The following is a 54,311-nucleotide window of genomic DNA, read 5'->3' as shown; positions in this document are numbered from 1 at the left end:
TGCTTCTGATGAAGCAGGGGCTGCGCGAGATCAAGCGGCTGATCCACCCGCATGCGCGGATCACCGTGAAGGTGAATGGCAAGGAGGCGCCGGATCGCGTGGTCCAGGCCGTGTGGGGCTTTCTCGCCGCCTACGTGATGGTGTTTGTCGTGATGATGCTGTTGTTGATGGTGACCGGGCTGGATCAGGTCACCTCGTTCTCGGCGGTCGCGGCGACGCTGAACAACCTCGGGCCGGGTCTGGGCGAGGTCGGGGCGAACTATGCCGGAATCAACGACTTCAGCAAGTGGGTGCTGGTGTTCGCCATGCTGATGGGGCGGCTGGAAATCTTTACCGTGCTGGTGCTTCTGTCGCCCGCCTTCTGGCGGCGTTAGCCTGAACGCATCGTTTGACCGGCGGCGCGGGAGGTGCCCCATGAGCGACATGATCGAACGTTTCCAGAACATGCTCGATGGCGGACAGGACTCTTCCATGCTGCGTTTTTCGCTGGGCAACGCCCTGGCGACCGACGGTCAGCTCGAGGCCGCCGTCCCGCATCTCGAACGGGCGCTGGAGCTGGACGGCGGCTATTCCGCGGCGTGGAAGCTGCTGGCGAAGACGCTGGTCCAGCTCGAGCGCCCCGAGGCGGCGCTGTCCACCTGCGAGCGCGGCATTCGCGTCGCCACCGAGAAGGGCGACCTGCAGGCGGTGAAGGAGATGGAGGTCTTCGCCAAGCGCGCGCGCAAGCAGCAGGCCGCCACGGACGGGTCGGGCGACGGCTCCGGGGGCGCATGAGCGCAGCCGACGACGATCGAAGCCGGAGCGAGGACGCCGGCGCCTACCAGGCCCCGCTGACCGCGGCCCACTTCGCCCCGCGCTACTGGGGCAGCTGGCTGCTGCTGGGCCTGGCCTGGGTGTTGCAGGAATTGCCGCGCCCGGCCGTGCGTGGCCTGGCCCGTGGCCTGGGCCGGCTGATCCGGCGCTTTGCCGGGCGCAGTCGCGCGGTGGCCGAACGCAACCTGGAGCTGTGCTTCCCGCAGCTGAGCCCCGCCGAACGCATGCAACGCCTGGAGGCCTATTACCGCTACCAGGCACAGACCGTGCTGGACTATGGCCTGCTGTGGTTCGGCAAGCCGGGGCAGCATGCCGCGCGTATCCGCATCGAGGGCCTGGAACATTACGAGCGCCTGCGCTCGGCCGGTACCCCGGTGATCATCCTCGCGCCGCATTCACTGGCGCTGGACTACGGTGGCGTGCGCATGAGCCAGATGTTCGATGGCGTGTCCTTCGCCAAGCCGATGAAGAACCCGGTGCTGGAATGGATCAACCACCGCAGCCGCACCCGCTACTCCGGCGACATCTTCGCCCGTGACCAGGGCCTGCGCCCGGCCATCCGCCAGCTCAAGCGCGGGCGCTTCTTCTACTACCTGCCGGACGAGGACCTGGGCGCCGAGGGCGCCGTATTCGTCGACTTCTTCGGTGTGAAGAAGGCCACGCTGACCGCGCTGGCGCGCCTGACGCGCATGTCGAAGGCCGCGGTGCTCCCCAGCTTCGCCTGGTACGACCCCGCGGCGGATCAGTACGTGATGCGCCTGTGGCCGCCGCTGGAGGACTATCCCGCCGGCGACGACGAGGCGGATGCCCGACATATGAACGCAGCCGTGGAACGCGGCATCGAACAGGCCCCGGCGCAGTATCTGTGGTCCATGCGCCTGTTCCGCACCCGCCCCGCCGGCGAGCCGCGCCGGTACCCCGACCGCAAGCGCTGATCAGCCACCGCCTTCATGCGCTATTGGGTGGTGTCAGGGAGTCGCAGGCGTCGGGCGCGGGCAAACACTTCTCAGACCGTCGATGTGTTCGTGCAGGTCCGGGCGGATGGTTGCCCACATGGGGTCGAGGATGAAATCGATCCCTTCCCGTCGTGCCAGTTTGGCGGCTGGAACGAAATCGGAGTCGCCCGAGACCAGGATGATCTGATTCACCTGTTGCTTGAACGACAATGCGGCGATATCAATGCCCAATCGCATATCCACGCCCTTTTGGCGCAGGTCGAGGTGGAAATCGGCGTCGGTGATGTCCGTCCAGTCGCGCGCTCCCTGGCAGAGTGCATGCAGCGCGTGTTGCTTCAGGCGCCAGTGGACATGGTTGGTCGGCAGCTCCCCGAGCCGCAAAGCGACCTTTCGCTGGCTGCGAAGTGCGTCATGGAATGCCCGCCGCCATACGGCGACCTCGCTTCTGCCGTAGTCGACAGGGCTCTTGCCTAGTGGGGTGTGTCCTTTCCAGTTCGACGGGTGGGCGTCGTAGACAAATATGCGATAGAGGCGGGAAACCCGCGGCCCATTGCGTGGGGCGTTGAGATGATCAAGGGCGAGACCGTGGAGGGTTTTCGCGGTTTCTTCCGGGCCTTGCTTGCCGAAAATGCGTCGGCTTCGAACCAGAAAGAAGCCGGCGTCGACCAGCACCGCAGTCACGGCAGGACTTGCGTGGCGCAGAAACAAAGAGCCCTCGGGGTCGGCCTTCCCTGAATCATTGAGAGAAGGCTTACTGCCGAGGGCGGATCTATCTTTCATTCTAGGTACCTCCCTGTACCTTGACAAGTTTTCCGAATTTGGCCCAAGAGTGCCAATCATTCAAGGGGGGCGGCCTCAGCGTTCCCGATTGCATTCGTTTGATCCGGATGCGGCTCAAGGAGATGGGGTGCCATGCCCGAGGGCGATACGATCCACAAGCTGGCGGCGGCGCTGCGGCCCGTGCTCGAGGGGGTGGCGCTGAGCCGGGTCGCCACCCGTGTGCGCCGCGGAGATCCGTTACTGGAACACGGCGCGATGACCGCGGAGGCCGTGCAGGCCCGGGGCAAGCACCTGCTGCTGGACCTGGAGGCGGCGGACGGGCGGCGCTGGCAGTTGCGCAGCCATCTTGGGATGTACGGGACCTGGCACCAGTATGCGCCGGGCGCGGCGTGGCACAAGCCGGCGGCCGGGGCGTGGGCGGTGCTGGGCCTGCCGGATCGCGTGCTGGTCTGTTTCCACCCGCGTGAGCTGCAGTGGCGTCCGCGCGCGGACGGCGCACGGGACGTTCCCCGGCTGGATGCGCGGGTGGGCCCCGACCTGCTGGACCCGGCGATTGACCTGGATGCGGTTGTTGCCCGGGTACGCGATCGTGCCGATTCAGCCCGCCCGATCGTGGATGTGCTGCTGGATCAGTCCCTGGCGGCGGGGATCGGCAACATCTACAAGTCCGAGGTGCTGTTCCTGCAGGGGTGCCATCCACTGCGCCCTCTGGCACAGGTGCCGGAGGCCATGCTGTGCGGGTTGTACCGCGATGCCGAGCGCCTGCTGCGGCGCAATGTGAAGCCGGGGCCGCGGATTACCCGCGAGCGTGCGGAGGCGGGGGCGTTCCTGAACGTCTACGGTCGTCGGGGTGAGCCCTGTCACCAGTGCGGGGCACCGGTCGAATATGCCCGACTGGGCGAGCACCTGCGTGGGACCTACTGGTGTCCGGTCTGTCAGCCGGGGAACCCGTAGGCCCCCGCGGCATCCCAAAGGGATATGAATGATGCACGGCTCCTGGCCGTGCCGCCCAAGTCTCCAGCGGTATCCCGCCCCGCAGGCATCGCATTTTCCAAGGAGGTGAACCATGCAGACGCGCACGATGAAGACGAGCCGCCTCACCCTGGCGCCCGTGCTGGCCGGTCTGGTGATGGCCTGTACCGGATCCTCCGGGGTCTCGGCCGAGGGGCTCGGTGCCGGGGAGCACGGCCTGCAAGCCAGTGTGCTGCATGAGGGACTTAATCACCCCTGGGCCATTGCGTTTTTGCCGGAGGGCGGGGCGCTGATCAGCGAGCGCCCGGGCACCCTGCGCTGGTTCGAGGACGCCGGGTCTTTCGACGGCCGGGGCGAGTTGGTGTCCGGTGTTCCGAGCGACCTGCAGGCGCGCAACCAGGGCGGCCTGCTGGACCTCGCGCTGCATCCCGACTTCGCCGAGAACCGCTGGCTGTACTTCACCTATTCCGCAGCCGTGGATGGCGGGCTCACCACACGCCTGGCGCGCGCACGTTTCCAGGACGGCGAACTCCAGGACGTGGAGACGCTGTTCACGGCCGAGCCGGGCGTGCGTGGGGGGCGCCACTTCGGCAGCCGCATCGTGTTCGATGACGCGGGCTACGTATATATCAGCGTGGGGGATCGTGGCCAGCGCGATCATGCCCAGGACACCTCGACCCATATCGGCAGCATCATCCGGCTGCATGATGACGGCCGCGTCCCGTACGACAATCCGCTGGTGGAAGATGCCGATGCCCGCCCCGAGATCTGGGCTTGGGGGGTGCGCAACCCGCAGGGCATGGTGATGGATCCCGAGACTGGCACCTTCTGGCAGAACGAGCACGGACCGCGCGGGGGCGACGAGGTGAACATCATCGAGCCCGGGCTGAACTACGGCTGGCCGGTCATTACCCACGGCCGGGAGTATGCCGGCGGGCAGGTCGGCGAAGGCCTGACCGAGAAGGAGGGGATGGAATCGCCCCTGCATCACTGGACGCCCTCCATCGCCCCTGCGGGTATGGCGATCCTCCGCGATCCCGCCTTTGCCGACTGGGACGGCGATCTGCTCGTGGGCGGCCTGGCACATCAGACCCTTCGCCGGCTGACCTTCGATGGGCGCGAGCTGGTCAACGAGAGCGAGGTGCTGCCGGATCTCGAACGCCGCGTGCGGGACGTGCGCGTCCATGACGGGGCCATCTATATCTTGACCGACCACAACCCGGGGGAGCTGATCCGGCTCGTCCCGGCCGACTGACGGAGCCGCCGATGTTCGCCTTTTCCGAGCCGCGCATGCCGACACCCGAACAGGCCCTGCCCGGGCGCGAGGAGCCAATGCCGGTCCCCGAGTGCCACATGGTCCTGGGGACGCCGCTGGCCCCGCCGAACCCCGAGGGCATGCAGGTGATCCATTTCGGCATGGGCTGTTTCTGGGGTGCCGAGCGGTTGTTCTGGCAGCAGGAGGGCGTGTACTCCACCAGCGTGGGCTACGGCGGCGGCTATACCCCGAACCCGACCTATCGCGAGGTCTGCAGCGGCCAGACCGGGCACACCGAACTGGTACGGGTGGTGTTCGACCCGCGGAAGGTTTCGCTGGACGCCCTGTTCCGTACCTTCTGGGAGGGGCACGACCCGACCCAGGGTATGCGCCAGGGCAACGATGTCGGCACCCAGTACCGCTCGGCAATCTACACCACCGACCCTGAGCAAACCGCGGCTGCCGAAGCCAGCCGCGAGCGTTTCCAGGCCGCGCTGGACGCCGCCGGGCGCGGGGCGATCACCACCGAGATCGCCGAGGGCCCGGCGCACTACTTCGCCGAGGACTACCACCAGCAGTACCTCGCCAAGGTCCCCAACGGCTACTGCGGCCTCGGCGGCCTGGCCGTGCCCTATCCCACCTGAGCCCACTTCGAAGGACGGGTTTCACCACGAAGCGCACGAAGGCACGAAGAAAGGCCAGGTCAAAAGCGATTCACAGGAAGGTTTTAAGACCGGAAGAAGGCTGATGCGACGGCCTCCAGCAGCACGTTGATATGGTGCCTTGAGCGACCGTCACGCACTCGACCCTTCACCTGCAAACCTTCTCTTCTTCCAGACTTCCTGTGAATCGGCTTTCTTCGTGCCTTCGTGGGCTTCGTGGTGAATCAGTCTTTTAGCCGTTTTGGGTGGCGGCTTGGACGAGGGCGCGGAACAGGCGCTGGTGGCGGCGTTTCTGTGGGAGGTATTCGGGGTGCCACTGCACGCCGATGCACCAGTCGTGTTCGGCCTCGATGGCCTGGACCACGCCGGTCGATTCGCGGCCGGCGATCTTGAGGTCCCACCCCAGGTCATTGACGGCGTGGTTGTGGAGCGCGTTCACGTGGAGCGTCGTGTCGCCCAGGATGTCGGCCAGAAGGCTGCGCGGGTCCAGCTCCACCGGCTTGACCGGCAGCAGGCTGCGGGCCTGCGGGGTTTCCACGTAGAACTCGGCCAGGTCGCGATGCAGGGTGCCGCCACGTACCACGTTGACCAGTTGCATCCCGCGGCAGATGCCGAGGATCGGGCGGTGCTCGTCCAGTGCGCGATGGATCAGGGCCTTCTCCAGCCGGTCGCGGTCGGTGTCCAGTACACCGCCATGGGACTGGAACAGCCGGCGCAGTAACCACAGGGCCGGGTAGAATAGATAGCCGATCAGGCGCTGCGACAGGCGTCGCTCCGCCTGCCGGATGGCAGCCGCATCCGGTCCCTCGGGGAGGGTCTCGCCGTAGAGCTCGGGATCCACATCCGCCCCGCCGCCCACCACCAGACCATCGAAGCGCCGGTGACCGCGCGGCTTGCCCGGGCGCAGCCGCAGCGGACGGCCGCCGGCGCGCCAGACCGCGAGCGCTGTAAACAGCCAGGCGGGCCCGCCGCCCTGGTCGGGTCCGGTAATGGCGATCACCGGGCGGCGTGGACGCGGCGGTGCGGTATCGGCCACGGTATCGGTGGTCGTGCGGTCGGGCTCAGAACCAGTCACGGAGGCGCTGGCTCCAGTCGTCGGCCCAGCGGCCCAGGGCCTGGCCGGGGCGTTCCAGATATTCCCGCGACAGGCGCTCCAGGCGTTCCGGGTCCGCCGCCAGGCGCTCGACCTCGACCCAGCCGTTGAACGGCCGCGCGAGGCTCCAGTCCGGGTCGTCGATCTCGCAGTTGGGCAGGCGGTAGTGGAAGGCCGGCCGCGGCTTGATCAGCTCGTGTTCCACCGGGGCCGCGTCGATCCTGCCGGGGTCCAGGTGGGCGAACAGCGGCAACAGGTCCAGCGGGCGGTTGCGGGTCGGGTTGTGCGCCAGGTAGGCGTCGATCAGGCCCTCCCGGTCGGGACGAAAGTCCGGGTCCAGCACGTAGCGTACAAACGGGCCGGGGAAAGACCGAATGTAGGGCGACAGGCGCCGCGCCAGGTCGATGGCGCCCGCCGCAGTGAGCACTTCCACCATCAGCAGGAAACTGCGCAGGATTGCCAGCAGCCACTCGGCATCGGTGCGGTGCACCTCGATATTGATCTGCAGCCCGAAGGCATAGAGAAACGAGCGTTCGGTACCCAGTGCGCCGGCCTGCTGCAGGGCGGCGCGCACCCGGTCCAGGCGGGGGAGGTCAGCCGCCGCGATCGGCGGCGCCACGATCTCGTGCGGTACCAGGCGGCCCGCGGCGTCCGCGAGCCAGCGCTCCAGCGCGGCCTCGTCCGAGTCGTCCAGCTCGATGCCCAGGCGCGCGAGGTGTTCGCGGTAGCCGCGGTCCTTCAGTACCCGGGCGTCCAGCTCCAGTTGGAAGTCGCCGACGTCCGTGTCGCGTACGTGGAAGACGAAGGCGCTGTCCGATTCGACGTGGCCCCCGAACTCGCCTTTCACGGTCTCGGCCATCGTCTCCAGCGACACCCCGGCCATCTCGATCTCCACGCCGATGCGTCGGGGCTCGCCATCCGGGTTGGCGGGCCAGGGGAGTTCGTGAAAGGGCTCGCTCATGCGCGTCTCGGAGTAATCGGGAGGCACCATGATAGCGGCTCGGTGTACCTCGTGCGGCCCGGGCAGTAGGATAGGCGCCGACTGACAGGAGCCCGCCGACCCCATGGATCGAATCTATCTGCGCGACCTCGAGATTGATGCCGTTGTTGGCGTCTATGACTGGGAACAGCGCATCCAGCGCCGCCTGCGATTCGATATCGAACTGGCGGCCGATACCCGCATCGCCGCCTACTCCGGCGAGATCGGCGACACCGTCGACTACGAGGCGGTAGCCAACGCCGTGCGTGCCATCGTCACGCGCGAACCGCATGCCTTGCTGGAATCCTTGGCCGAAGAGATCGCCGAGGCCCTGATGGCCCAGTTCGGCACGCCCTGGCTGCGCATCAAACTCGGCAAGCCCGGTGCCGTGCCCGGCGTGCGCGAGGTCGGCATCGAGATCGAACGCGGCAGCCTTACTTCGTAGACCCGTGCCGGCGACCAGGCGCTGCCCCGGGCGGTGCATCCCCACAGCCGTGCTGTGTAATCGCGGGTCGCGAGGCGACGTGGCGATCTGCAGGGCAAGGAGATGTTCATCGTACGTCCCGCATGGCCGCGTGTGCGTTGGTCGCGCCTGTCCCCGCCCCGATTTGCCTCTCCGACCCCGCCGCTTGCCGAAGGTCTGAACCTTCCGGAATCCCGGACATGGTTCACAGTCCTCGGTCTCCGCACGTTTTTGGTGCGTGTGCACTTTTAGTGCGCACCAAATAAAGGCAAAAGCCCGTGGTTGGGCCGCAACAGGTGTTGCGAAAAGCCGATTTTGCTCCCTTTTGGTACTTGGCACAGCCCGTGCAAGGACCGGGTGTCGACTACGCGACACTCGATTGACCAATCTGGGAGATGACCAACATGAAGAAGTTCACCCGTTCCGCGCTGGCCGCCGCTGTCCTCACCGTAGGCTCCACCGGTGGCGTCGCCTTTACCTCCACCGCCGCCGCGGAGCTGTCCGTGAACATCGGCGCGGTGTCCAATTACTACTTCCGTGGTTTTTCCGAAACCGACGACGGTGCTGCCATTCAGGGTGGTATCGATTTTGAGCACGACTCCGGCTTCTATGTCGGCACCTGGATGTCCAATGTCGATTTTGGTGATGACACCAGCTACGAGCTCGATCTTTACGCCGGCTTTGCCGATGAGTTCGCCAATGGGTTCGGCTACGACGTCGGTTACATCTATTACGCCTATCCGGATGCCCGAGACGATACCGGTTCCCTGAGTGCCGACTTCGGCGAGATCTATGGTGAGGTCAGCTTCGATACCGGCGTTGTGGGACTGTACGGCGGTATGGCCTACGTCGTTCACGACAGCGATGACTCGGCCCTGGAAGACGACGACATGTACTTCTACGCCGGCCTGGACGTCCCGTTCATGGACGTCTACAGCGCCGGCTTCTTGGTAGGTCGCACCCGCTTCGACGACTCCAGCCTGGACAACTACACCCACTACACCGCCAGCCTGACCCGTGATGCGGGCGACTGGGGCGAGTTCAGCTTCAATCTCGAGTATGTCGACGAGACCGACGAAGACCTGGGCGCCTGGGTGGGCTGGTCCAAGACCTTCTGATTCCGCATTACCGCCTAAAGCAACAGCGGGTCCGCCAGGTGGCGGGCCCGCCCACAGGAGTCTGACATGAAGATGATTACCGCCGTAATCAAGCCGTTCAAGCTTGATGATGTTCGCGAGGCGATCTCGGAGATCGGCGTACAAGGGATGACCATGACCGAAGTAAAGGGTTTTGGTCGCCAGCGCGGTCATACCGAGCTCTATCGCGGTGCCGAGTACGTGGTCGATTTTCTGCCCAAGGTGAAACTGGAAGTGGCTGTCGACGAGAACCTGGTCGATCAGGTGGTCGAGGCCATTTCCAAGTCTGCCAGCACGGGCAAGATCGGCGACGGCAAGATCTTTATCACACCGGTGGAGCAGGTCGTGCGTATTCGCACGGGCGAGACCGGCCCGGAAGCCCTTTAAGGCCTCCGTCTTCCATCGAATGAGGAATTTCAATCATGGAAATTGAACAGCAAGTTGTCGAACTCGCCTACGCAATGGACACCTTTTACTTCCTGGTGGCCGGCGCGCTGGTGATGTGGATGGCCGCGGGCTTTACCATGCTCGAGGCCGGGATGGTGCGCACCAAGAGTGTGGCCGAAATTGCAACCAAGAATATCGCCCTGTATTCGATCGCCAGCATCATGTACATGCTGATCGGCTATAACATCATGTACAGCGACGGCCTGAGCTCCATCATCCCGGGCCTGGGCTTCCTGATCTCGGGCGACAACGCGGTCGCGGACGTACTGGGTAGTGGTGGTGACATCTACTACTCCGATCGTGCCGACTTCTTCTTCCAGGTCGTGTTCGTGGCCACCGCGATGTCCATCGTCTCGGGGGCCGTGGCCGAGCGTATGAAGCTGTGGGCCTTCCTGGCCTTCGCGGTCGTCCTGACCGGCTTCATCTACCCGATCCAGGGCTTCTGGAGCTGGGGTGGCGGGATCCTCGACCAGATCGGCTATCTGGACTACGCCGGTTCCGGCATCGTCCACTTCACGGGTGCCGCTGCCGCGCTGGCCGGTGTGCTGCTCCTCGGGGCGCGCAAGGGCAAGTACGGCAAGGATGGCCAGATCAACGCGATCCCGGGTTCCAGCATGCCGCTGGCCACCCTGGGTGTGCTGATCCTGTGGCTGGGCTGGTTCGGCTTCAACGGTGGTTCCGAGCTGAAGGTCTCGGACATCGAGTCCGCCAATGCCGTGGCCGCCGTGTTCGCCAATACCAACCTGGCCGCGGCCGGGGGTGTGGTCGCCGCTCTGATCACCACCCGTCTGGTGTTCGGCAAGGCCGATCTGACCATGGCGCTGAACGGCGCGGTCGCGGGCCTGGTGTCCATCACCGCCGAGCCGCTGATGCCCAGCCCGTTCCTGGCGATGATCATCGGTGCCATCGGTGGCGTGATCGTGGTCTTCTCGATCGTCGCGCTGGACAAGCTGAAGATCGACGACCCGGTCGGCGCGATCTCCGCGCACGGTACCGCCGGTATCTGGGGTGTGATGGCGGTCCTGCTGTCCAACCCGGACGCGACCTTCTTCGGCCAGATCGTGGGCCTGCTTGCCATCTTCGCCTTCGTCTTCGTGGCCAGCCTGATCGTCTGGGCCATCCTCAAGGCGGTGATGGGTATCCGCCTGAGCGAAGAGGACGAGGATGTGGGCGCCGACATCGCCGAGTGCGGTCTCGAGGCCTACCCGGAGTTCACCGGGAAGCAATAAACCCTCGTTAACCTGAACCGGGGTCGGGCCACAGGCCCGGCCCCGACATCGTCTCCTCCGACGCCGACAAGACAGTCTCCCAGGACTTGGATGTTGGCCTTTGGGCGCCCCTCTCCGGGCGCCCTTTTTTTGTTTCCCGAGCTGTGGGAGCGGGCTCGCCCGCGAAGCCCCTGCCTGAGCCCGATAGTGCGATCGACATCCGCCGAGGCAACCCGTCACGGCGGAGCGTTCGTCTCGAAGCAAGCAGCGCCTGCCCGTCCGGCCATTCATCCCGCCGCCCCGGCTTCGGTTACGATCGCCATTTCGCCGGACCGGAACCCTGTCGCATGGATCGCCTGCTGGACGTTCGCCAACTGAAAACCGCCCACCTCGGCCCGCTGGATCTGGCGCTTCAGCCCGGGGAGCTGGTGCAGGTCACGGGCGCCTCCGGTTCCGGAAAATCCCTGCTGCTGCGGGCCCTGGCCGACCTTGACCCCAATACGGGGGAGGTGATGCTGAACGGGGAACCGCGGGACGCCATGGCGCCGGTCGGCTGGCGCCGGCGCGTGGCGTACGTACCGGCGGAGACCGCCTGGTGGGGCGAGCGCGTGGACGAGCACCTGCCAGTGGACTTCGCGCGCGCGGCGGCCCTGCACCTGCTGGAGCAGGTCGCGTTGCCGGAGGCCTCTCTAGGCTGGGAGGTTGAGCGCCTCTCCAGCGGCGAGAAGCAGCGCCTGGGGCTGGTGCGCGCGCTGCTGAACCAGCCGCGTGTTCTCTTGCTGGACGAGCCCACCGCCAATCTGGATCTGGAAAACACCAAGCGCATCGAACGCGCGGTACGGGGGTATCTCGCCGAGGAAGACGCGGCAGCGCTTTGGGTCAGTCACGACACCCTGCAGCGTCAGCGCCTGGGCGGCCGCATCCTGACCATCGCCAACGGCAAGCTGGAGGTGAACGCGTGGAACTGATCTCGCTTTCCGCGCTGGACCTGTCGCTGGCGGCCTTGCTGGTCGTCGCGCTGGCAGGGCTGACCGTCTGGGCACGTATGGGGCTGGGGCGCAGCCTGTTGATCGCCGGGGCGCGCACCGTGATCCAGCTGCTGCTGGTCGGGCTGATCCTGCAGACGCTGTTCGATCACGCCCAGCTCGGCTGGGTGGCGCTGATGGCCGTGGTTATGCTGGCGGTGGCCGGCTACGAGGTGATGGCGCGCCAGCAGCGCCGTTTCGCCGGGCTGTGGGGCTACGGCATTGGTGCCGTGACCATGTTCATCTCGGCGTTCGCGGTCACCGTGCTGGCGCTGACCACCATGGTCGGCCCGACCCCCTGGTGGGAGCCGCAGTACGCGATCCCGCTGCTGGGCATGCTGCTCGGCAACACCATGACCGGCATTGCGTTGGGGCTGGACCGCCTGACGCAGACCGTCTGGCGCGAGCGCCGCACCATCGAGGGCCGGCTGGCGATGGGGGCCTCCTGGAGCGAGGCGGTCACGACCATGCGCCGCGAGGCCGCGCGCTCCGGCCTGATGCCGACCATCAACGCCATGGCCGCCGCCGGCATCGTCAGCCTGCCGGGCATGATGACCGGCCAGATCCTGGCCGGCGCCCCGCCAGTGGAGGCCGTGAAGTACCAGATCCTGATCATGTTCCTGATCACCGCCGGTACCGGCTTCGGCACCCTGGGTGCGGTCTGGTTCGCCTCCCGCCGCCTGTTCGACACCCGCGAACGCCTGCGCCTCGACCGCCTCAAGGCCGGCCGCCACACCTAGTCACGAGCTCAATGCAGCCTACGGCGTGTGTGGCGCCCGTCATCGCGAGGCGCGCAGCGCCGTGGCGATCTCCGTGGGTGGCCCCGTCGCTGGCGCGCGATCAGGCGAACAGCTTGCGACGGAAGAACTCCGGGGTGGCACCAGCGGCGCGGTGGATCGCGGCGTTGTAGTAGTGCGTGATAAACGGCAGCTCTTCGGCGGCCTCTTCGCGCAGGAAGGACACCGGGCAGTCCTTCGCGGCGATGGTGCAGGTCCACCAGCCGGAGGGGTAGGTGGCCTGCGGGAAGTGCAGGGTCAGGGCGTCGATGAAGTTCGCCGCGCGCAGGCTGTCGTGCATCGGGCGGATGATGCTGTCGGTGTGCAGTAGCGGCGATTCGCTTTGCTGCACCAGCAGGCCATCCGCGCCCAGGGCCTTCACGCAGTCCTTGTAGAATGGGGTGGAGAACAGGCCTTCGGCCGGGCCGACCGGGTCGGTGGAGTCGACGATGATCACGTCGATGGAGCCGGGGGCGGCGTCCTTCAGGTACTGCACGCCGTCGTCGAACAGCAGTTCGGCGCGCGGGTCGTTGTTGGCGTCGCACAGCTCCGGGAAGTACTGCTCGGACAGGCGGGTGACGCGCTCGTCGATATCCACCTGCACGGCGCGCTCGACCTCGTCGTGCTTGAGGACCTCGCGCAGGGTGCCGCAGTCGCCGCCGCCGATGATCACCACGTTCTTCGGGGCGCTGTGCGAGTACAGCACCGGGTGCGACATCATCTCGTGGTAGATGAAGTTGTCGCGGCCGGTCAGCATCACGCAGTCGTCGATGACCATCAGGTTGCCGAAGGCCTCGGTCTCGTAGATCTCGATCTTCTGGTACGGGGTCTGTTCCTCGTGCAGCTTCTGCTTGATGCGCAGGGACAGCGCCATGTCTTCGTGCGGTTCGCTGAACCAGTTGTTGTCGAGTGCCATTAGGCGGCTCCCCTTGCCGGTGCGGTGGACGGTATGATGCGCCGCTATGATAGTGCCCTGTATCCTGCGGGCAACTCTGTTCTTCTCGTCATTGCGAGGAGCCGTAGGCGACGACGTAATCTCCTGAATGAGGGCAATGCGCCTGGTTGCCCTGATCGCCCCTGGTGTTCGGGGGGATGATGAAGGCGATTGCCACGTCGCTTCGCTCCTCGCAATGACGGGACTTTCCTAGCTTTTGAAATCCGGGAACACCATGACCGTCACGCCCTGGAATCTGGACGAGGCCCGCGCCACCTACGGGATCGATCACTGGAACGGTGGCTTCTTCGAGGTGAACGCCGCGGGCAATGTGGCGATGCGCCGCGCGGACTGGCCGGATCACCCCGGCGTGGACCTGTACGAGCTGGCGGGCCGCCTGCGCGAGGAGCATGTGGGCCCGCCGGTGCTGGTGCGGTTCCAGGACGTGCTGGACGGCCGGGTGCGCCGCCTGGCGCGGGCCTTCGACACCGCCGCGCGCGAGCTGGAGTACGAAGGCGCGTTCACCGCCATCTACCCGATCAAGGTCAACCAGCAGCGCAGCGTGGTGGACCAGATCCTGGCGGCCGGCGATCAGCCGGATGCCGAGGGGCTGACCCCGCGGGTGGGGCTGGAGGCCGGCTCCAAGCCCGAACTGATGGCCGTACTGGCGCAGTCGCGGCCGGGTGCGGCGATCATCTGCAATGGCTACAAGGACCGCGAATACGTGCGCCTGGCGCTGATCGGGCGCCAGCTCGGGCAACGCGTGTACATCGTGATCGAGAAGCCTTCCGAGCTGGAGGAGGTGATCCGCCAGGCCGAGGCCATGCAGGTCGAGCCGCTGCTGGGCCTGCGCGTGCGCCTGGCCTCGATCGGCAAGGGCAAGTGGCAGAACACCGGCGGCGAGAAGGCCAAGTTCGGCCTGTCCGCGGCGGACGTGCTGGGCATCCTCGAGCGCCTGCGCGGCCTTGGCTGGCTGGACCGGCTGCAACTGCTGCACTTCCACATGGGTTCGCAGATCGCGAACATCCGCGACATCCAGAACGGCATGGGCGAGGCAGCCAGCTACTTCGCCGCGCTGACCGAGGCCGGTGCGGCCCTGCGGGTGGTGGATGTCGGCGGCGGGCTGGGGATCGACTACGAGGGCTCGCGTTCGCGCAACGAGTGCTCCATCAACTATTCGGTGGAGGAGTACGCGCTGAACATCCTGCGCCCGCTCAAGCGCATCTGCGAGGAGCAGGGCCTGGCCATGCCCGAGGTTTTCAGCGAGTCCGGTCGCGCCCTGACCGCGCACCACGCAGTGCTGATCACCAACGTGATCGACTGCGAGCCGGCCCCGGGTGATGGCGACGTCCCGCCCGCAGAGAATGGCGAGCTGGCCGAGATTGCCGCCATGCGCGCCCTGCTGGAGGATGGCGAGCGTCCGGCCTCCGAGATCTATCACGATGCCGCCTATGGCCTGGCCGAGGTGCAGGCGCGCTTTGCCCGCGGGATGCTGTCGCTGGCCGAACGCGCCCGCGCCGAGGGAATCTACTTTGCCCTGTGCCAGCGCCTGCTGGCGCGGCCGGAGTCCCTGCCGGCGGAGATCCACGCGGAGCTGATCGACAAGCTGGCGGACAAGGTCTTCTGCAACTTCTCGGTGTTCCAGTCGATCCCGGACACCTGGGCGATCAACCAGATCTTCCCGATCATGCCGCTGCACCGGCTGGACGAGCGGCCGACCCGGCGCGCGGTACTGCAGGACCTGACCTGCGATTCCGACGGCCACATCGAGCACTACGTAGAGCGCGAGGGCACGCACACCACGCTTGCCCTGCACCCGTGGAACGACCGCGAGCCGTACTACCTCGGCATCTTCCTGGTCGGCGCCTACCAGGAGATCCTGGGCGACCTGCACAACCTGTTCGGCGACACCGACACCGTGAACGTGGAGCTACTGCCGGAGGGTGGCTACCGGCTGGTCGACCCGGAACGTGGCGACACCGTCGACGAATTGCTGTCCTACGTGCACTTTGCCCCGGATGACCTGCGCCGCACCTTCCGCGCCAAGATCGACGCCGCCGGCCTGCGTGGCGAGGCCGCGGGGCGGCTGCTGGCCGAGCTGGAACAGGGCCTGACCGGCTACACCTATCTCGAGGACTGAACCCCATGCAGTGCTATGTCTACCGCGCGACCCGGCGCGCCGATACCTATGTCTACTTCCCGGAGAAGGACGATTTCTCCGACCTGCCCGAAGGCGTGATGCGCGCCCTCGGCAACCTGGAGTTCGCACTGGAGTTCGATCTGACACCCGAGCGCACCCTGGCCCAGGAAGATCCACAAAAGGTCCTCGCTAACCTCAAGGAGCAGGGCTTTCACCTCCAGTTCCCGCCCCCGGAAGACGAATCCAGGCCCTGATTCTCTGCGCGGCCGCCCGAACATGGCGCCGCTACACTTCCAGAACCGGCACCCTCTCGGCCATCCCGGAAACCGCGAAGCGGTTATCCGGGGCCGCGCGCGCCGGGCGGGGCCAAACCTTGAGGTATATGTCCGACGCGAGAGATCTCGGCTTTTCGCTGCGCTGGGGCCGGCATGAACGGGCTGATGCTCAGGCCGGAAACGCGTCCGGGCCGGACTATTTAATGCAGGAAGGGATTTTCGACGCGGATGCCTTCGATAACCTGGGAATGGTTCAGGTCTTCCGATAGGAGAGTCGTCGCACCCCCCTGCAAAGCGGTCGCCACGATCATCGCGTCCCAGAAGGAGAGGCGGTTTCGCTCCTGGATCTCGGAGGCCCGCAGGACGGCCTCTGTATCCGGGCACTCCACTTGCCAGGCCCGGTAGGCCTCGATCAACCGGCGCGCCTCGGCGGGCGGGAGAGGGTCCGCGATCTTGCGAGTCACGTTGACGTAGAACTCCTGTAACACCTGGATGCTGATGACCGCCCCACCCGTATCCCAAAGCTGGCGGATGGCTTGTACGGCGCGCCGGTTCCGGTCGCCCGCATCCAGGTCGTACGCGTAGAGCAGGACGTTGGTATCGACGAAGACCTTATCGCTCATGCAGCGTGTCCCGATCCGGGCGTTCGCCGCCGAAGTGGTAGCCCTTGTCCAGGGCGGCCAGGGCCTCGCGCTTGGAGCGCTCATACCGTTCGGATCGTTCCACGATGTGTTCCAGTTCCTCCGTCAGCAATCGGCTGACGGAAGTCGAACGACGGGCCGCGATGACCTTCAATTCGGTCAGTACCTGCTTGTCGAGGGACAGGGTGATGTTCTGTTTCATGCTGAAGCCTCTAAGTTCACGTAAAAACGTGTAGCACGAAATTTCAGTGCTTTCAACGGAGACCAGTGTGTTGTCAGCGATCGGTTCGAAGGGGTGCCAGAGCGGCTTGACTACAAGACGCAGGCGGCCACCATCTCCGAGGCAGCGTGGCTTCGGCAGGGGGAAGTTGAGTTGGGCCGGCGGCGCGGGGCGGTGACGGAGCCTGCGCACAAAACGTGGAAGTCGCAGCGCGGTCACGCATAAGTCTGTATAGTGTCTGCCCTTTTGCCAGTATCCAGAGTTTGTATTCCATGACCGAGAAGCTTCGCAACATCGCCATCATCGCCCACGTTGATCATGGCAAGACCACGCTGGTCGACCAGCTCCTGCGCCAGTCCGGCACCCTCGACAAGCGTGGCGATCACGGCGAGCGGATCATGGACTCCAACGCCATCGAGAAGGAACGCGGGATCACCATCCTGGCCAAGAACACGGCCATCGAGTGGCAGGACTACCGCATCAACATCGTCGACACCCCCGGACACGCCGACTTCGGTGGCGAGGTCGAGCGCGTGCTGTCGATGGTCGACTCGGTGCTGCTGCTGGTGGACGCGGTGGATGGCCCGATGCCGCAGACCCGCTTCGTTACCCAGAAGGCCTTCGCGATGGGCTTCAAGCCGATCGTCGTGGTCAACAAGGTTGACCGTCCCGGCGCGCGCCCCGACTGGGCCGTGGACCAGGTGTTCGACCTGTTCGACCGCCTCGGCGCCACCGACGAGCAGCTCGACTTCCCTATTGTGTTCGCCTCCGCGCTGAACGGCTTTGCCGGGCTGGACTCCAGCGTCACCGAGGGCGACATGACCTGCCTGCTGGAGACCATTGTCGAGCATGTCGCGCCGCCGAACGTGGACGCGGATGGCCCGTTCCAGATGCAGGTCTCCTCGCTGGACTACAACTCCTACCAGGGCCTGATCGGCATCGGCCGCGTGAAACGCGGGCGCATCAAGCCGAACACTCCGGTCAAGGTGGTGGACCGCGAAGGCGGCGTGCGCAACGGCCGCATGCTGCAGATCATGGGCTTCCACGGCCTGGAGCGGGTGGAGGTTCAGGAGGCCCGGGCGGGCGACATCATCACCTTCACCGGGATGGACAAGCTGTTTATCTCCGACACCCTGTGCGATCCGAACCACGTTGAGGCGATGGAGCCGCTGACCGTCGACGAGCCGACCGTCAGCATGACCTTCCAGGTGAATACTTCGCCGTTCGCCGGGCGCGAGGGCAAGTACGTCACCTCGCGCGTGCTGCGCGACCGCCTGCAGGAAGAACTCAAGCACAACGTCGCCCTGCGCGTGGAAGAGGGCGAGGACCCGGACAAGTTCAAGGTCTCCGGCCGTGGCGAACTGCACCTGGGCATCCTGATCGAGAACATGCGTCGCGAGGGCTACGAGCTGGCCGTCGCGCGCCCCGAGGTGGTCATCAAGGAAGTCGACGGCGTGAAGCAGGAGCCGTACGAGTCGGTCACCGTGGACGTCGAGGAGCAGCACCAGGGCACGGTCATGGAGAAACTCGGCGAGCGCCGAGGCGAGATGACCAACATGGTTCCGGACGGCAAGGGCCGCGTGCGCCTGGACTTCATCGTCCCGTCGCGCGGCCTGATCGGCTTCCAGACCGAGTTCATGACCGCCACTTCCGGTACCGGCATCCTGCACCATATCTTCGACCACTACGGCCCGTATCAGTCCGGGGCGGTGGCCTCGCGCCAGAATGGCGTGCTGATCGCCAACGCCGCCGGCAAGGCCCTGGGCTTTGCCCTGTTCAACCTGCAGGACCGTGGCAAGCTGTTCATCGGCCCCGGCGAGGAGGTCTACGAAGGCATGGTGATCGGCCTGCACTCGCGCGAGAACGACCTGGTGGTGAACGCGCTCAAAGCCAAGCAGCTCACCAACATCCGTGCTGCCGGGACCGACGAGAACATCCAGCTGACCCCGCCAATCCGCATGACGCTGGAGCAGGCCATCGAGTTCATCGACGACGACGAACTGGTCGAGGTGACCCCGGAAAACCTGCGTATCCGCAAGAAGTTCCTGCTCGAGCACGAACGCAAGAAGGCCTCCCGCGCCGCCTCGGCGTAAGGCCGACGCCAACGCCCCGCCAGTGGGCAAGGCAAAAAGAAGCGCCCGGACGGATCATCCGCCGGGCGTTTTTTTGTGTGTGTATTTGCCAGCGTGCGTCTTGCAGAGCACGTGGAGGTGGCAATCTCTGACCTTCCAACTTCCCTTGCTCTATTGGCTAAATCCAGGGCAGGTTACATCATTTTGATCGCACCACAGACGGTAGAATTCCCCTGCGTTATCGGCAAGGGGTTCTCCGTCTGTCGCGGTATCCCAGTCCAAGGACTCGGCAATTTCCTCGTTCGCGTCCCGGAGTGCGGATTTCGCTTGTGCGGGCGTGCGTTGCCCGGTGATTCGCGCAAAAACAAAATGCTGTCCAAAATCGACGAGCTTATTATTCTCGTTGTTGAAGTAGTCCGCGTAATCCGCGTTCGGTCCACCCGCGCCACCCCGTGTAACCATTTCGGGAGGGACGCTGTCGCTGGCGTCGAACTCTGGCGGTAGCCACGTGGGGCGGTTACCGTTGACGGAGTCGCGCTCGACGAGCGCCTGTACCAGCGGGTGGGTCATCCCCAATTCTGCCCGTTGCCATATGCCGCTGCCCCGGAAGGCCCGGCGAATCGATACGGACGGTTCGGTGATCAGGGGTTCATTGGCGCCAGCATTATCCAAGTCAAATTCCGGGTCGCCCACCGCGATTGCGCCATCTTGGTCAGATACGTCGATCTGAGAATCACGAACGGCAATATTGCCGAACCAGCCACGGCCCACGTAGCACCGATAAAAGAACGATTCGGGTTCGAATTCAGGGATGTTGTTATTTACGCAGTAGCCGGAATCCGAGACGCGAGCGCGAAGTGTATTGAACTGGTTGCTGCTTGAGAGGCGAACGACCAATCCCGAAATGGTGCTGAATCCAAGAGAAAGGTCGGTTTCGAGAAGAACCGTCTCAGTGCCGTCCGAATCAATGCGGACCAGTTGGCGACGGTCATCATCTGCGCGCATCTCCATCCGTCCAAATCCCCGGTCATCCGGCAGCTCGGCGAGGTCCGTTGCGTCTGCTGGGTCGATCGGGTCCCCGCCAGTGCGCGCGTCGCCGGAGGGTGATGCGATGTTCTGGCCCCCGGGGAGGCGTCCCCGTGCCTGGTTCAGGCTCAGAAGGGGGTCGGTCCAATAGAGGATGCTCGCGACCCGAACGCTCTGTTCTTCATCACGAGCATTGTCCCAGAGCGCAGTCAGCTCGATTGTGGTCGTGCCATCAAGCGAATTGATGGTGCCTTCATCAAGCTCAAAACGAAAACTGGCGTTCGTACCCGTGAAGTCTTCGGTCAATGCATCCTTGGCAAGATCAAAATCGGTCTCCGTCAGAGAGTCGCGCATGTTGTCGATGCGGGACTCCATGACCTGCACGGCTTCCGCCCGGGCTTTGGAGTCTGCCGTCGAGACCATCAGGTCCCCGTACAACTTCGAGAGTGCGAGTATTCCGAGGCCAATTACCGCCAGGGCGATCAGTGCCTCGATCAATGTGATGCCGAGCGTGCGTTTCTTGGAGTGAGAAAACATCGCTGAACCTCTGTATGCCGGTCGGGGCCGCCCTGTCGCTGGATCTTGGCGGAAGGTGGCGTTCGTTTTAGTCAACGCCATGGGTCCAGTCTCGCCAGCTTCCGGAAACCAGGGAACGGGCCCCGACGCTGCCCGCGCCACCGGCAGCGATCGGATCAAAATAGAAGAAGGGTGTTCCGGATACCTCTGCGTCGTCAGGCACATCCGTACGCCCCTGGACAATGGCGGCACCAAAGAACCGGGGGTTGCCTCGCGCGATAAGGTCGCCTGTTATGTAGAGAATGCCGTGAAAATCTTGGAAGTTGCCACGTGTTGTGAGGTCGCCTTCCACGATCAACAGTACGGGGTTTTCGCGGCTTCCAAGTGTTCCAGTCAGTTCGGCGTCCCCTTCGATCCAGATGGTCTGTCCCCATTCGCTTGCATCAAATTCGAATCGGTCGCCGTTGGATGCGAGCACATTCTCGACTTGGTTTTCCTTGTATGACCCCATGCTGGAGCCCATAAAGGATTCGAAAAACTCATCCCCGGTGACGCCAAAGTTGTCGTCTCGGTCGATGACGTCAAGGCCCAGAAGGTCGCCGCGCGACTCCTGGATATAAGTCCCGTCCCCGTCGAGAGGAACTGGGTCTGGATTAGCCGGGTCCGTGGAAGGGCGAGTTTCGCCCTCGCGCAGGAGGAAGCTGTTGCCCGTGCCGCCGCCACTGATATTGATCTCGCCGCCGGAACGGATGGTGGTGTCCGTGTATGCGTTGTAAACCGCCGCTGTGCCGGCGATGGCAAGGCCTCCTCGCGTCACGAGGGGGTTGTCAGGTGGGTTGGCGATCGATGGGCCTGCCTGGACGCCGACCAGGATCGCTTTTCGTCCGGATCGGTCGTCGCTCCAGCCGCAGGAAAGGGCCACGGCATTCCGGATATTCGTTTCTTCATCGGTGCTCGTGAGCAGCAAAGGATCGCCGGAGGCAGCAGTCAGGTTGGCCACTGCTTGAGCGAAATCGTCGGGAGTGTTGCCGCAGATCGCATCCGCGGTGCCGAAGGCTTCACTTGCAGCCGCAGGTGCAAGAAAGGCTGCCCGGGCTGCGTATCGGTCCGTGTCCAGAGCGAGGAATGGATCTCCGTCGTTTTCCCAGCCGGGGGGGCGATTATTTTCCGCAGCGTATGCCAGTGCTGCTTCCAGTCCGGCTTGCGCCGCATTATTGGTTTGCTTCATGCGCAATTCGTTGGCCGACATTCGCTGTTCGAGAATGGCGGTTTGCGAAGCGAAAATGATTACCAGGGTGATGGCGACCAGGATGACCACCGTGATTAACAGGGTCGCAAGGCCCTTTTGGTGGCCTTTGCGCGGTAGCCTGGAAAAATACGATGTCATGCAGTTGCTCCGTTGTAGCGGGTCAGTCGTCGCTACCATTGAAGATTCGCGCGTTGCGCACGCCGACGGTCAGGCTGGTGTCGTGGTCGTTGCCGGCGATGAACGATACCCTTGTATCGGGCGCAGCGGCGTGTTGCGCTTCCAGCTGGATGGTTACGCGTCGGTTCTCGAAATAAAAATCCTCGTCGCCGCCGTTGTTGGGGCAAAGTCCGGCTGTTTCACTGGTGTTCCCGTCAGCGTCCAGGTGCAGACAGGATGACCGGTCAAGCGAGAAGTCGAGGCGGGTGACGTTGGTCGTTGCCGGGTCTGTCAGGGTTTCCCAGCCGTCATTCTCGTCACATGATCCGGTTGACTCGATCTGACCGGTCAGCATCTGAATGGAGTTCCCTGCCAGCCGATAGCCGAACACGTATTGTTCGTCGATCTCGTCCAGGGCTTGTAGGGGGTCCTCGATGGTGTAGCCGTAGGTCGGGTCGTAGCTGAGCAGGATGCAGTTCTCATCTTCGTGGATGGCCAAGTTCAGGTCAGGGCCCATGAAGGGGTTTCTCGGAAGCGCATCGGTTTCTTCGTCGAATTCAATGCGGTCGGGATGCGAATAGCCCGCGCGGCGGATGTCGTTCGCCATTAGGTCCAGCGCGATGCGAGTTTCCTGCGTAAGCCGGGCTTCCTGGGTAACGAAGGTCGCGCCCCGTATGGCCGTGATGTACAGGGCGATGACTGCGGCAATCACGATCGTTCCGACTACGATTCCGATCATCAGCTCAACTAGCGTGAACCCCCGCGCCCCGCTGTGGCGGCGCGCAGGAGTCGGCGTTTTATGGATTGCTCTGTTCAGCATTCGCTATACGCCCCCATGGCACGGTTGGTTCCACAGGCACGAGGGCGTCCGATTGGATTGATCTGTACCTGCATTTCGAAGTTGCTGGGCGCTGATGTGAACACGATATCGGAGCGGTCGCCCTGCACAGTGCCGCGTACGTGATTGAAGGTGATGGTCTGTTCGCCCGTCATCGAGATGTTGCGGAAATCATCCGAACTGGTCGTACGCAGTACTGCATCCTCATCGCCTGCCATCACGATGGTGCATGCGTTCGCGGCGGCCGCGTCCTCGACCGTGCAATCGCAGGCGGGTGTGCTTGTTATGCCGTGACACCACGCGTCGCCGTCCACTTGGCTCACGAAGCGGATATCGCGCCCTTGCTTGATAGCCTCGCTGCGGGCCGTCTGAATCTGGTCGAGGGCGCTCTCGGCGGCGCCAATTACGCGCCGCTGCTCGGCCAGGTTGAAGGCGGGAGTGGCCAGCGTGACCAGGATTACCAGTACGGCAATGGTGATCATGAGCTCGATCAGGGTGAAGCCGAAGGGTTTTTGCGGTGCGGCCATGCGCGGTCCCCGGGCAGGAGAATGAAGGGTCTCGGTTCCCATTATACGGTTTGGGGTATCTTGGGCATGCCGCCTGGCTACCGCTCGGAGTGCGAAAGCGTCCACTCGGAGTATTGGCAGGACTTGTCGGAAAACGATTGTGGTGGAATCGAATTTGGCGAAAATAGAAGTCTTCTAGGGAGATCGAGCGATGAAGGCATCAAAGACGAAGGCGCTGGGGTTCACCTTGATCGAGCTGATGATCGTGGTCGCGGTGGTGGCGATCCTGGCGGCCATCGCATATCCGTCATACCAGAACTACATCCTCAAGTCGCAACGTGCCGACGCGCACGATTCCCTGCTCCGCATCCAGCTAGAGCAGGAACGTTGGCGGGCTAATAATCCGGCCTATACGAACGATCTGTCGGGCGATCTGGGCCTGTCAGGGGAATCCGCCGATGGCCATTACGATCTGGACATCACGACTGTTTCCGGGTCCGGGTTTACCGCCGAGGCCGAGGCCAAGGGACGGCAGGCCAGCGACACGGGCTGTACGACGATTACCCTGCAGGTGACGGGTGGATCGTCGAACCGTGCGCCGGCGGATTGCTGGTAGCGCAAGTTTTGGGTGCGCGGGGGGGGGCTTGAGCGATTGGGGGCGGGCTGGCACCCGGTCGGCGAAGGGGCTGGTCGCCTGCGGGTGGTGTTAGCAACTGACCGGTTCGCTGCGCGGCCGACCGATGCTGCTCACGATGACGCGCCGGCCTTCCTGAGCGTTGCCGCAGACGGTAAAGCTGCCCATCTGAAGTGCGCCGTTGGTGCGCTGGGTGGTCCCCCTGGCTACGTAGGACACGTAGTCCCGGACCGGGTTGTTCCCAGTAATTGAAAGCATGTCCTGCAATTCTGCACCCTCGTAACCAATGAGCAGGTCTTCGTCGGAGCGCTCGCCGGAGTGTGTCGGGTCGGCGAACCAGATCCAGCCGTATGCCCAGTTGCCGTCCGCGCGGCAGGTCTCGCCGTCGCTGGAGGGACACAGAGTGACGCGCTGGTTGCGCTTGAGGGCCTCGCTGCGTGCCAGGTGCATGGCGTTGAGCAGGCTGTTGGTGGCGCCGATGATTCGCTGACGCTCGAGCATTTCGCTGAACGCGGGGGCCGCGAGCGTGGCCAGAATGGCGAGCACACCCAGAGCGACCATCAGCTCGATGGCTGTAATTCCCTTGCAATTCCGCATCGTCGTCTCCTCCCTGAGATCGCGTGCAGGCGTGAGCATAGACGAGCACGGCGGGCGGGGCCATCCGCCAACCCGGGTGACGCTGGAACGTTACCGGTGGCAGGTTGCCTACAAGTCAAAGGTCCCGACAGGCATGGTGGCTATGGTTCTGTTTGGACGCCGTGCATTCGACGGGAGATTGCTTCACTTCGCTCGCAATGACGGGGTGGAGAGGGCAATGACGGGGGTAGGGCTGGCAGAGACGGGATGTAGCGTCTGCTGCGAAATCGAAGGTCTTGGAGGTGAGTGGGCCCATGGTGAAGGACGTGCAGCGGATGGATCAGGCGGATCTGCTGGATCTGCAGCAGCAGGCGGCGCGTGCGGCAAGGCTGGACGTCACGTTTCGCGACGAGGCCCGTTCCGGGGCGCCGACGCCGGAGCTGCAGGTGATCCCGCCCGGCGAGTTCGAGATGGGTTCGGATGTCTCGGAGTACGGCCATCAGCCGCACGAGGGGCCGCGCCGCTACGTGGCGCTGGAGCGGCCCTTCGCTCTGGGGCGCTACGCGATTACGCGCGAGGAGTGGGAGGCGTTCCAGGCGGCGACGGGCTGGGAGCCCTGGGAGTGGCTGGTGTGGCCGAGTACGCCGCGCATGCCGATCTTCAATATCAAGCCGGATAGCATCCAGCAGTATCTGGACTGGCTGAGCGAGGAGACGGGCAAGCGTTATCGCCTGCCGACCGAGGCGGAGTGGGAATACGCCTGCCGGGCCGGTACTCGCACGCCGTTTGCCTTTGGCGAAGTGGTGGGGTGTCGCGATGTGCACTTCAATTCGCTGTTCCCGTACGAAGAGCGACGCCAGCGGCGCAAGTGGTACATCCCGGCGTGTTTCCCGCTGTCGCGGCCGCTGGATGTGGGCAGCTTTCAGCCCAACCTCTGGGGGCTGTACGACATGCACGGCAATGTGCAGGAGTTTACCTCCACGCCATGGCACGACAGCCACGCGAACTGCCCCCGCGACGGTGTCTATCGCGCCGACCCGGACAACGAGTGGGTGGTCACCAAGGGCGGTTCCTGGTTCGATGCCGCCGTGAATACCCGCAGCGCCGCCCGGCGCCGCCGCAACATCGACGAGATGGATACCAACCTGGGCTTCCGCGTCCTGCGCGAACTGGACGTTTGAGCCGGCCCCGGGGCGGCAGTAGCGTCGGGATGAACCACAGAGGATACGGAGGGCGCGGAGAAAACCCAGGGCGGGTCTCGTAGGGGGCGTCTCGCTGCATGGATCGGATTCGCGGGCGGCTGTCGTTCCCCCTCGGACCCGTACACTTGTCGCTCTCCACGCCCGGCGAAATATCGGCGGTTTTCTCCGTGCCCTCCGTGTCCTCTGTGGTGAACAATCACAGGCCGGGCACCCTTACCGAGTTTTCGTAGGAGCGATGCGTTTCGCTTCGCTCAACGGCATCCTACGGTCGGAGTAAAGGGGCCGCTATTCGGGTCGGAACAGGTGGATCTCCAGGCCCTCGATGTGCCGATAGTGCCGATGGTTGGCCGTGACGATTGGCAAGCCCAGCTGTGTGGCGGTCGCCGCAATCAGCGCATCGGCCATCTGCATGTTGTGGCTGAGGGCGTAGGTCTCGACAAGGAAGGTTGCGCGGTTCGAGATGGCTTCGCTTACCGGTTGGATGCGGGCATCCCAGTACTGGACGGCTTGGCGCAGCGCGCGGAATTCGGACTGGTCGCGCAGCCCCTGGACGAGTTCCATGTAGGTGACTGCGGACACTGTGAATCCCGGCGAGCTGTCGAGCCATTCGCTGGCTCGCTGATTCCCGCGCAGATTCCAGATCAGGACATCCGTGTCCACTAGCATTACTTGAAGTTCCTGGGTTGCCGGATCCGGCGGATGTGTTCGTCGACCGGGTCGGTTTGGTCGCGCCAGAGCCCGAACAGCGGGTTATGTGCGGAGCGCGCCTGGGTCGCTTCACTGCGAGCCCGGTAGGGGACAAGTCGGGCGCGCAACTGGCCCCGGTAGGTGATCTCGATCTCCTCCCCTCGGTCCACGGCGGCAAGCAACTCGCGGCTGTGCAGGCGCATGTCCTTGGTGGTAGCTTCCATGACGGCCCCCGTTGGTTACACTTTGAAGTGTAACTAAAGTGCGTTGGTGGTCAAGAAGCTGGGTTGCCGGCCACGATCATTTTGATGTGTTTCGCTGCGCTCAGCCGCATCCTACGAGGGGTTTCTTGAGCGTAGGGTGCACTGAGCGGAGCGAACTGCACCGTTCGCTTGGTCGCGAACGTTGGCGCATCCGATGCTTCCGGTCAGTAGTGGTAGCGGAGCTGCGCGATCAGCAGGGTTCCGTCGTCCACCTTGTATACGATGCGGTGTTCGCTATCGATCCGGCGGGACCAGTAGCCGGCAAGGTTGTGCTTGAGGGGTTCGGGCTTCCCGATGCCCGTAAACGGGTCGCGCTGGATGGCCTTGATGAGCTCGTTCACGCGGCGAAGGGTTTTCTTGTCGTGTCGTTGCCAGTAGAGATAGTCCTCCCAGGCAAGTTCAGCAAAGAGTAGCCTCACTCCTCCAGGCTCCGTTCCTTGCCTCCCCCTTGTTCCAGTTCGGCGACCGAGGCAAGCAGGCGCCGAGCATTCTCTGGTGCCCGAAGCAGGTAGGCCGTTTCCTGTAGCGCCTCAAAGTCTTCCAGTGACATCATGACCACGGAGGGGGCTTTGTTGCGGGTGATGATAATCGTGGAATGGTCTTCGCAGACCTGTTCCATCGTCTTGGCCAGATTGCTCCGCGCTGCGGTGTAGCTAATGGCGTCCATGGAGTACCCCTTGGGTCCGGATCTGTACATGTACGGGATAATGTACGATTCGGCGTGAGCCATAGCAAGCGAACGGACCATCGTTGATGGACGCTTATGGGAGCTGCTCGGTACCAGCCGGGGGCGCACGTTGGGGGGTAATGCGTGTCGCTCCGTTCAACCGCATCCTACGGTTGGATTGCGGCGCGTAGGATGCACTGAGCGCAGCGAACTGCACCGTTTGCTGGAGGCTGTTACAGCCAGCGGGCGAGCCAGAGGCGCAGGCGGAGTTCGAACGGGGGGGCGTAGCCCTGCTTGCGGAAGACGATGTCGCCGTCGGGGTTGATGATGAACGTGGCCGGCACGCCGCGGACGTTGTACTGCGCGGCCAGGGTGCCTTGGGGATCGTTGACGACGGCCAGCTCGCGTTCGCGTTCGTTCAGGTGGTCCAGGACCTCCTCGGGCGTGCCGGACTGCATGGCCACCGTGAGTACCGGGTGGCTCTGCGACAGGCGCACGATCTCGCCCTCCTCCAGGCGGCAGATCGGGCACCAGGTGGCCCAGAAGTGCAGCAGCATGGGCTCGTCCGCGTAGTCGGCGAGCGTCACTGGCGTGCCATCCAGTAGCTGGGCCTCGAACTCGGGTGCAGGGCCCTCGACCATGTCGCGCGCCATCCAGGCGCGTACGGCCAGGAAGATCACCAGCGCCAGGCCGATCTGAATACCCCAGGACAGCGCGCGTCGGCGTCCGGAGGGCTTCGGGCGTTTCGGCTTCTCGGGCTTGGTCTCGGTCAACGGATCATCTCGGCTTGTCCGGGGCGGGCGCGGGTGCCACGTTTTTTCGGGCCCTTGCGCACCGCGATGCGTACCAGTTCGTCCTCGTCGTCCATCAGGCGTTCCCGCTGGGCCTCGGTGAGCAGCGGGTTACGCGCGACGAAGTAGCGCAGGTTGGGGTCGCGGTCGTTCACGCAGGCCTCGACCTGGTCCGGGGTCAGGTCCGGGCGTTTGGCGCAGTTCAGGCGTACGGTCTGGTTGGGGTCGGCCAGTAGCAGCGCGACTTCCTCCGGTGTCAGGTCCATACGCCGGGAGAAGTAGGCCTTCACCTGGGCGTGCTGGTCGCGGACCAGCAACGGTCGCCAGCGCTCCTCAAGCGCTCCGGAGAGGGCCAGGTCCATGCGCTCTTCGAATGACAGCGCCTTGTATTGGCGGGTGAGCTCGTCCATCGGGCGGGCATTATAGGCGCGCTGCTTGGGTTGCGCGGGCACGCCCCCACAATTTGCAGGAACGACAGCACGCCGGGGCCTGTCGTACCATAAGCAGACGATAATCTTCTCCGACTGCTTCGGAGAGCGAGGGATCATGAACGCACCCGTAGCCGACAAGCCGCTTTACCACGTGCCGAGCACGGCCCACGTGACGGCTTCGCTGCACGCGTTGACCGATGCCCAACGCGACGAGCTGGTGCGCCGCATCAAGCGCCTGCTGATCGAACGCAACGCGGTGCTGGTGGCCCATTACTACGTGGACGAGTCGCTGCAGCGCCTGGCGGACGAGACCGGCGGCTGCGTGGCCGACTCCCTGGAGATGGCACGCTTCGGCAAGGAGCACCCGGCCGAGACGCTGGTGGTGGCCGGGGTGCGCTTCATGGGCGAGACGGCCAAGATCCTGAGCCCGGAGAAGCGCGTGCTGATGCCGACACTGGAGGCCGAGTGCTCGCTGGATCTCGGCTGTCCGGCGGACGAGTTCGCGAAGTTCCGCGCCCAGTATCCGGACCACACGGTGGTGGTGTACTCCAACACCTCGGTGGACGTGAAGGCGCAGGCCGACTACGTCGTCACCTCCAGCATTGCCGTGCCGCTGGTCGAGCACCTGCGCGATCAGGGCAAGAAGGTGCTGTGGGCCCCGGACAAGCACCTGGGCGACTACATCCGCCGCACCACCGGTGCCGACATGGTGCTGTGGGACGGCTCCTGCGTGGTCCACGACGAGTTCCGCTCCTGGGCCTTGGAGGACCTGCGCGGCCGCCACCCCGGTGCCGCGGTGCTGGTGCATCCGGAATCCCCGCGCGAGGTGATCCATCAGGCCGATGTGGTCGGCTCCACCAGCCAGCTGATCGCGGCGGTGAAGAACCGCCCGGAACAGGAGTTCATCGTCGCCACCGACAAGGGCATCTTCTACAAGATGCAGCAGGCGGCCCCGGGCAAGACCCTGATCGAGGCCCCCACCGGCGGCCATAGCGCCACCTGCACCAGTTGCGCCCACTGCCCGTGGATGGCCATGAACGACCTGGTCTCGCTGGCCGAGACGCTGGAAGACACCGCCGAACCCGCGAAGAATGAGATCTTCGTCGACGAGACCGCGCGCCAGAAGGCCCTGGTGGCCACGCAGCGCATGCTCGACTTCGCCGCCGAACACCGCAAGGCTACCGAAGGCGACGCCTGACGAGGTGTCTTGTAGGAGCCTGCTTGCAGGCGAAGCCCCTGCCCGCGCCCGACTCTGGCGAACATGATATGCGCGGACCCGTTTGCTCCAGCATTGGTCCGATAACGATACACTTCGTCGATACATTCTCTGGTCGTCTGCGCAGGAGGCCATCATGAGCGAGTTGCAACGCATCACCTTTGATCCGGAAATCTGCGGTGGACGCCCTTGCATCCGCGGCACCCGGATGCGAGTGCGGGATGTCCTTGACCTTCTGGCGGCAGGGGCCTCGCGGGAGGAAATTCTGGAGGACTACCCCTACCTGACGGGCGAAGACATTACCGAGGCGTTGCGGTTTGCCGCGCGTCAAACGGATCACCCTGTTCTTCACGTCGCCTGAATGCGCTTCCTGGTCGACGCTCAGCTGCCGCCGGCCCTTGCGCGTTGGCTCGTTGACCAGGGTGTTGCGGCCGAGCATGTTGCGGATGTCGGACTTCTTGAGGCTTCCGATAAAGAAATCTGGGCGGAAGCTCTCCGAACGGGGGCCGTCATCGTGACCAAGGATGAGGATTTCGCCGTGTGGCGCTCCGCGGACTCGGGGGCCTATCCAGCCGTCGTCTGGCTTCGAATCGGAAATACCCGGAAAGCGGCCTTGCTCGAATGGTTCAAGCCGCTTCTACCTCGCGTGCTCCGGGCGCTGGAGAACGGCGAATCGCTGATTGAAGTCGACTGAGCGAGCGGCCCCTCGCTGAGCGAGTCCTGACACCACGTCTACTCAGGTGGAGTTGAAGTTAGCGGTCGTTCAGCCAGGCGGCCCACTGGGAGTGGGTGGAGACGTCCACGCCGTCGGCCTTCGCCGCCTGTTGCAGGTGGGTCTGCAGGTCGGCCATCAGTTCGGAATCCATCAGATCGGGCTCCAGGGTGAGCTGCGCATGCAGCGTGCTGTAGACGAGCTTGAGTTCATTTACCGGGTACTGCGACCAGTCGAGGTGGGCCATGGCGTCCGTTCTCCGTTTCGATCATTTGGGTTATAGCCTGAGGGTGGCCTGCGGTGCCATTCAAAAGCACTTGCCAGGGAAACGTTGATTAATGTACACGCTCGCGTTGGCACCCCAGGTTTTCCGAGACAAGGCGCGGTGTGCAGCCGGTAGTGGTTCTACCGGCAAGGGCCGCAACGCAGGATCGGGGAACCTGGGGTGCCAACCCCGAAGGGGCTCGGCCTCTTTTGCGTGGGAACGGCGTTGCGGTTCCCTTGTGCAGAATGACTGCACGGCAGTCACCGCGCCTTGTTCGCACGCAAAAGCGACTCGAGCGCGAGCGTGTACATTGATCAATGTTTCCCCGGGGTGCGGAGATGTTTAAGCGCCGTGCACGTCTGCTGGTGGCGTCGGAACGCCCGGACGGGCGTGCCGCGCGCGTGGCGGAGTTGGCCGCGGCGGCCGAGTTCGAGGACTGGATCGAGGTGCGTCCGGCGCGCGCGATGGCCGCGCTGACGGACGATGACCTGGCCTGGGCCGATTTGCTGGTGGCGGTCGACACCGCCGCCGCCCGCGCCATGCCCGAACATCGGCCCGCGACCTGCCGCCCGAAATACTGGCGCTTGCCCGCCGAGACCGGCGCGGAGCTGGATCTACAGGCCCTGGAGGCCTTGCGTTGCATGGTTGGCGGGATGCGTATGCTGGCGCGGGTGGATGCCGAAGACGCCTGAGGGGCATGTCGGCGCGTCCCGTCCAGTGTTCTTCAAGACGCGAGGCATTGCCTTGCGAATCCCGAGTCATCCCGGCCGCAGCAAAGCGGAGAGCCGGGATCTGCGGTGGTTACTTTGACCGGGCGTGTCAGATCCCGGATAACCGCTGCGCGGTTTCCGGGATGACGTCGAGAGGGGTGATCGGGGATACCCGGGCGTGATCGCGAGGGGCGCGCCCGGGTTGGTTCCGACCGATCGCCACGGCGCTGCGCGTCTCGCGATGACGATGCTTCTCGCAGTTCGCGTCATGGCGAGGCTCCGTCAGGGGCCGTGGCCATCTGCGGACGCAACCGCTGAGGGTTGCCTGGCTCGGCGTCGGGGCTGTCCACGCGGCTCGCTGCTGCACGTCACGCGATGACGGGTCAGTTTTCCCTGTGGCCTCCTAGTCGGGGGTGTAGGGCGTCGGTGCGCGAGCGTGCAGCTGGGCCAGGTGGTCTTCGTAGAGGGTCCAGATGCGCGGCGCGATGGCGCCGCGTGTACCGGGGTAGGTGAGGCGGTCGGGGTTGAAGCTGATCAGGCGTTCGATCTCGGTGCAGCGCAGTTCGTCGTTGATCACGTTGAAGATCAGGATCTGCGTGCCCTGGTCGGCGATGGGCAACAGGGCGCCGATGATGCCGGTGTCGTTCAATCCGGGCTCGCCGCGGGCGTCGCCGAGCTCGGCTGGGGGGCGCACCAGCGTCCCCAGCAGTTCCTGGTAGGCCTGATCACAGGCGTAGCAGATCTCGGGCGCGCGCAGCCCCTGCACCCGGGCGCAGGCCTGTTGCACGGTAGTGTCGGGCAGGGCCATGCGCTCCGGTGGAATCGGGATGCGGTTCGATTCGCCATTCGGCAGCAGGCGCGGTACCGCCTCCTGACAGGACGGGCATCGCCAGGTGGCGATGCGGGGGCCGTCGATTACGTTGCTGGGAGGCATCTGGCGACCCTCATCCGGGGGTTCGGGGCGGCATGCGGCGCGCGGTAGCGAACGCCTGGGTTGCTGGCTGATGAGGGCGGGGCCATTCGCGGGCAGGCTCGCTACCACAGGGGCGGGCCCACCGGTCCTGCCCCCTGGGTCGTCCTCGTTTCAAGCGAGCCTCCTGTTCAGCCGAAGTAGTCCGGTTCGTTACCGGGGCGCCACTTGATATTGCAACCGAGGCTGGGATGCTGCGGCTCCGGTGCCGGCTGGCCGGCGAGCAGGGCATCGCTGGCGGCGCGCAGGTCGCGGCCGGTGACCGGGGTGTCGGAACCGGGGCGGGTCTCGTCGAACTGGCCCCGGTAGTACAGCTTGCGATCGGCATCGAACAGGTACAGGTCCGGGGTGCAGGCGGCGTGGTAGGCCTTGGCGACGGACTGGTCCTCGTCGAGGCAGTACGGGAAGTTGTAGCCGAAGCGGCGGGCGTCGTCCTTCATCTTGTCCGGGGCGTCGTCCGGCACCGCCTGGATGTCGTTCGAGTTGATCGCGATTACCGCGATGCCCTTGTTCGAGTATTCGCGGCCATAGCGCGCGAATTCGTGGCGGATCAGCTGCACGAACGGGCAGTGATTGCAGATGAAGGCGATCATGTAGCCTTTCGCGTCGGGGAAGCTGTCGAGGCTGACGTTTTCGCCGGAGACGACGTCCGGCAGGGAGAAGTTGGGTGCCTCGGTACCGAGTTCGATCATCTGCGAGGGGGTGCGGGCCATGACTGCTCCAGTGGTCGGATTTGCGACAATTATACGGCGTTGGCCGGGGATGCTTGAAACCTTCCCGCCTCGCCCGCAATCTTTGAACAATACCTGAGTAATGGAGTAGGGAATATGGGCTGGGTGACCGGTGTCGTACGGGAGCGCAAGCAGTGGACGGACCGCCTGTTCTCGCTGCGCGTGGATGCCGAGGTCGAGCCGTTCAAGGCGGGGCAGTTCAACCGCCTGCGCCTGGAGATCGACGGGGAGATGGTGGGACGGCCGTATTCGTACGTGAACGCCCCGGGCGAGACCCCGCTGGATTTTTACCTGATCACCGTGCCGGACGGCCCATTGTCCAACCGCCTGGTGCAGCTGGAGCCGGGTGATCAGGTGGAGCTGATGCCGCGCGCGACCGGCTTCTTTACCCTGGACGAGCTCCCCGACAGCCGCGACCTGTGGTTGTTGTCCACCGGTACCGCGCTGGGTCCGTTCCTGTCCATCCTGAAGACGGACACCCCGTGGGAGCGCTTCGAGAATATCCGTCTGGTCCACGCGGTGCGCCAGGCGGAGGAACTTACCTACCAGGAAGCCATTCGGGAGTTTCAGGAGCGCGACGCGAAGCGGTTTCAGTACATCCCGTTCGTCAGTCGCGAGCCGTTCCCCGGGGGGCTCGAAGGGCGGGTGCCGGCCGCGATCGCCGAGGGCCGGCTGGAACACCACGCGGGCCTGAAGATTACCCCGGAGCATTCGCAGGTGATGCTGTGCGGCAACCCGGCCATGGTGCAGGACACGACCGCGATCCTGAAGGAGCGCGGCCTGGCGAAGAATCGCCGGCGCAAGCCGGGGCATATCACCACCGAGAACTATTGGTAGGCCCGGGGCTTTTTGGATTCGGGCCGGCCCTCTCGCCCTTCGCTCGCGAAGATCGCCCAAACTCGACAGGCTCCCGGGGCCATGTTGTAGGAGGCCAGCCCTCTGGCCGATGGGGTTTTGCCGGCGCCTGATCGGCCAGGGGGCTGGCCTCCTACGGGCTGTGGCTTGCGCTGGGGCTAGTCCAGCAGGTTCGCCGACCAGGCGCGGATCAGGCCCGCCACGTAGCGGGTGTGTTCCGGGCGCGAGAGCAGGTGGTCGGCCTGGTGCAGGGCGACGAAGCTCTTGGGGTGCTGCGCCTGCTGGAAGATCTTGCGGGCGTGATCCACGCTGACCACCGTGTCGCCCGGTGAGTGCAGCAGCAACAGCGGCCGCTGCAGCGTGTCGAGTGCGTGGTCCAGGGTCGGCTCCTCGATCGACTCGATGAAGGCGTGCCCGATCTCCACCGGGCGTCCGCCGATGCTGATCCGGGCGGAGCCCTCGCGCCGGATCTCGTCGGCCGTGTCCCCGAACAGGTGGGCGACGTGGCCGGGCCGGCTGGGGGCGGCAATGGTGACGACGCCGTCCAGCGTCTCGCGCTGCGCGCCGACATGGATCGCCATGGCCCCGCCGAAGCTGTGACCGACCAGCAGGTTGGTGTGCCGCCCGGTGAAGGTCTCCAGCGCCTCGAGCGCCGAGTGGAGGTCCTCGCAGTAGGTCTCCAGCGTGCTGTCGCGGAACTCGCCCTCCGAGTCACCCAGGCCCATGAAATCGAAACGCAGGGTGGCGATGCCTTCCTCGGCGAGGGCGCGCGCCAGCCGTACCGTCGCCGGGAAGTCCTTGGAACAGGCGAAGCAGTGCGCGATGCAGGCCTGACCGCGAATGGCATCGGCCTCGGGTGCGACCAGTACGCCGCCCAGACGGGGGCCGCGCGGGGTCTGGATGGTGAGCGGGGTGTTGTGGATCGCCATCGAGCAGGCTCCTGAAGGGCGGCTATGGTCCCGCCGGGGACGGTCTGCGATCATACGGGTTTGATGATCCGAATGGCCACGCGGGATTCTCCTGCCACGCGGCCACCACTTCACGGGACCACTGGGGGCCGGCTTGGAAACCGAGAGTCAGATTCGCGCACGCCTGGCCGAGCTGGAGGCCGAGCACCGGGCTCTGGATTCCGCTATCGGCGTGATGCACGAGCAGGCCGCACCCGACATCTTCGCCATCCAGCGCCTGAAGAAGCGCAAGCTGCAACTGAAGGACGCGATCCAGCGCCTGCGCAGCCGGCTGATCCCCGACCTCAACGCCTGACCCGGGATATTCACCACGAAGCGGACGGGGGCGCGCATGAGAGCAAAGCGCGTGACAGGAAGATTAGAAGACAGGAAGAAAGGCAAGGCTATAGGCCTTGGGCCCAGATCGTTCTGTTAAGCGTTTACCCGTCGGTCAGATCAGGGGCTCACGACACATAAAGTAATCTGTTTTTCTTCCCGCTCTTCCAGCCTTCCTGTGAATCGCCCTTGACCTTGACCTTCTTCGTGCCTTCGTGGGCTTCGTGGTGAGCAAAAAAAACGGCGCCCGGAGGCGCCGTTCGAGTGCGTTCCGTGACGGAACGGCTGGGGTCAGCCCCAGATGTCGCGGGTGATCCCGGCGTACCAGGCCCGGGTGTACTGCGCCTCGCGGCTTCGGAAGCTGGAGCTGGCGCCCGACGGGCTGACGCCTCCGGCGCCGGAGACCCCGGCCATCGCGCCGTCCTGGTACTGGTAGACCGCGGCCACGCTGATCGCGTAGTCCGGGGTGACCAGGCTGTAGCAGGTGTTGGCGGAGGAGGGGTTGATTGGCTCCTGGCCGGACAGTTCGCGCACGACCGCGGCCGCGACGATCTTGCCCTGGTTGTTGGCCGAGTGGCCGGATTTGGGCATGGCGCCCGCCACGCTGGCATCCCCCAGGACGTAGATGTTGTCGTCCATCTCCGACTTGAAGGTGAGCTGATCCACCGGGACCCAGCCCTCGTCATTGGTCAGGCCCACGTCGTGGGCGATCTGGCCGGCGCGCTGGGCGGGGATGAAGTTCAGCACGTCGGCACGGACGCGTTCGAAGCCGCTGTCGGCCAGCACGGTCATGTTGTCGACATCGATTTCCTCGGCGCGACCGCCCTCCGAGCCGGCGCGCCATTCGATCATGTCGCCGTAGTGCTCGGCCCAGCCTTCCTCGAACAGGCCCTGCTTGGAGAAGCCATCCTTCGGATCCAGGATGATGATCTTGGAGCGCGGCTTCTCCTGCTTGAAGTAGTTCGCGACCAGTGACACCCGCTCGTACGGCCCCGGCGGGCAGCGGAACGGGTTCGGCGGGGCGACCATGACGAACACGCCGCCGTTCGGCATGTTTTGCAGCTGGGAACGCAGCAGCTCGGTCTGCGAACCGGCCTTCCAGGCGTGCGGGACACGGTCGGCGTCGGCCTCGGAGATGCCGGGCATGTCGTCGTAGCGGAAATCGATCCCCGGAGACATCACCAGCTTGTCGTAGCTCATGCTGTCGCCGCCGGCCAGGCGCACGCTGCGCGCGGAGGCGTCCACCGCGGTCACCCGGTCCTGGACGATCTCGATGCCGTAGTCATCCCGCAGGGTGTCGTAGCCGTGGGCGATGAAGTCCATGTCCGCGAAGCCGCCGATCACCCAGTTGCTGCCATAGCAGGTGTGGTAGGTGGCGTTCGGCTCGATCAGCGTCACGCGCATGTCGGGCGAGAACTGCTTGATGTATTTCGCGGCGGTCGCGCCGCCGGAGCCGCCGCCCACGACCACGACGTGAGCCTTGTCGGCCCCGCGCATGCCGTTGGCTGCACAGCCAATGCCAGCGAAGGCCGCGGCACTGCTGATGCCGGCGACCTTCAGGAAATTGCGTCGAGTAAAGTCATGCATGATGTGATTCCCCCTGATCAGAAGCGGCTGAAGTAGCCGGCCATCGCTTCGATTTCCTCGTCGGTGTAGCCCTTGGCGTGACGATCCATGATCGTCGCGTCACGGTCACCGTCGCGGAATGCCCTCATCTGGCTCTCGATGACATCAGCGGGAATCCGGCCCAGATCCGGTACACCCTCCTGAGCGCCGGCCGCGTTGTGGCAGGCCTTGCAGGAGGCGGCCATCAGCTGGCCCCGGGTGATTTCGTCGTCGGCAAGGGCCTGGGTAGCAGTGCCCGCCATCGCTAGCGAGGCGGCAAGCCCCACCAGGTACAAATGCGATTTCTTCATTGGAACGGACTCCTCCGTTAGAAGTGGCTTTTTGCGAGCGACAGCTGTGGAGTACTGCCTTCATCCTCGGGCCCGGTGTGGTGATCCGGGTTGTGATTTGCGCCACCGGGTTCGAGCCCGGTAGTTGCGCCTGATCGCGAAAACCAACGATCATGGAGACCGTATAGCACACAAAAAGCGCCTTTTCGATACATCGCAGAGGCATCTGCCACCAGGAGGAGTGCCATGACAGGGGAACGGCGTCGTCATCCACGGATCCCGATGACGGTCGAGGTCGTGGCCGAGTGCGAAAGCGGGGACACGGTGACCCTGACCACCAACGACATCTCCGGCGGCGGAGCCTTCCTGCAGTGGGACGATCCGGAAAACGCCTGTGTGGGGCACCTGATGAAGCTCGCATCGGATGACGAGTTGATGCTCCAGGTCTTCGGCATGCTCGGGGATGGCGGCGAGGCGCCGCGCGTGAAGGCCCAGGTGGTGCGGGTGATGGACGGCGGCATCGCCGTGCGCTTCGATCCCGAGGAGCTCGAATAGGGGTTGCCCCGATACCCGAGGCGGACGCGCTAGTCCTCGCGCTCGATCTGTTCCAGGCCCGCGGCCCACTCGTCGGCGATCATCGGGTTCGTCAGCAGCCAGTGCACGGTGTCCGCGCTCCAGTCGTCGCGGGCCTCCTGCAGTGCGGTATCCCAGTCCGTGACTGCGTAATCCCCGCGCCCGACGCCGCTGAGCGCCTGCAGTTCCGCCTGTTGCTCCGGGCCCAGGTCGCGCAGCGTGCCCTCCAGCTCCTGCAGGGTCAGGTCGCTGGCGTGGTCGGCCAGCACCTGCAGGGCCCAGTCGTCGTCACTGCCCTCGGAGCCGGTATCCGGGAAGACCACGTCCTCCTTGGCGTGGAACTCGCGGGCGGCCTGGATCAGCCGTTCCAGAGTCTCGCCGGGGATGCCAAGGGAGACGGCCATCGTCTAGTGGGACGGGGTCCGCTCCTGGGCGAGGACCCAGGGCGCAGCCACGATGGCGGTGAAGATCGGATCGTTCGCGGCCCAGCGCCGGGCATCGTCATCCGAGGCGCGGGCGACCTGGTCATTGGCCAGCCATTCGCTGACCTGATGCGTGGCGTCATCGCGGAAGGCGCGGGCCACCTCGATCAGGTCCAGTTCCGGTGCCACGCGGATCACCACGCCGCGGGCGAAATGCGGCATGAGCTCCTTCCACGGCAGCGGACCGGCCTCTTCTTCCAGGGGGATCTCGGGTTGTTCGGCAGGGGCGTCTTGCATGACGGTTCCGGTCGGTTTCAGATAGGGTTCAGGCTAGGCCGATACCCTTGCATCTTCAAGACCTTTCCACGCAAATCCCCGGAGGATGCGCCACCATGCGACCCACGCCGGATCTCCAGCCCGGACACCGCGAGCGGCACCCGATGCGGCGTCGCTCGGGCCCGGTGCGGGCGCTGGCCATGCTGTTCCTGGTCGCGCTTCCGGCACAGGCGCAGTTCAATACCGACGACCCCGAGGCCGCGGTCTGGGACCTGGACGAGGCTGTTGCCCAGATCGAGGCACATTACCCGGGGCGGGTCCTGCATGCCCGCGAGGATGTCAGCCGCTACGGGGCGCGCCTGTTCGTGATCCGGATCCTGACCAACGACCAGCAAGTGCGTACCCTGCGCATCGAGGAAGGTACGGAAGTGGAGCTCCCGGAATGAATCTGCGCGTGGTACTGATCGAGGATGACGTTGCCCTGCGCAACCAGATCGGCGAGGAACTGGACCGCAGCGGCTGCCGCGTGGATACCGCCTCGGATGGCGAGACCGGGTTGTACCTGCTGACCGAGTACCACTGCGATATCGCCGTGGTCGATCTTGGCCTGCCCGGCATGGATGGCCTCGACGTGATCCGCAAGGCGCGCGAGTCGAAGCCGCGCCTGCCGATACTGATCCTGACCGCGCGCGACCGCTGGCAGGACAAGGTCGAGGGTCTGGAGGCCGGCGCCGATGACTACCTGGCCAAGCCCTTCCATATCCAGGAACTGCTGGCGCGCCTGCGCGCCCTGGCGCGCCGCAGCCTGCAGTCTGGCCAGGAGCGGCTGCACTTCGGCCCGCTGGTGATCGATACCGCCGGCGACGAGGTCTGGTTGAATGGCGAATCGGTGACCCTGACCACATTCGAGTACCGCCTGCTGATGACCCTGGTGCGCCAGCCCGGCCGGGTGCTGAGCAAGGACGCGCTGGCGGACTACCTGTACGACCACGACGAGGACCGCGAGAGCAACGTGATCGAGGTCCTCATCGGTCGCCTGCGTCGCAAGCTGGATGCCGATGGCAGCCTGGGGCTGATCGAGACCCTGCGCGGGCGCGGCTACCGCTTTGCCCGCGAACCCGACCCCGCCCCGGAAAACGAGTCGGACAGCGCCCGATGATCCACCCCGAGGCCGCCCGGTCCGCATGAAGGCGGCCCTGCGCAAGCTGCGCGGCAGCCTGGTCCTGCGCCTGGCGGGGGTCACGGCCGTCACCGTGCTGATCTTCTCGCTGCTGACGGCCTGGGTGCTGGAGGCGGCCTTTCGCGACAATGCGGCGGACGCGGTGGAGACCCGGCTGGAGGCGCAGGTGCTGCTGCTGATGGGGCTGGCCGAGGTGATCGGGCCCGCGGATGTACGGGTCCCCGAGATGCTCCCCGAAAGCCGGCTGCAACTGCCGGTCAGTGGTCTTTATGCGCGCATCCTCGGCGAGGAGGGCCAGACTCTCTGGCGGTCGCCCTCGACGGTGGGCGTCTCGCTGCGTGGCTGGTCGGAGGACGAGTACTTCAGCTTCAGCCTGCCCGTGCAGTGGGAGCTGGAGGGCGACCAGGTGGGACTGACCTTCCAGATGCTGGAGGACCGCGAGGCCTTCAATGAACAGGTCGAACAGTACCGCGTAAGCCTGTGGCAGGGGCTGGGCGCGATGACCCTGTCCATGATCCTGGTGCTGTCGCTGGCGCTGTGGTTCTGGGGGCTGCGCCCGCTGCGCCAGGTGCGGCGCGACCTGGACGCCCTGCGCCATGGCGACCACGCCCGTCTGGGCGGGTACTATCCCACCGAGGTCCGCGCCCTGACCGGCAGCATCAACGACCTGGTCGAGTTCGAGCGGGCCCGCCTGGCGCGCCAGCAGAATGCCCTGGCGGACCTGGCCCACAGCCTGAAGACCCCGATCTCCGCATTGCGCCTGAACCTCGAGAGCGCGCGACCGGACCCGGACGACATGCAGCACCAGGTCGACCGGTTGCAGGGGATCGTCCAGCACCAGCTGAATCAGGCGCAGCGGCTGGGGCCGGCCCCGTTCCAGGCTGCCGAGCCGCTGGCGCCGATCATCGAGCGAACCGGCCAGGCGCTGGGACGGCTCGCCGCGCAGGAGGGGGTGACGCTGGAGACCGACCTGGCCCAGGGCTGTACCTTGCGCATGGACGGTGGCGCCATCTTCGAGTTGTTGGGCAATACCCTGGACAACGCCATTCGCCATGCCACCAGCCGGGTGCGGGTCACGACGCGCTGCCAGCCCGGCGAGGTGATGCTGATCATCGACGATGACGGTCCGGGTATCCCGCCGGCCGACCGGGCCCGGGTGCTGGAGCGCGGCCAGCGCGCGGACACACGCGGCGGGCAGGATGCCGACCGGGATACCGGTCAGGGGCTCGGGCTCAGCATCATCCATACCCTGGTCACCGACCACCGCGGGACGCTGTTCATCGAACAGGCCCCGGATCTGCACGGGGCCCGCATCCGCATGGTGTTCCCGGGGGGCTGAATCGACTTACCGGGGTGCTATCCCGCAACAGCCGGTTCGCGCGGATCAGAGCCCCAGGCCTTCCATCGGCAGGCTCGGTGTTTCGCCCAGCACTCCGGCCCGCACCAGTGCCGCCGCCCCGCAGGCAAAGGTCCAGCCCAGGTGTCCGGATCCGGTGTTTAGGTGCAGGCCCGTGATGGCGGTGGGGCCGAGGATCGGTGTGCCACGGGCACTCATCGGGCGCAGTCCGGTCCAGGGGGCCATCGTCTCCGGGTCGAAGTTCGCGGGCAGGCCGGTCAGGGTGCGCCGGCACTGATCGAGGACATTCGCCGCGCGCTCGATGTTCAGGTGGCGGTCGCGGCCGGCAAATTCGGCGGTACCGGCCAGGCGCAGGCGCGCCCCCAGCGGGGTCATCACCACCTTGTTGGCGTCATCGATCAGCGGCAGATTCAGCCGGCAGTCGGCGTCCATCGGCAGGGTCAGTGAATAGCCCTTTACCGGGGCGACGGGCAGATGCAGCCCCAGCGGGCGCAGCAGGTCCGGGGCGTGGTAGCCATTGGCGACCACGCAGGCATCCGCCGCGATCGGCCCTTCGGAGGTCTCCACCGCGTCGATGCGGCCTAGGTGGGTGCGCAGGCGCCGTACGGTGACGTTCGGGTAGTAGCGGATGCCCCGGCGCTGGCCGATCGCGAGCAGCTGCTCGGTGAACCGTGCCGCGTCGCCGATCGCATCCCCGGGGAAGAACAGCCCGCCGCACAGGCGGTCGCGCACCGGGGCCAGCGCCGGCTCTTCCGCGATGATCCGCTCCACGTCCCAGTCCTCGAAGCGCACGTCCTCATCCATCATCGCCTCGCTGGCGGCGCGATTGTGGGCCTGGCTGGCCGGGTCCTGAAACAGCTTCAGGATGCCGCAGCGGCGAAAGTCGAAGTCCAGCCCCTCGCTCGCCAGTTCCCGCTGCAGGCGGTCGATCTCACGGAGCGAGAACGCGGCCAGGCGGGCATTCAGACGGGTGTGCTGCTCGAACAGTGAGCGGCGGCTGTGCCACAGAAAGCGCAGGCCCCAGCCGGCCAGCCCCGGCAGGGCACGCGGGCGCAGCAGCAGAGGCGACTCCGTGCGGCCGAGAAAGCGCAGCAGGTCCAGTCCGACGCCGGGGGTATTCCAGGGTTCGGCGTGGCTGGCATGCAGCATGCCGCCGTTGGCCTGGCTGGAGCCGGAGGCGGGGGCGGGGCCGGCATCCACCAGCACGACCTCGGCCCCGGCCTCCTGCAGGTACCAGGCGGTGCTCACGCCGATCACGCCGGCCCCGATCACGACTACGCGCATCCTTCGCTTCCCCTATCAAGAACGCTCATGTACCGCTTGCCAGTCGTTGGATCACGTCCGCGTATTCGCGTTCCAGCCGCTTCGGCGACACCTTCTCGCGGGTGCCCAGTTCCTGGGCGAACTGCGAGACGCGAAATTCCTCGATGCGGTAGCGAAAGGCGAGCACGTCCGGGTGATCCGGCGCCCGCGCGATCAGCTCCTGTGCCTGTTGCCACAGCGGCTCGACCGCGACGCGTCGCGCGCGGTCCTTGTCCGGGGCCTGGGTCAGGCGTTCCAGGCGCTTGTCGATCGCCTGCAGGTAGCGCGGCAGCTCGGGCAGCACGGCGTGCGGGGTGCGCAGCAGGAAGTCGGCCGGGACCAGGGCCTCGAGCTGCCCGCGGATGTCGCGCGCGGCCTCGATCCAGGACAGCGGCAGATCCCCCTGCAGCCGGGTGCGCAGGTCGTGCCAGTGGCGCAGGATCTCGGCGGCCAGGCGCGAGAGTTCCATCACCGTGGGCGAGAACTCGGGCAGGCTGGCCTCCAGGCGCTCTTGAAAGTTCTCGGCATCGCGCGGCCACGGCTCGGCCAGGAACACCCGGTCGGCCGCGGCCTCCAGGATTTGGTCGCGCAGGGCCTCGCAGCTGCCGAGCGTCGAGTAGTTCAGGCAGGCGCGCTCGATCTCCGGGAGCTGGCGGCGCAGGTCGCGGGCGGTCTTGCGCACGCCCAGCAGGAACAGCCGGCGCAGCCCCGCTCGGTGGGCGCGCGCGGCCCGCGCCGGGTCCGGTTCCAGCTCCAGCGAGACCGCGTCGCCGCGATCGACCAGGATCGGGAAGGCGCGCAGCTGCGCCCCCTGGTGGTCGAATTCGACGCTCTCCGGCAGCGCGCCGAAGTCCCATTCGGTGATCCCCTCGCGGGTGATCTCGTCCGGGCGGCTGGCGTCGAAGTGGGCCTCGGCGCTGTCGCCCAGCCGGCGCTTCAGCGCGGCCAGGTCGCGGCCGCTGGCCTGCTCGTGGCCTTCCGGGTCGAGGATGCGAAAGCGCATCACCAGGTGTGGCTCGAGGTTCTCCGGGCGCCAGGCATCCAGCGGGATCTCGGTGCCGGTCATCGCGCGCAGGGCCTCGGCCAGCGCCGGGATCAGCGGGCCCTGGCGGTGCTCGATGCGCGCGAGCGCGGCCTGCGCGAAGTCCGGCGCGGGCACGAACTGGCGGCGCAGGCCCTTGGGCAGGCTCTTCAACAGGGCGGTCACGCGCTCTTCCAAAAGCCCCGGCACCAGCCAGTCGCCCAGCCAGTCGGGTACCGCGTTCAGCGCGGCGATCGGGATGGTCACGGTCACGCCGTCGTCTGGCTGACCGGGCTCGAAGCGGTAGGCCAGCGGCAGGCGCAGGCCCTCGACCTCCAGATGGTCGGGGTAGGCCCCTTGCGGGAGCGCGGTGTCCGGCTCGTTCAGCAGTTCCGCACGGTCGATCCGCAGGGCGTCGGGGTCCCGCTTCTCGGCCTTGCGCGCCCAGGTCTCGAAGCTTGTGCCGTCGGTGATGTCTTCCGGCAGGCGGGCGTCATAGAAGTCGAACAGGCGATCCTCCTCCACCAGCAGGTCGCGCCGGCGCCCGCGCGCCTCCTGCTCGGCGATCTCGGCCACGGCCTCGCGGTTGGCCTGTACCCCCTTCGAGCGGGTGCGCAGCTCGCCGCCGACCAGGCCCTCGCGGATCAGGATACGCCGCGCCTCGGCCGGGTCGTGTCTTGCGAAGTCCACCGGCTTTTTCGGGGCGACGACCAGGCCGTACAGGGTGATGCGGTCGAAGGCCCCGACGCGTCCGCTGCGACGCTGGAAGTGCGGCTCGAAGATATGGTGCTTGAGCAGATGCGCCGCCGCGGCCAGGATCCAGTCGGGCTCGATACGGGCATTGTCGCGGGCGTAGACACGGGTGGTCTCGGCGATCTCCGCGCTCATCACCCAGGCGGGTTTCTTCTTTGCCAGGACCGAGCCGGGGTGGATCTGGAAGCGGCGGTTGCGCGCGCCGAGGTAGTCGCCGCGCTCGGTCTTCTGCCCGATCTGGCTGACCAGCCCGGTCAGCAGTGCGCGGTGCACGGGCTCGGCGTCGGCGGGCTGGTGGTTCGGCTTCAGGTCCATCTCGCGGGCCTGGCGCAGCAGCTGCACGCGCAGTTCCTGCCACTCGCGCATGCGCAGGAAATTCAGGAAGTGCTCGCGGCACCAGCGTTTGAGCGCATTCGAGCCGAGGTCCTCGCGCGCCGTGTGCCAGGCCTCCCACAGCCGAAGCATACCCATGAAGTCGGAGCCCTCGACCTGAAACTCGCGATGGGCCTGGTCCGCGGCCTGGGTGGCCTCGGCCGGGCGTTCGCGCGGGTCCTGCAGTGACAGGAAGGCGGCGATGGTCGCGGTCTCGGTCACGCAGCCATGATCGGCCCCGGCCAGCAGCATCGCGCCGTGCCGCGGGTCGATGGGCATGCGCGCCAACTGGCGGCCGCGCGGGGTGATGCGGCCGCGGGCATCCACCGCACCCAGTTCCTCCAGCAGGCGGTAGCCGTCCTTGACCAGGCGCGGGTCGGGTGGGTCCACGAACGGGAACTGGCGCGGCTGGCCCAGCTTCAGCGCGGCCATCTGCAGGATCACCGAGGCGAGGTTGGAGCGCTGGATCTCCGGGTCGGTGAATGGCGGGCGCAGGTTGTAGTCGTCCTCCGCGAACAGCCGGATGCAGATACCGGGACCCAGCCGCCCGCAGCGCCCGGCGCGCTGGTCGCAGGCGGCCTGCGAGATCGGCTCCAGGCTCAGGCGCTGGACCCGTGAGCGCCAGGAGTAGCGCGAGACGCGGGCCAGACCCGAGTCGATCACGAATCGGATGCCGGGCACGGTCAGCGCGGTCTCGGCGACGTTGGTGGCGAGCACGATGCGCCGGCCGGCGTGCGACTGGAATACCCGCGACTGCTCGCGCGCGGACAGGCGCGCGTACAGCGCCAGGACCTCGGTGTCCGGACGTACCTGGCCGCGCAGGGCCTTGTGGGCGTCGCGGATCTCGCGCTCGCCGGGCAGGAATACCAGGATGTCGCCGGGGCCGGCGCGCTCGCATTCGGCCACCGCCTCGCGGATGCCGTCGAACAGGTCGCGCTCGCCGCGACCGGCGTCTTCGTCCTCGTCGGCCGCGTCTTCCGGCTCGATCGGGCGGTAGCGCAGCTCCACCGGGTAGGTGCGGCCAGCCACGGTCAGGATCGGGGCGTGGTCGAAGAACGCCGACAGCCGCTCCGGGTCCAGCGTCGCGGAGGTGATGATGATGCGCAGCTCCGGGCGTTTCTTCGATAGGCGCTTGAGCACGCCCATCAGGAAGTCGATGTTCAGGCTGCGCTCGTGCGCCTCGTCGACGATCAGGGTGTCGTAGGCGCGCAGCTCCGGGTCATGCGCCAGCTCGGCAAGCAGCATGCCGTCGGTCATCAGCTTGACCCAGTTGTTCGGCCCGGTCTGGTCGGAAAAGCGCACCTTGAAGCCGACGGTGGAGGTCTTCTCACCCCCCAGCGTGGTGCCCAGTTCCTCGGCGATGCGGCTGGCGACCGAGCGCGCGGCGATCCGACGTGGCTGGGTGTGGCCGATCAGCCCGGTCTCGCCGCGCCCGGCCTCCAGGCACAGCTTGGGCAGCTGGGTGGTCTTGCCGGATCCGGTCTCGCCGCACAGCACCAGCACCGGGTGTTCGCGGATCGCGGTGACAATCCGCTCGCGCTCGGCGTGGATCGGCAGGTCGCCGGCGTAAACGGGCTGCGGGCGCAGGCGGGCGCGCTCTTCAAAGCTTCCTTCGGCGCGGTCCAGGCGGTCGGCCAGGGTGTGAGCCAAGCGATCGCAGGGCTGGCCGCGCTTCTGGCGCTGGCGGGCCCGGCGCAGCAGGTCCGTGAGGTCCTTGCGTTCGGGGCCGGCGGGCAGCGCCTCGATACGGGCGGCGAGGGCGTCGAGATCCGGTGCGGGGGCCGGTTCCACGGTCAGCCCTGGTAGCGCAGACGCAGGGCCTCGATGTTCTCGGTGCGCAGGCGCTCCAGCGCCTGGCGCACGCGGTCCTCGTCACTGAACGGGCCGAGGTACACGCGGTACCAGGTCTCGCCCTGGATCTCGACCTCGTGCACCTGCGGGTCGAGGCCCAGCAGGGTCAGGCGCGCCTTCATCTCGTCGGCCTGGGCGAAGCGGCGGAACGAACCGGTCTGCAGGACCACCGGCTCCCCCTCGCTGGGGGAAGCGGCGGGCGGCAGGGTCGGGGCAGAGGTGTCGCGCTCGGATTCCGGTACGCGGATCTCGTCCTCGGGCAGCAGCTCGTAGTAGCGAAACCGCGGTTCGTCGTCCGACGGTACGGTGTCGCGCTCCACGGGCGCCGGGGTCGGGGCCGGAGCGGCGGTCTCGGTCCCCGGGTCGCCGAACAGCGCGCCCAGGTCCGGCGAGCGGTCGGCCCCCTGCAGGTACAGCACGGCGGCAATGCCCAGCCCGATCAGCAGGCCGATCAGCATCCACACCCAGCCGGGGATCGGTCGCGCGGCCTTGCGCGGGGTGGACTTGCGACGGGTCTTGCGGGCCTGGGCCATGGTCTACATCCGTTCCGGGGCGGTAACGCCCAGCAGGCGCAGGCCATTGTGCAGCACCTGCTTGGCCCCGGTCAGCAGGGCCAGGCGTGCGCCGATCACGGCGGCATCCTCCGCGTTCAGGAATGGCACCGCGTTGTAGTAGGCGTGAAAGCCGGCTGCCAGCTCGCGCAGGTATTGGGCGATCTGGTGCGGTTCGCAGGCCTCGGCGGCCGCCGCGATCACCTCGGGGAAGCGGTCCAGGCGATCCAGCAGGTCGTCTTCCTGCGGCTCGGTCAGGCGCTCGGACAGCCCGGTGTCGTCCAGCGCGCTGGCGGCATGGCCGCGCTCGGCCGCAGTGCGCAGCACGCTGGCGATGCGCGCGTGGGCGTACTGGATGTAGTACATCGGGTTGTCGTTGGACTGCGACTTGGCCAGGTCCAGGTCGAAGTCCAGGTGCTGGTCGCAGCGCCGCTGTACATAGAAGAAGCGCGCGGCATCCGACCCGACCTCGTCGCGCAGTTCGCGCAGGGTGACGAACTGCCCGGCGCGGGTGGACATCGGCAGGCGTTCGCCCCCGCGGTAGAGGATCGCGAACTGCACCAGCAGCACGTCCAGGCGGTCGGCCTCCAGGCCCAGGGCCTGCAGGGCGGCGCGCACGCGCGGGACGTAGCCGTGGTGGTCGGCGCCCCAGATGTTGATCACGCGCTCGAAGCCGCGCTGGAACTTCTCGCGGTGGTAGGCGATGTCGGAGGCGAAGTAGGTGTAGTCGCCGTTCTCGCGGCGCACCACGCGGTCCTTGTCGTCGCCGTAGTCGGTGGAGCGGAACCACAGGGCCCCGTCCTTCTCGTACAGCGCGCCGTGCGCCTCGAGATCCTGCACCGCGGCATCGATCGCGCCGGAGTCGGCCAGGCTGCGCTCGGAGAACCAGCACTGGTACTCGACCCCGAACTCGCGCAGGTCGTCGCGGATGTCTTCGAGGATGGCGTTCAGGCCGCAGTCGAACACCGTGCGGTACAGCTCCGGGCCCAGCAGCTCGCGGGCGCGGGCGATCACCGCGTCGATGTAGATCTCCTTGTCGCCACCGGCCGGCTCGTCCGGCGGGAGGTCGCGGGTGACGGCCTCGGTCGCGTGCACGGCCTGTTCGCCGATCTGTGCGGTCAGGGCCTGGGCGACCGGGTAGATGTAGTCACCCTGATAGCCGTTGGCCGGGAACGGGACCTGCACGCCGTGCTGTTCCAGATAGCGCAGCCAGACGCTGGCGGCGAGGATGTTCATCTGCCGCCCGGCGTCGTTTACGTAGTACTCGCGGGTGACATCGAAGCCGCAGAAATCCAGCAGGTCGGCGACGGTGGCGCCGAACGCCGCGCCGCGGCCGTGGCCGACATGCAGCGGGCCGGTGGGGTTGGCGGAGACGAACTCCACCTGCACCGGGCGACCGCCGCCCACGCTGGAGCGGCCAAAGTCGGCGCCCTGGGTGGCGATGCGGCCCAGCACAAGCGTGCGGGCATCCGCGGCCAGGCGGAAGTTGATGAAGCCGGGGCCGGCGATCTCGGTGGCGGCGAGACCGGGTACCTCGGGCATTGCGGCGCTGAGCGCCTCGGCGAGGTCACGCGGTTTGCTCTTCGCCGGGCGCGCGAGCTGCATCGCGAGGTTGCTGGCAAAGTCGCCGTGCTCGCGGTCGCGGGCGCGCGTGACCTGCACCTCGACACCGTGATCGGCGGGTACACGGCCATCGGCCACCAGGGTCTCCAGGGCGGCCGCGAGGGCCTCGGTGAGGGTGTCTTTCAAGAGGGGCTCGATCCGTCGTGTAAAAAGGGCCGCATTCTAACCCGGAAGCGGCGCACGTGCCGCCCCGGCGCCTGCCGCGGGAACGGGTCAGGCGAGCGAGACGGGGTCGATGTCGATGGCGATGCGGGTGCCGCGCGGCAGGTCGTCGGCCTGCCAGGCGTGGCGCGCCTGTGCGAGGCCCTCGTGCAGGGGGTTGCGGCGCGTGGACTGCAGCAGGATCTGTTCGCGGAAGCGGCGGTTGACGCGATGACGCGGCGCGGGGGCCGGGCCCAGTACCCGCAGGCCCTCGGTCGCGGCGCTGCGCAGGTGGGTGGCGACACGCTCGGCATGGCGGCGGGTGGTCTCGGCATCGCCGGCCTCGACCCGGACCAGGGCCAGGTGGCCGTGGGGCGGCATCTCGGCGGCGGCGCGTTCCTCCAGCAGGGGCGCGACCATTGCCGGGTAGTCGGCGGCATCCAGGCCGCGAATCAGGGGGTGGTCGGGATGCCCGGTCTGGAGCAGCACGCGTCCGCCGCCGGAACCACGCCCGGCGCGGCCGGCAGCCTGCACGATGAGCTGGAGGGTGTTTTCCGTTGCGCGCAGGTCGACGCTGAACAGGCCCTGGTCCACGTCGATCACACCGACCAGTCCGACCTGGGGGAAGTCGTGGCCCTTCGCCAGCATCTGGGTGCCGACCACGATCGCGGCATCCAGCTGGCGGATACGGTCCAGTGCCGCCTCCAGCGCGCCCTTGTGACGGATGCTGTCGCGGTCCAGGCGGATCAGGGGGGTGGTCGGGAAGTGCCGCGCCAGGGCCTGTTCCAGCCGCTGGGTGCCGAGGCCGCGCTGCGCCAGCGGCTCGCCGCATTCCGGGCAGCGCTGGGGGCGGGGTTCGTGGTGGCCGCAGAGGTGACAGACAGCGCGCGGGTTGTGCGCGTGAATGGTCAGTCGGGCATCGCAATCCGGGCACTCGGCCACCCAGCCGCAGGCGTCGCAGGCCAGTACGCGGGCGAAGCCGCGGCGGTTGAGCAGCAGAAAACACTGGTGGCCGGCCGCAAGGGTCTGCTGCATGGCGTCGAGCAGCGGGGCGGTCAGGCCCTCGTCCGTGAGGTGTACGCGCGTGTCCACGGTCTCGACGGCGGGTGGCCGGGTCCCGTCCGGGCGTGTGGTCAGCCGGGCGTGGGCGTAGCGGCCCGTGGTGGCCGCGTGCAGGCTCTCGAGGGTTGGGGTGGCGGAACCCAGAACCACCGCGGCCTGCTCCAGCTGGCCGCGCTTGATCGCCAGGTCGCGGGCGTTGTAGCGGAACCCGTCCTGCTGCTTGAAGGCGCTGTCGTGTTCCTCGTCGACGATGATCAGGCCGAGGTCGGGCAGCGGGGTGAAGAGGGCCGAGCGGGTGCCGACGACGATGCGGCGCTGGCCCTGGCGGGCGGCCTCCCAGGCGCGCAGGCGTTCGCCCTCGGCCAGGCCGGAGTGGAGCAGGGCGACCTGCCCGGGAAACCGCTGCTGGATGCGCGCGCTCAGTTGCGGGGTCAGGGCGATCTCGGGGATGAGGAACAGCACGGCGCGCCCGCCTGCCAGCACGCGTTCGGCCATCTGCAGGTAGACCTCGGTCTTGCCGCTTCCGGTCACGCCCTCCAGCAGCAGCGGTGCGCCGGTCCCGGGCGTCAGGGCCTCCACGGCCGCGCGCTGGTCGGGGGTCAGATCGTGGTCGCTGGTGGTCGGCGGTGGCGGCTGTGTCGGGTCGGGCGTGATCGTCTCCAGCCAGCCACGCGCCTCATAGTCGCGCAGTTCTCGCGGGGCCAGCTGCAGGCCGGTCGCGGCGGCCAGGGTGGCGCGATCCAGGGCCGTGGCCGCGTGTCCCGGCTCCAGGGCGCGGAGGACCGCCTGCTGGCGCCGACCGCGCGCGAGGCCGTCGGCCAGGGCGCGGGTGCCCTCGGGGGTGATCCGCCACAGGGTTTCGGGGGTTAGGGCCGGCAACGGGTCGCCGTGGCGCAGGGCCGGTGGAAGTGCCCCCAGCAGGGCCTCGCCCAGCGGGTGATGGTAGTAGCGGGCCCCGAATCGCAGGAGCTCCAGCAGGCGGGGCGAGAGGAGCGGTTCGCTCTCCGGGGCCTCGTTCACCGCCCGCAGGCGTGCGGGCGGCACGTCGCTGGTGGTCGCCAGCTCGACCACCAGGCCGACCGTGGAGCCTCGGCCGAAGGGCACGCGAACCCGCTGTCCGGGCGTGAGCGACAGGTCTTCGGGGATGCGGTAGTCAAACAGCCGATCCAGGGGGCGATCCAGCGCGATGCGGGCGATTCGGGGCGCGACGGGCATGGGCCCAGTTTACTGCGTCGGGGCCCGGGAAGGGGGAGTCAGTTGTCTCAGGGCGGGTCGGGTTGTTATCCACAAAAGCTGTGGATAACTCTGTGGGTGAAACGGGGGGAAGGGCTCTAAATGCTTGTTACTGCTGGGGGCGTCTTGGATTGGCCAAAAATCGACCAGAAGTCAAAAGAATCGAAGAAACAGAGAGTTACGATCTTTATGTGAAACGGAGTGCGCGCTCTGTGTGCTAAGCGGCCGTTGGTTTCATCGCTTGTGGGTAGTCTGTACAGGGTGTGTACAATTGTGACGCCGTCCCGGGGGTTCATCGGGTCTTGAGGAAACAGTGATTCATGCGCACGCAAAAGCGACTCGAGCGCCAGTGTGTACATTGAGCAGTGTTTCCCGAGCCAACAAAAAACCCGGCACCGCGAGGCGGTTGGCCGGGTTTCGGTGGCGGGACCCGTATCCGGATCTCGCATTTGGGGCGGGCTACTAGCCGAGGGCCTTGACCGATGCCACGAGCTCGGCGGCCACCTTCTGGCCGTCGCCGTAGAGCATCTGGTTGTTGTCGGCGTAGAACAGGTGGTTCTCGATGCCCGAGAAACCGGAACCCTTGCCGCGCTTCACGCAGATGACGTTGTGGGCCTGGTCGGCGTTCAGGATCGGCATGCCGTAGATCGGCGATTCCGGGTTGGTCCGGGCCACCGGGTTCACGACGTCGTTCGCGCCGATCACCATCGCGACATCCGCGGTCTTGAACTCCTCGTTGATCTCGTCGAGGTCGAAGATGATGTCGTAGGGCACGCCGGCCTCGGCCAGCAGCACGTTCATGTGCCCGGGCATGCGGCCCGCGACCGGGTGGATCGCGAACTTCACGTCCACGCCGCGCTTCTGCAGCAGCTGGGTGAATTCCCAGATCTTGTGCTGCGCCTGCGCGACGGCCATGCCGTAGCCCGGCACGATGATGACCTTCTCGGCGTAGGCCATCATGATCCCGGCATCGTTGGCCTGGATCTCCTTCATCGTGCCTTCGATCTCTTCCTCGGCGCCGCCGGCGGAGCCGCCGAACTGGCTGAACAGGATGTTCTTGATCGGGCGGTTCATCGCCTTGGCCATCAGCTGCGTGAGCAGCGTACCGGCCGCGCCGACCACGATACCGGCGATCATCAGCGCCGGGTTGTCGAGCACGATGCCCTTCAGGCCGACCGCCAGGCCGGTCAGGGCGTTGTACAGCGAGATGACCACCGGCATGTCGGCGCCGCCGATCGGCAGCGTCATCAGGATGCCGAAGGCCAGCGCCAGGACGAAGAACAGCAGCAGCGTCGCCGAACCGATCTCGCCGCCGCCGGTGGCCATCAGGAAGCCGAGGATCACGGTGATGGCAAAGATCGCGATGTTTACGACCTGCTGGCCAGCGAAGGTGAAGGTCTTCTTCATCAGGCCCTGCAGCTTGGCGTAGGCCACCAGTGAGCCGGAGAAGGCCACCGAGCCGATCAGCGAGCCGGTCACGGCGATCGCCAGGCCGGTGTTGCTGACGGTTTCCGGGGTCGCCTGCAGCAGGTAGATCGCGCCGATGCCGGCCGCGGCGCCGCCGCCCATGCCGTTGTACAGCGCGATCATCTGCGGCATGTCGGTCATCGCGACCTTCTTGCCGCTCCACCAGGCCAGCGCGCCGCCGATGGCGATACCCAGGATGATCAGGGTGTAGTTCACGCCGCCGGAGATCTCCGGATGCACGAAGGTCACGAGCGTGGCGATCACCATGCCCACGCCGGCCCAGATGATGCCCGGCCGCGCGGTGGTCGGCGAGGACATCTGCTTGAGGCCGACGATGAACAGTACCGCCGCCGCAAAATAGGCGAGGTTGATGATCATGCTCATGCGTTATCTCCCTTCTTGTCGTCCTTCTTGCTGGTCTTGAACATCTCCAGCATGCGTTCGGTGACGACGTAGCCACCCACGGCGTTGCCCGCGGCCAGGATCACGGCGACAAAGCCGATGGCCTGTTCCAGCGGGGTCGTGGCATGGCCCAGCGCGACCATGGTCCCGACCAGCACGATGCCGTGGACGAAGTTGGAACCGGACATCAGCGGGGTGTGCAGGATGACCGGCACCTTGGAGATGATCTCGTAGCCGGTGAAGGCCGCGAGCATGAAGATGTACAGCGCGATAAAGCCTTCGATGATCATGAGTTCGCTCCCTTCAGGGCCTCGCGGGTGGCCTCGTGCACGATCTCGCCGTCGCGGGTCAGCACGCTCTTGGCGATGACCTCGTCATCCCAGTCCGGCTGGAACTCGCCGCCCTCGGCGATCATCGGCGTGAGGAAATTGAGCAGGTTCTTGGCGTACATCTCGGAGGCATGCAGCGGCACCTGCGAGGGCACGTTCAGCGGGGCATGAATGGTCACGCCCTTGTGCTTGCTGGTCTTGCCCGGCTTGGACAGCTCGCAGTTGCCACCGCCCTCGGCCGCCAGGTCGATGATGACCGCGCCCGGCTTCATGCCCTCGACCATGTCCTTCGGGACCAGTTTCGGCGCGTCGCGGCCCGGGATCGCGGCGGTGGTGATCAGCACGTCGGCCTTGGAGATGAACTCGCCCAGGGCATCCTGCTGTTGTTTCTTCTCTTCCGCGGTCAGTTCGCGGGCGTAGCCGCCTTCACCCTCGGCGGAGACGCCCAGATCGAGGAACTTCGCACCCAGCGACTCGACCTGCTCCTTGGTGGCGGAGCGCACGTCATAGGCCTCGACCATCGCGCCCAGGCGCTTGGCCGTGGCGATCGCCTGCAGCCCGGCAACGCCGGCGCCGATCACGATGACTTTGGCCGGGCGGATGGTGCCGGCCGCGGTGGTCAGCATCGGGAAGAAGCGGCAGGACAGATCCGAGCCCATGATCGCGCCCTTGTAGCCGACCACGGCCGCCTGCGACGACAGCACGTCCATGCTCTGGGCGCGCGAGATGCGCGGGATCAGCTCCATCGCGAAGCTCAGGATCTTGCGCTCCTGCATCGCCTTGACCACGTCTGGATTGCGGTGGGCATGGAACAGGCTGACGACGGTGGAGCCCTCCGGCAGCTGGTTGACCTCTTCCACCGTCGGTGGGGCCACGCGGACCATCAGGTCCGACTGGCCGTAGGCCGTCTCGGTATCGACCACGGTGGCCTTCTCGTAGGCCGTGTCCGGGAAATGGGCATTGGAGCCGGCACCCTTCTCCAGCTGCACGGTGACGCCCAGATCGCTGAACTTGGCCGCCACCGTCGGATCCAGGGCCACGCGACGTTCGCCGCTGGCGGACTCCTTGGGAACGGATAATTTGATTGCCATGCGCTCTCTCCCCGGGCCAAACGTCCCGGTACTCCCCTGGGACGATCAGCCGCGCTCGCGGGTGGTGAAATCGGATGCGGCACGCCTGAAGCGGGCATGCCGCACAAAAAACGACCCGCGAGTGTAGCGGAATCGCCCCCGTGCTTAAACCGTGTCCTGCGCTTGCAGGGTCTTGTTCCGGGCCGCGGAGCGTACGACACCTCGGGTCATGGCGTTGTAATTGCTTTGTTCTCGAAGGCTGTTTATTGTTTTTCCGGTCAGTGTTGCGCTGAGGGAGAC

At 66.2% G+C, this 54,311-nt stretch carries 60 protein-coding genes (1 of these 60 cut by a window edge); 27 read left to right on the top strand and 33 right to left on the bottom strand.

Annotated elements, in window-relative coordinates:
• The 3 genes in view from D107_RS0111100 to D107_RS0111090 are tightly spaced (at most 40 nt apart) and all read left to right on the top strand, a layout consistent with a single transcriptional unit that may run on beyond the window.
• Positions 1-374, top strand: partial view of a TrkH family potassium uptake protein gene (locus D107_RS0111100; RefSeq protein WP_018881484.1) — the 3' end only. 1,081 nt of this gene lie to the left of the window's left edge; only the last 374 of its 1,455 coding nucleotides appear in the window; its start codon lies off the left edge, out of view; it ends in the stop codon at positions 372-374.
• 40 nt (positions 375-414) lie between these two features.
• Positions 415-774, top strand: a complete 360-nt coding sequence (locus D107_RS0111095) for a tetratricopeptide repeat protein (protein WP_018881483.1) — start codon at positions 415-417, stop codon at positions 772-774.
• Complete coding sequence (locus tag D107_RS0111090) at positions 771-1,748, top strand: lysophospholipid acyltransferase family protein (protein ID WP_018881482.1); 978 nt, start codon at positions 771-773, stop codon at positions 1,746-1,748. The genes D107_RS0111095 and D107_RS0111090 overlap by 4 nt, the downstream gene beginning before the upstream one ends.
• A gap of 33 nt (positions 1,749-1,781) precedes the next feature.
• Here the strand turns inward: D107_RS0111090 and D107_RS0111085 are convergent, their stop codons facing one another.
• A complete protein-coding gene (locus tag D107_RS0111085) occupies positions 1,782-2,549 on the bottom strand; it encodes an NYN domain-containing protein (protein ID WP_018881481.1) in 768 nt (255 codons plus the stop codon).
• 132 nt (positions 2,550-2,681) lie between these two features.
• On the opposite strand from D107_RS0111085, the gene D107_RS0111080 reads away from it, so the two are divergent.
• The 3 genes from D107_RS0111080 to msrA all read left to right on the top strand — a co-directional run bounded on the left by D107_RS0111080 (position 2,682) and on the right by msrA (position 5,420).
• Positions 2,682-3,503 carry a DNA-formamidopyrimidine glycosylase family protein gene (locus D107_RS0111080; RefSeq protein WP_018881480.1) on the top strand — a complete coding sequence of 274 codons (822 nt, stop codon included), beginning with the start codon at positions 2,682-2,684 and terminating at the stop codon, positions 3,501-3,503.
• A gap of 112 nt (positions 3,504-3,615) precedes the next feature.
• Positions 3,616-4,776: a PQQ-dependent sugar dehydrogenase gene (locus D107_RS0111075; protein ID WP_018881479.1), complete on the top strand. Its 1,161-nt coding sequence runs from the start codon at positions 3,616-3,618 to the stop codon at positions 4,774-4,776.
• A gap of 11 nt (positions 4,777-4,787) precedes the next feature.
• A complete protein-coding gene (msrA, locus tag D107_RS0111070; RefSeq protein WP_018881478.1) occupies positions 4,788-5,420 on the top strand; it encodes a peptide-methionine (S)-S-oxide reductase MsrA in 633 nt (210 codons plus the stop codon).
• Between the two features lie 250 nt (positions 5,421-5,670).
• Here the strand turns inward: msrA and D107_RS0111065 are convergent, their stop codons facing one another.
• The gene (locus D107_RS0111065; protein WP_018881477.1) at positions 5,671-6,513 is read right to left on the bottom strand and encodes a gamma-glutamyl-gamma-aminobutyrate hydrolase family protein; all 843 of its coding nucleotides are present in this window, start codon (positions 6,511-6,513) and stop codon (positions 5,671-5,673) included.
• Positions 6,500-7,522, bottom strand: a complete 1,023-nt coding sequence (locus D107_RS0111060) for an amidoligase family protein (RefSeq protein WP_018881476.1) — start codon at positions 7,520-7,522, stop codon at positions 6,500-6,502. The genes D107_RS0111065 and D107_RS0111060 overlap by 14 nt, the downstream gene beginning before the upstream one ends.
• 73 nt (positions 7,523-7,595) lie before the next feature.
• On the opposite strand from D107_RS0111060, the gene folB reads away from it, so the two are divergent.
• The 6 genes from folB (at position 7,596) to fetB (ending at position 12,529) form a co-directional block, all read left to right on the top strand.
• Positions 7,596-7,955 (top strand): dihydroneopterin aldolase, encoded by a 360-nt coding sequence (gene folB, locus D107_RS0111055; protein WP_018881475.1) that lies wholly within the window; start codon positions 7,596-7,598, stop codon positions 7,953-7,955.
• A gap of 422 nt (positions 7,956-8,377) precedes the next feature.
• Positions 8,378-9,091 (top strand): TorF family putative porin, encoded by a 714-nt coding sequence (locus D107_RS0111050; RefSeq protein WP_026280805.1) that lies wholly within the window; start codon positions 8,378-8,380, stop codon positions 9,089-9,091.
• Between the two features lie 66 nt (positions 9,092-9,157).
• Positions 9,158-9,496 (top strand): P-II family nitrogen regulator, encoded by a 339-nt coding sequence (locus D107_RS0111045; RefSeq protein WP_012981610.1) that lies wholly within the window; start codon positions 9,158-9,160, stop codon positions 9,494-9,496.
• Between the two features lie 35 nt (positions 9,497-9,531).
• The gene (locus tag D107_RS0111040) at positions 9,532-10,785 is read left to right on the top strand and encodes an ammonium transporter (protein WP_018881473.1); all 1,254 of its coding nucleotides are present in this window, start codon (positions 9,532-9,534) and stop codon (positions 10,783-10,785) included.
• Positions 10,786-11,111: 326 nt separating this feature from the next.
• Positions 11,112-11,732 carry an ATP-binding cassette domain-containing protein gene (locus D107_RS0111035; RefSeq protein WP_018881472.1) on the top strand — a complete coding sequence of 207 codons (621 nt, stop codon included), beginning with the start codon at positions 11,112-11,114 and terminating at the stop codon, positions 11,730-11,732.
• Positions 11,723-12,529 (top strand): iron export ABC transporter permease subunit FetB, encoded by an 807-nt coding sequence (gene fetB / locus D107_RS0111030; protein ID WP_018881471.1) that lies wholly within the window; start codon positions 11,723-11,725, stop codon positions 12,527-12,529. Before D107_RS0111035 ends, fetB begins: the two co-directional genes overlap by 10 nt.
• A gap of 100 nt (positions 12,530-12,629) precedes the next feature.
• Here fetB and speE read toward each other — a convergent pair whose 3' ends face one another.
• The gene (gene speE / locus D107_RS0111025; RefSeq protein WP_018881470.1) at positions 12,630-13,481 is read right to left on the bottom strand and encodes a polyamine aminopropyltransferase; all 852 of its coding nucleotides are present in this window, start codon (positions 13,479-13,481) and stop codon (positions 12,630-12,632) included.
• Positions 13,482-13,734: 253 nt separating this feature from the next.
• Here speE and speA point away from each other — a divergent pair, with 253 nt between their 5' ends.
• Together speA and D107_RS0111015 are read left to right on the top strand one after the other, a co-directional pair.
• Complete coding sequence (gene speA / locus D107_RS0111020) at positions 13,735-15,639, top strand: biosynthetic arginine decarboxylase (protein WP_018881469.1); 1,905 nt, start codon at positions 13,735-13,737, stop codon at positions 15,637-15,639.
• Between the two features lie 5 nt (positions 15,640-15,644).
• Entirely contained in the window at positions 15,645-15,893 is a 249-nt protein-coding gene (locus D107_RS0111015; protein WP_018881468.1) for a YcgL domain-containing protein, read from the top strand.
• Between the two features lie 221 nt (positions 15,894-16,114).
• On the opposite strand, the gene D107_RS0111010 is transcribed toward D107_RS0111015, so the two are convergent.
• Together D107_RS0111010 and D107_RS0111005 are read right to left on the bottom strand one after the other, a co-directional pair.
• Complete coding sequence (locus tag D107_RS0111010; protein ID WP_018881467.1) at positions 16,115-16,537, bottom strand: PIN domain-containing protein; 423 nt, start codon at positions 16,535-16,537, stop codon at positions 16,115-16,117.
• A complete protein-coding gene (locus tag D107_RS0111005; protein ID WP_018881466.1) occupies positions 16,527-16,757 on the bottom strand; it encodes a hypothetical protein in 231 nt (76 codons plus the stop codon). Before D107_RS0111005 ends, D107_RS0111010 begins: the two co-directional genes overlap by 11 nt.
• Positions 16,758-17,047: 290 nt before the next feature.
• On the opposite strand from D107_RS0111005, the gene typA reads away from it, so the two are divergent.
• The gene (gene typA / locus D107_RS0110995) at positions 17,048-18,868 is read left to right on the top strand and encodes a translational GTPase TypA (protein WP_018881464.1); all 1,821 of its coding nucleotides are present in this window, start codon (positions 17,048-17,050) and stop codon (positions 18,866-18,868) included.
• Between the two features lie 150 nt (positions 18,869-19,018).
• On the opposite strand, the gene D107_RS0110990 is transcribed toward typA, so the two are convergent.
• From D107_RS0110990 to D107_RS0110975, 4 genes are all read right to left on the bottom strand, one after another.
• Entirely contained in the window at positions 19,019-20,410 is a 1,392-nt protein-coding gene (locus D107_RS0110990) for a hypothetical protein (RefSeq protein WP_018881463.1), read from the bottom strand.
• A gap of 67 nt (positions 20,411-20,477) precedes the next feature.
• Positions 20,478-21,776: a pilus assembly PilX N-terminal domain-containing protein gene (locus D107_RS0110985; RefSeq protein ID WP_018881462.1), complete on the bottom strand. Its 1,299-nt coding sequence runs from the start codon at positions 21,774-21,776 to the stop codon at positions 20,478-20,480.
• 22 nt (positions 21,777-21,798) lie between these two features.
• A complete protein-coding gene (locus tag D107_RS0110980; protein ID WP_018881461.1) occupies positions 21,799-22,614 on the bottom strand; it encodes a prepilin-type N-terminal cleavage/methylation domain-containing protein in 816 nt (271 codons plus the stop codon).
• On the bottom strand, positions 22,608-23,159 hold the full coding sequence (locus D107_RS0110975; RefSeq protein ID WP_018881460.1) for a GspH/FimT family pseudopilin: 552 nt from the start codon (positions 23,157-23,159) through the stop codon (positions 22,608-22,610). The genes D107_RS0110980 and D107_RS0110975 overlap by 7 nt, the downstream gene beginning before the upstream one ends.
• A gap of 190 nt (positions 23,160-23,349) precedes the next feature.
• Here D107_RS0110975 and D107_RS0110970 point away from each other — a divergent pair, with 190 nt between their 5' ends.
• The gene (locus D107_RS0110970) at positions 23,350-23,754 is read left to right on the top strand and encodes a type IV pilin protein (protein WP_018881459.1); all 405 of its coding nucleotides are present in this window, start codon (positions 23,350-23,352) and stop codon (positions 23,752-23,754) included.
• Between the two features lie 90 nt (positions 23,755-23,844).
• Here the strand turns inward: D107_RS0110970 and D107_RS0110965 are convergent, their stop codons facing one another.
• Positions 23,845-24,408 (bottom strand): GspH/FimT family pseudopilin, encoded by a 564-nt coding sequence (locus tag D107_RS0110965; RefSeq protein ID WP_018881458.1) that lies wholly within the window; start codon positions 24,406-24,408, stop codon positions 23,845-23,847.
• A gap of 254 nt (positions 24,409-24,662) precedes the next feature.
• On the opposite strand from D107_RS0110965, the gene D107_RS0110960 reads away from it, so the two are divergent.
• Entirely contained in the window at positions 24,663-25,529 is an 867-nt protein-coding gene (locus tag D107_RS0110960; protein WP_018881457.1) for an SUMF1/EgtB/PvdO family nonheme iron enzyme, read from the top strand.
• Positions 25,530-25,835: 306 nt separating this feature from the next.
• Here D107_RS0110960 and D107_RS0110955 read toward each other — a convergent pair whose 3' ends face one another.
• From D107_RS0110955 to D107_RS0110930, 6 genes are all read right to left on the bottom strand, one after another.
• The gene (locus D107_RS0110955) at positions 25,836-26,216 is read right to left on the bottom strand and encodes a type II toxin-antitoxin system VapC family toxin (RefSeq protein WP_018881456.1); all 381 of its coding nucleotides are present in this window, start codon (positions 26,214-26,216) and stop codon (positions 25,836-25,838) included.
• Positions 26,216-26,461, bottom strand: coding sequence for a type II toxin-antitoxin system Phd/YefM family antitoxin (locus D107_RS0110950; RefSeq protein WP_018878759.1), 246 nt, complete (start codon positions 26,459-26,461; stop codon positions 26,216-26,218). Before D107_RS0110950 ends, D107_RS0110955 begins: the two co-directional genes overlap by 1 nt.
• Before the next feature lie 203 nt (positions 26,462-26,664).
• Positions 26,665-26,919 (bottom strand): Txe/YoeB family addiction module toxin, encoded by a 255-nt coding sequence (locus tag D107_RS0110945; RefSeq protein ID WP_018865520.1) that lies wholly within the window; start codon positions 26,917-26,919, stop codon positions 26,665-26,667.
• Positions 26,916-27,167 carry a type II toxin-antitoxin system Phd/YefM family antitoxin gene (locus D107_RS0110940; protein ID WP_018141477.1) on the bottom strand — a complete coding sequence of 84 codons (252 nt, stop codon included), beginning with the start codon at positions 27,165-27,167 and terminating at the stop codon, positions 26,916-26,918. Before D107_RS0110940 ends, D107_RS0110945 begins: the two co-directional genes overlap by 4 nt.
• A 233-nt stretch (positions 27,168-27,400) precedes the next feature.
• Positions 27,401-27,940, bottom strand: a complete 540-nt coding sequence (locus D107_RS0110935; protein ID WP_018878756.1) for a protein disulfide oxidoreductase — start codon at positions 27,938-27,940, stop codon at positions 27,401-27,403.
• Complete coding sequence (locus D107_RS0110930; protein ID WP_018865523.1) at positions 27,937-28,368, bottom strand: hypothetical protein; 432 nt, start codon at positions 28,366-28,368, stop codon at positions 27,937-27,939. The genes D107_RS0110935 and D107_RS0110930 overlap by 4 nt, the downstream gene beginning before the upstream one ends.
• Positions 28,369-28,504: 136 nt before the next feature.
• On the opposite strand from D107_RS0110930, the gene nadA reads away from it, so the two are divergent.
• The 3 genes from nadA to D107_RS0110915 all read left to right on the top strand — a co-directional run bounded on the left by nadA (position 28,505) and on the right by D107_RS0110915 (position 30,299).
• A complete protein-coding gene (gene nadA / locus D107_RS0110925) occupies positions 28,505-29,587 on the top strand; it encodes a quinolinate synthase NadA (protein ID WP_018876556.1) in 1,083 nt (360 codons plus the stop codon).
• 154 nt (positions 29,588-29,741) lie between these two features.
• Positions 29,742-29,966, top strand: a complete 225-nt coding sequence (locus D107_RS0110920) for a DUF433 domain-containing protein (protein WP_018865525.1) — start codon at positions 29,742-29,744, stop codon at positions 29,964-29,966.
• A complete protein-coding gene (locus D107_RS0110915) occupies positions 29,967-30,299 on the top strand; it encodes a DUF5615 family PIN-like protein (RefSeq protein ID WP_018865526.1) in 333 nt (110 codons plus the stop codon).
• Positions 30,300-30,357: 58 nt separating this feature from the next.
• Here D107_RS0110915 and D107_RS0110910 read toward each other — a convergent pair whose 3' ends face one another.
• A complete protein-coding gene (locus D107_RS0110910; protein WP_018865527.1) occupies positions 30,358-30,564 on the bottom strand; it encodes a hypothetical protein in 207 nt (68 codons plus the stop codon).
• 356 nt (positions 30,565-30,920) lie between these two features.
• On the opposite strand from D107_RS0110910, the gene D107_RS0110905 reads away from it, so the two are divergent.
• Positions 30,921-31,274, top strand: coding sequence for a hypothetical protein (locus tag D107_RS0110905; protein ID WP_026280803.1), 354 nt, complete (start codon positions 30,921-30,923; stop codon positions 31,272-31,274).
• Positions 31,275-31,695: 421 nt separating this feature from the next.
• Here D107_RS0110905 and D107_RS0110900 read toward each other — a convergent pair whose 3' ends face one another.
• Both D107_RS0110900 and D107_RS0110895 read right to left on the bottom strand, forming a co-directional pair.
• Positions 31,696-32,226, bottom strand: a complete 531-nt coding sequence (locus tag D107_RS0110900; protein WP_018865529.1) for a hypothetical protein — start codon at positions 32,224-32,226, stop codon at positions 31,696-31,698.
• A 167-nt stretch (positions 32,227-32,393) separates the two neighbouring features.
• Positions 32,394-32,975 (bottom strand): thioredoxin family protein, encoded by a 582-nt coding sequence (locus D107_RS0110895; protein WP_018876553.1) that lies wholly within the window; start codon positions 32,973-32,975, stop codon positions 32,394-32,396.
• Positions 32,976-33,089: 114 nt separating this feature from the next.
• On the opposite strand from D107_RS0110895, the gene D107_RS0110890 reads away from it, so the two are divergent.
• Positions 33,090-33,830, top strand: a complete 741-nt coding sequence (locus tag D107_RS0110890; protein WP_018876552.1) for a ferredoxin--NADP reductase — start codon at positions 33,090-33,092, stop codon at positions 33,828-33,830.
• A 176-nt stretch (positions 33,831-34,006) separates the two neighbouring features.
• Here D107_RS0110890 and D107_RS0110885 read toward each other — a convergent pair whose 3' ends face one another.
• Positions 34,007-34,777: a S9 family peptidase gene (locus D107_RS0110885; RefSeq protein WP_018876551.1), complete on the bottom strand. Its 771-nt coding sequence runs from the start codon at positions 34,775-34,777 to the stop codon at positions 34,007-34,009.
• A 133-nt stretch (positions 34,778-34,910) separates the two neighbouring features.
• Between D107_RS0110885 and D107_RS0110880 the strand changes: the two genes are divergently transcribed.
• Positions 34,911-35,111, top strand: a complete 201-nt coding sequence (locus D107_RS0110880; RefSeq protein ID WP_017942660.1) for a YdcH family protein — start codon at positions 34,911-34,913, stop codon at positions 35,109-35,111.
• Positions 35,112-35,422: 311 nt separating this feature from the next.
• Here D107_RS0110880 and D107_RS0110875 read toward each other — a convergent pair whose 3' ends face one another.
• Complete coding sequence (locus D107_RS0110875; protein ID WP_018876550.1) at positions 35,423-36,718, bottom strand: NAD(P)/FAD-dependent oxidoreductase; 1,296 nt, start codon at positions 36,716-36,718, stop codon at positions 35,423-35,425.
• A 17-nt stretch (positions 36,719-36,735) separates the two neighbouring features.
• Positions 36,736-37,047 carry a c-type cytochrome gene (locus D107_RS0110870; RefSeq protein WP_018865534.1) on the bottom strand — a complete coding sequence of 104 codons (312 nt, stop codon included), beginning with the start codon at positions 37,045-37,047 and terminating at the stop codon, positions 36,736-36,738.
• A gap of 225 nt (positions 37,048-37,272) precedes the next feature.
• Here D107_RS0110870 and D107_RS0110865 point away from each other — a divergent pair, with 225 nt between their 5' ends.
• On the top strand, positions 37,273-37,581 hold the full coding sequence (locus D107_RS0110865) for a PilZ domain-containing protein (protein ID WP_081618392.1): 309 nt from the start codon (positions 37,273-37,275) through the stop codon (positions 37,579-37,581).
• Positions 37,582-37,610: 29 nt separating this feature from the next.
• Here D107_RS0110865 and D107_RS0110860 read toward each other — a convergent pair whose 3' ends face one another.
• Both D107_RS0110860 and D107_RS0110855 read right to left on the bottom strand, forming a co-directional pair.
• Positions 37,611-38,003 carry a DUF3775 domain-containing protein gene (locus D107_RS0110860; RefSeq protein WP_018865536.1) on the bottom strand — a complete coding sequence of 131 codons (393 nt, stop codon included), beginning with the start codon at positions 38,001-38,003 and terminating at the stop codon, positions 37,611-37,613.
• Between the two features lie 3 nt (positions 38,004-38,006).
• Positions 38,007-38,318, bottom strand: a complete 312-nt coding sequence (locus D107_RS0110855; protein WP_018878102.1) for a DUF2288 family protein — start codon at positions 38,316-38,318, stop codon at positions 38,007-38,009.
• A 95-nt stretch (positions 38,319-38,413) separates the two neighbouring features.
• On the opposite strand from D107_RS0110855, the gene D107_RS0110850 reads away from it, so the two are divergent.
• The 3 genes from D107_RS0110850 to D107_RS0110840 are packed head-to-tail and all read left to right on the top strand — an operon-like array spanning position 38,414 to position 40,816.
• A complete protein-coding gene (locus tag D107_RS0110850; protein WP_026279137.1) occupies positions 38,414-38,743 on the top strand; it encodes a PepSY domain-containing protein in 330 nt (109 codons plus the stop codon).
• Positions 38,740-39,456, top strand: a complete 717-nt coding sequence (locus tag D107_RS0110845) for a response regulator transcription factor (protein WP_018865539.1) — start codon at positions 38,740-38,742, stop codon at positions 39,454-39,456. Before D107_RS0110850 ends, D107_RS0110845 begins: the two co-directional genes overlap by 4 nt.
• 25 nt (positions 39,457-39,481) lie before the next feature.
• Entirely contained in the window at positions 39,482-40,816 is a 1,335-nt protein-coding gene (locus D107_RS0110840) for a HAMP domain-containing sensor histidine kinase (protein ID WP_018881454.1), read from the top strand.
• A gap of 45 nt (positions 40,817-40,861) precedes the next feature.
• Here the strand turns inward: D107_RS0110840 and D107_RS0110835 are convergent, their stop codons facing one another.
• The 8 genes from D107_RS0110835 to D107_RS0110800 all read right to left on the bottom strand — a co-directional run bounded on the left by D107_RS0110835 (position 40,862) and on the right by D107_RS0110800 (position 54,032).
• Entirely contained in the window at positions 40,862-42,118 is a 1,257-nt protein-coding gene (locus D107_RS0110835) for an FAD-dependent oxidoreductase (protein WP_018865541.1), read from the bottom strand.
• Positions 42,119-42,143: 25 nt separating this feature from the next.
• Positions 42,144-46,073, bottom strand: a complete 3,930-nt coding sequence (gene hrpA, locus D107_RS0110830; protein WP_018881452.1) for an ATP-dependent RNA helicase HrpA — start codon at positions 46,071-46,073, stop codon at positions 42,144-42,146.
• A gap of 2 nt (positions 46,074-46,075) precedes the next feature.
• Positions 46,076-46,666 (bottom strand): SPOR domain-containing protein, encoded by a 591-nt coding sequence (locus D107_RS0110825; RefSeq protein WP_018881451.1) that lies wholly within the window; start codon positions 46,664-46,666, stop codon positions 46,076-46,078.
• Positions 46,667-46,669: 3 nt separating this feature from the next.
• Positions 46,670-48,433, bottom strand: coding sequence for an arginine--tRNA ligase (gene argS / locus D107_RS0110820; RefSeq protein WP_018881450.1), 1,764 nt, complete (start codon positions 48,431-48,433; stop codon positions 46,670-46,672).
• An 87-nt stretch (positions 48,434-48,520) separates the two neighbouring features.
• Positions 48,521-50,725 carry a primosomal protein N' gene (locus D107_RS0110815; RefSeq protein WP_018881449.1) on the bottom strand — a complete coding sequence of 735 codons (2,205 nt, stop codon included), beginning with the start codon at positions 50,723-50,725 and terminating at the stop codon, positions 48,521-48,523.
• 480 nt (positions 50,726-51,205) lie between these two features.
• A complete protein-coding gene (locus tag D107_RS0110810) occupies positions 51,206-52,594 on the bottom strand; it encodes an NAD(P)(+) transhydrogenase (Re/Si-specific) subunit beta (RefSeq protein WP_018865546.1) in 1,389 nt (462 codons plus the stop codon).
• Positions 52,591-52,902: an NAD(P) transhydrogenase subunit alpha gene (locus D107_RS0110805; RefSeq protein ID WP_017942675.1), complete on the bottom strand. Its 312-nt coding sequence runs from the start codon at positions 52,900-52,902 to the stop codon at positions 52,591-52,593. Before D107_RS0110805 ends, D107_RS0110810 begins: the two co-directional genes overlap by 4 nt.
• Entirely contained in the window at positions 52,899-54,032 is a 1,134-nt protein-coding gene (locus tag D107_RS0110800) for an NAD(P) transhydrogenase subunit alpha (RefSeq protein ID WP_038035344.1), read from the bottom strand. The genes D107_RS0110805 and D107_RS0110800 overlap by 4 nt, the downstream gene beginning before the upstream one ends.
• Positions 54,033-54,311: the final 279 nt, after the last annotated feature.

Origin of the sequence: Thioalkalivibrio sp. ALE30 (assembly GCF_000377465.1) — a bacterium.
GTDB lineage: Bacteria > Pseudomonadota > Gammaproteobacteria > Ectothiorhodospirales > Ectothiorhodospiraceae > Thioalkalivibrio.
This window is presented reverse-complemented; position numbering and strand designations above follow the sequence as displayed.

Coding starts and splice junctions, on each gene's coding strand:
- D107_RS0110810 (WP_018865546.1), bottom strand. CDS start 52,594: ATGAGCATGATCATCAACCTCGCCTATTTTGCGGCGGCGGTACTGTTC.
- D107_RS0110965 (WP_018881458.1), bottom strand. CDS start 24,408: ATGCTCACGCCTGCACGCGATCTCAGGGAGGAGACGACGATGCGGAAT.
- D107_RS0110950 (WP_018878759.1), bottom strand. CDS start 26,461: ATGGAAGCTACCACCAAGGACATGCGCCTGCACAGCCGCGAGTTGCTT.
- D107_RS0110835 (WP_018865541.1), bottom strand. CDS start 42,118: ATGCGCGTAGTCGTGATCGGGGCCGGCGTGATCGGCGTGAGCACCGCC.
- D107_RS0110905 (WP_026280803.1), top strand. CDS start 30,921: ATGTTTAAGCGCCGTGCACGTCTGCTGGTGGCGTCGGAACGCCCGGAC.
- folB (WP_018881475.1), top strand. CDS start 7,596: ATGGATCGAATCTATCTGCGCGACCTCGAGATTGATGCCGTTGTTGGC.
- D107_RS0110970 (WP_018881459.1), top strand. CDS start 23,350: ATGAAGGCATCAAAGACGAAGGCGCTGGGGTTCACCTTGATCGAGCTG.
- D107_RS0111090 (WP_018881482.1), top strand. CDS start 771: ATGAGCGCAGCCGACGACGATCGAAGCCGGAGCGAGGACGCCGGCGCC.
- D107_RS0110960 (WP_018881457.1), top strand. CDS start 24,663: ATGGTGAAGGACGTGCAGCGGATGGATCAGGCGGATCTGCTGGATCTG.
- speE (WP_018881470.1), bottom strand. CDS start 13,481: ATGGCACTCGACAACAACTGGTTCAGCGAACCGCACGAAGACATGGCG.
- D107_RS0110915 (WP_018865526.1), top strand. CDS start 29,967: ATGCGCTTCCTGGTCGACGCTCAGCTGCCGCCGGCCCTTGCGCGTTGG.
- D107_RS0110870 (WP_018865534.1), bottom strand. CDS start 37,047: ATGAAGAAATCGCATTTGTACCTGGTGGGGCTTGCCGCCTCGCTAGCG.
- D107_RS0110860 (WP_018865536.1), bottom strand. CDS start 38,003: ATGGCCGTCTCCCTTGGCATCCCCGGCGAGACTCTGGAACGGCTGATC.
- D107_RS0110940 (WP_018141477.1), bottom strand. CDS start 27,167: ATGGACGCCATTAGCTACACCGCAGCGCGGAGCAATCTGGCCAAGACG.
- D107_RS0110900 (WP_018865529.1), bottom strand. CDS start 32,226: ATGCCTCCCAGCAACGTAATCGACGGCCCCCGCATCGCCACCTGGCGA.
- D107_RS0111085 (WP_018881481.1), bottom strand. CDS start 2,549: ATGAAAGATAGATCCGCCCTCGGCAGTAAGCCTTCTCTCAATGATTCA.
- typA (WP_018881464.1), top strand. CDS start 17,048: ATGACCGAGAAGCTTCGCAACATCGCCATCATCGCCCACGTTGATCAT.
- D107_RS0110885 (WP_018876551.1), bottom strand. CDS start 34,777: ATGGCGATCCACAACACCCCGCTCACCATCCAGACCCCGCGCGGCCCC.
- D107_RS0110895 (WP_018876553.1), bottom strand. CDS start 32,975: ATGGCCCGCACCCCCTCGCAGATGATCGAACTCGGTACCGAGGCACCC.
- D107_RS0111050 (WP_026280805.1), top strand. CDS start 8,378: ATGAAGAAGTTCACCCGTTCCGCGCTGGCCGCCGCTGTCCTCACCGTA.
- D107_RS0110920 (WP_018865525.1), top strand. CDS start 29,742: ATGAGCGAGTTGCAACGCATCACCTTTGATCCGGAAATCTGCGGTGGA.
- D107_RS0111040 (WP_018881473.1), top strand. CDS start 9,532: ATGGAAATTGAACAGCAAGTTGTCGAACTCGCCTACGCAATGGACACC.
- D107_RS0110865 (WP_081618392.1), top strand. CDS start 37,273: ATGACAGGGGAACGGCGTCGTCATCCACGGATCCCGATGACGGTCGAG.
- D107_RS0111010 (WP_018881467.1), bottom strand. CDS start 16,537: ATGAGCGATAAGGTCTTCGTCGATACCAACGTCCTGCTCTACGCGTAC.
- msrA (WP_018881478.1), top strand. CDS start 4,788: ATGTTCGCCTTTTCCGAGCCGCGCATGCCGACACCCGAACAGGCCCTG.
- D107_RS0110910 (WP_018865527.1), bottom strand. CDS start 30,564: ATGGCCCACCTCGACTGGTCGCAGTACCCGGTAAATGAACTCAAGCTC.
- D107_RS0110815 (WP_018881449.1), bottom strand. CDS start 50,725: ATGCCCGTCGCGCCCCGAATCGCCCGCATCGCGCTGGATCGCCCCCTG.
- speA (WP_018881469.1), top strand. CDS start 13,735: ATGACCGTCACGCCCTGGAATCTGGACGAGGCCCGCGCCACCTACGGG.
- D107_RS0110955 (WP_018881456.1), bottom strand. CDS start 26,216: ATGCTAGTGGACACGGATGTCCTGATCTGGAATCTGCGCGGGAATCAG.
- D107_RS0111095 (WP_018881483.1), top strand. CDS start 415: ATGAGCGACATGATCGAACGTTTCCAGAACATGCTCGATGGCGGACAG.
- D107_RS0111005 (WP_018881466.1), bottom strand. CDS start 16,757: ATGAAACAGAACATCACCCTGTCCCTCGACAAGCAGGTACTGACCGAA.
- D107_RS0110855 (WP_018878102.1), bottom strand. CDS start 38,318: ATGCAAGACGCCCCTGCCGAACAACCCGAGATCCCCCTGGAAGAAGAG.
- D107_RS0110825 (WP_018881451.1), bottom strand. CDS start 46,666: ATGGCCCAGGCCCGCAAGACCCGTCGCAAGTCCACCCCGCGCAAGGCC.
- D107_RS0110845 (WP_018865539.1), top strand. CDS start 38,740: ATGAATCTGCGCGTGGTACTGATCGAGGATGACGTTGCCCTGCGCAAC.
- D107_RS0111045 (WP_012981610.1), top strand. CDS start 9,158: ATGAAGATGATTACCGCCGTAATCAAGCCGTTCAAGCTTGATGATGTT.
- D107_RS0110850 (WP_026279137.1), top strand. CDS start 38,414: ATGCGACCCACGCCGGATCTCCAGCCCGGACACCGCGAGCGGCACCCG.
- D107_RS0110875 (WP_018876550.1), bottom strand. CDS start 36,718: ATGCATGACTTTACTCGACGCAATTTCCTGAAGGTCGCCGGCATCAGC.
- D107_RS0110800 (WP_038035344.1), bottom strand. CDS start 54,032: ATGGCAATCAAATTATCCGTTCCCAAGGAGTCCGCCAGCGGCGAACGT.
- D107_RS0111060 (WP_018881476.1), bottom strand. CDS start 7,522: ATGGTGCCTCCCGATTACTCCGAGACGCGCATGAGCGAGCCCTTTCAC.
- D107_RS0110990 (WP_018881463.1), bottom strand. CDS start 20,410: ATGTTTTCTCACTCCAAGAAACGCACGCTCGGCATCACATTGATCGAG.
- D107_RS0111075 (WP_018881479.1), top strand. CDS start 3,616: ATGCAGACGCGCACGATGAAGACGAGCCGCCTCACCCTGGCGCCCGTG.
- D107_RS0111015 (WP_018881468.1), top strand. CDS start 15,645: ATGCAGTGCTATGTCTACCGCGCGACCCGGCGCGCCGATACCTATGTC.
- D107_RS0111080 (WP_018881480.1), top strand. CDS start 2,682: ATGCCCGAGGGCGATACGATCCACAAGCTGGCGGCGGCGCTGCGGCCC.
- D107_RS0110930 (WP_018865523.1), bottom strand. CDS start 28,368: ATGGACGAGCTCACCCGCCAATACAAGGCGCTGTCATTCGAAGAGCGC.
- D107_RS0110975 (WP_018881460.1), bottom strand. CDS start 23,159: ATGGCCGCACCGCAAAAACCCTTCGGCTTCACCCTGATCGAGCTCATG.
- D107_RS0110985 (WP_018881462.1), bottom strand. CDS start 21,776: ATGACATCGTATTTTTCCAGGCTACCGCGCAAAGGCCACCAAAAGGGC.
- D107_RS0111035 (WP_018881472.1), top strand. CDS start 11,112: ATGGATCGCCTGCTGGACGTTCGCCAACTGAAAACCGCCCACCTCGGC.
- D107_RS0110980 (WP_018881461.1), bottom strand. CDS start 22,614: ATGCTGAACAGAGCAATCCATAAAACGCCGACTCCTGCGCGCCGCCAC.
- D107_RS0110840 (WP_018881454.1), top strand. CDS start 39,482: ATGAAGGCGGCCCTGCGCAAGCTGCGCGGCAGCCTGGTCCTGCGCCTG.
- D107_RS0110890 (WP_018876552.1), top strand. CDS start 33,090: ATGGGCTGGGTGACCGGTGTCGTACGGGAGCGCAAGCAGTGGACGGAC.
- D107_RS0110805 (WP_017942675.1), bottom strand. CDS start 52,902: ATGATCATCGAAGGCTTTATCGCGCTGTACATCTTCATGCTCGCGGCC.
- nadA (WP_018876556.1), top strand. CDS start 28,505: ATGAACGCACCCGTAGCCGACAAGCCGCTTTACCACGTGCCGAGCACG.